Source organism: Pantoea sp. S18, from assembly GCF_045689705.1.
Classification (GTDB): Bacteria; Pseudomonadota; Gammaproteobacteria; order Enterobacterales; family Enterobacteriaceae; genus Pantoea; species Pantoea symbiotica.
This window is the reverse complement of the sequence record NZ_CP142688.1, coordinates 230,687-288,357: the sequence shown is the minus strand read 5'-3', so window position 1 is coordinate 288,357 and position 57,671 is coordinate 230,687. Positions and strand designations below refer to the sequence as shown.

Sequence of the window (57,671 nt, the reverse complement as noted above, 5' to 3'; positions counted from 1 at the left end):
GGTGCCCGCGCTGTCACGCGACATTATCTGCTGGCTTATCCGGGACATGAAGGAGTGCGTCATTGCCGTGGACTGGAGCGCCTGGCCGACTCAGTCCTTCAGCCTTTTGCGTGCCAGCCTGCTGGCGGATGGACGCGCCATCCCGCTGCTGAGCCTCATCGCAGAAGGCGATAAGCTGGGAAATCCCGACCTTCAGAACCGTTTTCTGGACGACCTGGCCGGGTGCCTGGGAGACAGGAAAGTGACCATCGTCACCGATGCCGGGTTCCGCCGCGAGTGGTTTAACCGCGTTCAGTCGCACGGATGGCACTTCATCGGCCGGCTCAGGGGCAACGGCGTTCTGAAGCTGGCCGGAACGGAAGAGTGGGTAACGCCGGGTCAGCTAAAAGCCGGCACAACGCCGCGCTGTGCTGGTGCGGCCCGGCTGACGCGATATAAAAAATCACCGGCTTACGGCTTCGTGCACGTTCATAAGAGAGCACCCAAAAATCGTCACGGAAAGAAAAGCCGGGATCGTTTTTTTTACACGCGCGAAGAGGCAAACCAGAGTCGCCTGGCCCGTGAGCCGTGGGTGCTGTTTACCAGCGATGCGGAGCTGAAGTCACGGACGATAATGAAGCTTTACAGCCGGAGAATGCAGATAGAGCAGAACTTCCGGGATGAAAAGAGTGAACGTTACGGTATGGGGCTGAGAAGCAGCTTCAGCCGGAGTGTGGAAAGGATGTCAGTGCTGAACCTGCTGTCGACGCTGTGCAGCATCGTACTGTGGCTGATGGGCTACGCGCTTGAAAGAAAAGGCGAGCACCGGTTTTATCAGGCGAACACGGTGCAACACCGGCGAGTACTGTCATACCTTACGCTGGCAAGAAATGCGATAAGGCACAACCCGGCAGGGATCAGTCAGCTGGATATAGAAACGGCGCGAGCCGAACTATCAGCGAGTTACAGGGATATCGTATATGTGTATTAACGATATTCCTGGGGATCCCTCAGCCCTACGTGATGCGTTAATCCGCGTCGTAACCCAGGTTCGGCGCCAACCAGCGTTCGACTTCGGTGACGCTCATGCCTTTACGCGCCGCGTAATCTTCTACCTGATCACGCTGAATCTGCGCCACGGCGAAGTATTTGCTGTCGGGATGGCTGAAGTACCAGCCGGAAACCGCTGCACCTGGCCACATGGCGAAAGATTCGGTGAGCTTCATGCCGGTGTGCTTTTCCACATCCAGCAATTGCCAGATCGGCGCTTTCTCAGTGTGTTCCGGACAAGCCGGATAACCCGGCGCAGGACGAATGCCCTGATAATTCTCGCGAATCAACTCTTCGTTGCTGAGATTTTCATGGGCGGCAAAGCCCCAAATCACCTTACGCACACGCTCGTGCAGATACTCGGCAAAGGCTTCGGCCAGACGATCCGACACCGCTTTCACCATGATTTTGTTGTAATCATCGTGCTGCTTGTCGTACGCCTCGGCCAGCGCATCTTCCTCGATCCCGGCGGTAACCGCAAACGCGCCGAGATAATCGGCTTTACCGCTGGATTTTGGTGCTACGAAGTCGGCTAAACAGTAGTTGGCGAAGTCGGTTTTTTCGGTCTGCTGACGCAAGTGATGACTGACGCACAGCACCTGATTGCGGTTCTCATTGCTGTAGATTTCAATGTCATCGCCGACACGGTTAGCCGGGAAAATCCCCACCACGCCGCGTGGATTAAGCGTGCCAGTCTCACTCAGCATATCGAGCATGGCGTTGGCATCGGCAAACAGGCGCTTAGCCTCTTCGCCCACCACTTCATCTTCCAGAATGCGCGGATATTTGCCGGCCAATGACCAGGTCATAAAGAACGGCGTCCAGTCGATGTAATTGCGCAGCGTTTCAATGCTGGCTTCGACCGGGCTCACGCCGAGACGATGCGCCACCGGCGGCGTGTAACTTTCCCAGTCGATGGCGTAATCATTATCGCGCGCGGTTTGCAGGCTCACCGGCGGGGTGCGCGGTTTTTTACGCCCGTGCTGAATACGCACCGTGTCGTACTCTTTGCGCGTGCGCGCCACGAAATCCTCTTTCAGCGTCTCGGAGAGCAGCGATGACACCACGCCCACAGTGCGCGAGGCATTCTGTACGTAGACAGTTGGGCCGCTGTAGTTCTGTTCGATCTTCACGGCGGTATGTGCTTTCGAGGTGGTCGCGCCGCCAATCAGCAGCGGGATGGTGAATCCCTGACGCTCCATCTCTTTCGCCACGTTGACCATTTCATCCAGCGACGGCGTGATCAGGCCGGAAAGCCCAATTATATCGGCGTTCTCGGCAATCGCGGTTTTAAGGATTTTGTCGCTCGGCACCATGACGCCAAGGTCGATAATTTCGTAGTTGTTACACTGCAGCACCACGCCGACGATGTTTTTGCCGATGTCATGCACGTCGCCTTTTACCGTCGCCAGCACGATTTTGCCGTTGCTGCGTCCGGCTTCTTTACTCGCCTCGATATAGGGTTCGAGATACGCCACCGCTTGCTTCATCACGCGCGCCGATTTCACTACCTGCGGCAGGAACATTTTGCCCTCGCCGAACAGATCGCCGACCACGTTCATGCCGGACATCAGCGGCCCTTCGATTACCTGAATCGGACGTTCATAGCCCTGACGCGCCTCTTCGGTATCCAGCTCGATGAATTCGGTGATGCCTTTGACCAGCGAATATTCCAGACGCTTTACCACGTCCCAGCTGCGCCATTCGGCTTGCTGCTTCTCCTGCTCGCCATCGCTTTTGCTGCCGCGATACTTCTCCGCCAGCTCCAGCAAGCGCTCGGTGCCATCGTCACGGCGGTTCAGCACCACGTCTTCCACCGCATCGCGCAGCTCGGCAGGCAGATCGTCGTAAATTGCCAGTTGACCGGCATTCACGATGCCCATGTCCATGCCGTTGCGAATGGCGTAATAGAGGAACACCGCGTGAATCGCTTCGCGCACCGGTTCGTTACCACGGAACGAGAACGACACGTTGGAGACGCCGCCGGAGATCATCGCGTGCGGCAGTTCGCGCTTGATATCTTCACAGGCGCCGATGAAATCCATTGCGTAGTTATTGTGTTCTTCGATGCCGGTCGCCACGGCAAAAATATTCGGATCGAAGATGATGTCCTCTGGTGGGAAACCAACCTCTTCGGTCAGGATCTTGTAGGCGCGACGACAAATCTCGATTTTGCGTGCGCGCGTATCCGCCTGGCCCACTTCATCAAACGCCATCACCACCATCGCTGCGCCATAACGACGCACTTTACGCGCGTGCTCGATGAACGGTTCAACGCCCTCTTTCATCGAGATGGAGTTGACGATGCCTTTGCCCTGAATACACTGCAGGCCTTTCTCAATCACTTCCCATTTCGAGGAGTCGATCATGATCGGCACGCGTGCGATATCGGGTTCACCCGCGATCAGATTGAGGAAGCGCACCATCGCTGCTTCCGCATCCAGCATCCCTTCATCCATGTTGATATCGATGATTTGCGCACCGCTCTCAACCTGTTGACGCGCCACATCCAGCGCTTCGTTGTATTTCTCTTCTTTAATCAGGCGCTTGAACTTGGCCGAGCCAGTAACGTTGGTACGTTCGCCGACGTTGACGAATAGCGAATCGGCCTGAATATTCAGCGGTTCAAGACCGGCTAAGCGACAGGCAACCGGAATCTCAGGCAGCTGGCGCGGCGCAACGCCGTCTACTGCGGCCGCCATCGCCGCGATGTGTTCCGGCGTGGTGCCGCAGCAGCCGCCGATTATGTTCAGAAAACCGGCGCGCGCCCATTCGCCAATTTGCTCGGCCATAATCGCCGCATCGAGATCGTATTCACCAAAGGCGTTGGGCAAGCCGGCGTTCGGGTGCGCGGTGACGTAGCCTTCAGCAATACGCGACAGCTCCGCCACATACTGGCGCAGTTCATCCGGGCCCAGCGCACAGTTGAGGCCGAACGACAGCGGTTCGGCGTGACGCAGCGAGTTATAGAAGCCTTCAGTGGTTTGGCCTGAGAGCGTACGACCAGAAGCATCGGTGATGGTACCGGAGATCATCAGCGGCAGCTTGACGCCCATCGCTTCCATCTCGGCCTGCACCGCGTAGATCGCCGCTTTGGCGTTCAGAGTATCGAACACCGTTTCGATCATGATCAGGTCGGAACCACCGGCAATCAGCGCATGTGTGGATTCACGGTAAGCTTCCACCAGCTGATTGAAGGTTACGTTTCGATAAGCGGGATCGTTAACGTCCGGCGAGATCGAACAGGTGCGGTTGGTGGGGCCCAATACGCCCGCCACGTAGCGCGGACGGTGCGGCGTTTTCGCCGTCCACTCATCGGCACTGGCGCGCGCCAGTTTAGCGGCTTCGAAGTTGATCTCCGCCGACAGCGCTTCCATCGCGTAATCGGCCATCGCAATGGTGGTGGAGTTGAAGGTGTTGGTTTCCAGAATATCCGCGCCGGCGGCGAGATAGGCATCGTGGATTTCGCGGATGACGTCCGGTTTGGTCAGCACCAACAGATCGTTGTTGCCCTTCAAATCAGATGACCAGTCGGCAAAGCGGCTGCCACGGAAATCCTGCTCACTCAGTTTATAACTCTGGATCATGGTGCCCATGCCACCGTCCAGAATCATAATGCGTTGTGCCAGCTGCTGCTGCAGCATTTCTGTTTTGTTGCTCACTCTCGCCCCGTCCACGTCATTGCGTTGGCTAATATGCCAGCCAGACATACTGGCACAACTTGCAGGTGATCAAAAGTCAGCTCAGATGAGACATTTTCAGCTATTACCCATTACAGGTCTGACCAGAAAGTCAGCGTTTGCATTAATGCAGTTAAAAACGAAAATGGTTTCCAGCATTGATGCGAATTGGAGACGTTATGGCAACCCCTGCGCCCGTTAAACGCGGCAAGAAACCTCGTGCTACAACGACACCCACCAGCGCGCCTGTCGGCGGGCAAGTACAATCTCTGACGCGCGGCCTGCGCCTGCTGGAGCTGATTGCCGAATCCCACGGCAGCGTGGCGCTGACCGAACTGGCGCAACAGGCCGGTTTACCCAACTCCACCACCCATCGCCTGCTCTCCACCATGCAGCAGCAAGGTTTTGTGCATCAGGTGGGCGATTTAGGTCTATGGACCATTGGTTCGCACGCTTTTGTGGTCGGCAGCAGCTTCCTGCAGAGCCGAAATCTGCTGGCGATTGTGCATCCGCTGCTGCGCAAGCTGATGGAAGATGCCGGTGAGACGGTGAATCTGGCGGTGCTGGATCTCAGCGATTATCAGGCGGTGATCATCGATCAGGTGCAGTGTACGCAGCTGATGCGCATGTCCGCGCCGATTGGCGGCAAGCTGCCGATGCATGCATCCGGCGCCGGTAAAGCGTTTCTGGCGCATCTCAGCGATGAGCAAGTTACCGCGCTGCTGCATCAAAAAGGATTGCATCATTACACGCCGAAAACGCTGATGTCGCCACATAGCCTGAAGGAGAATCTGGCGCTGATTCGTAAGATGGGCTTTTCGCATGATGATGAAGAGCATGCGCTGGGTTTGCGTTGCGTCGCGGCACCGATTTATGACGAACATGGCGAACCCTTCGCCGCCATCTCGATTTCCGGCCCGATTGCGCGCATGACCGACGACCGCATCACCGAGCTCGGTGCGCTGGTAATCCGTGCCGCCAAACAGGTGACCCAAACCTACTCTGGCCGCTAAGCGGCCACCGAAGCATAGCGCGCGCTGAAACGCTGGCTGGCGCGCCACGCAATCACCTCTTCAATATGCCCTTCACGGATGCGCGTTTGCAGCGCGCGCCACCAGCTGGGATCAAACAGTTGCGGATGCAGCGCCTGCAGCAGTTTGCCGGTCGACGGTTCGCTGCACAGCGCATAGCGGAAGGTTTCAGGGAACACATCATCCGGCCCGACGCTGTACCACGGCTCGGCCTGCAGCTCATCTTCTTCATAGCGCGCCTGCGGTACATCGCGGAACACCAACTCGGTCATCGGGCGGATTTCGTCGTAATCGTAAAACACCACGCGGCCGTGACGCGTCATGCCAAAGTTTTTGTACAGCATGTCGCCGGGGAAAATGTTCGCCGCCGCCAGCTGACGAATCGCATCACCGTATTCGCCAATCGCGTGCTGCCGCTGTTCCGGCGAGGCCTGAGCCAGCCACAGATTGAGCGGCTCCATGCGCCGTTCCAGCCACAGATGGCGGATGATCACCACGTCGTCGCGCAGCTCGATTTTTTCCGGGATATCGCGCTCAAACTCCGCCATCAGTTCAGCCGGAATACGCGCGCGCGGTAACGCAAAGTGCTCAAACTCCTGGGTATCTGCCATGCGACCGACGCGATCATGCTCTTTAACCATGCGATAGCAGTCGCGCACCTGCGCATCGGTGACCTCTTTTTGCGGTGCGAAGCGGTCTTTGATCACCTTAAATACGCGATCAAAACCCGGCAGCGTGAACACCATCATCACCATGCCGCGAATGCCGGGCGCGACGGTAAAATCTTCCTGGCTGTGCGCCAGATAGTGCAGATATTCGCGATAGCATTCGGTTTTGCCGTGTTTCTGACAGCCAATCGCCATGTAGCGTTCAGCCACGGTTTTGCCCGGCAGTATCGGTTGCAGCCACGCCACCAGCGCGGCGGGCACCGGCGCGTAGACCATAAAATAGGCGCGGGCGAAGCCAAACACGATGCTGGCATCATCGCTATCGGTGAGACAAGTATCGATCCACAATCGTCCTGCATCATCGCGCTGAATCGGCAGCAAACAGGGCACCATGCCATTGCTTAGCTGCAGGCGCGCCACGATCCACGCGGTTTTGTTGCGGTAAAACAGTTCGCTGGCGACATCCAGCGTCGCCGTCGCCAGTTGAGCGACACCAAACTGCTCGTGCAGATGGCGCACAATCCAGCCGATATCGCGCGTTTGATCCTGCCACGTTAAGCGCAGCGGAATGTCATTCAGCACCTGACGCAATGTTTCCTGCCAATTGTGTTGCGGGCGATAAAGACGCGACAACGGGCGCTGGGCAACCGGCGCAGGCGCATAAGGTTGCGAAGGCAAGATAAACAGACGTTCGGGCGACAGATGGCTGTGGCCCTGCAAGCGGCAATAGACCGAGTTGAAGAAGCTTTCGGCGATTTCATGGCGCGGATAGCCGGGCAGCAAGGTTTCGTAATGGCTTTTCACCCGCAGCCAGAACGCGTCGTCCCAATCCGAAGTGTCATTGAGAATGCGCAGCTGGTTGGTGACGAGGCCAACGTGGTGATCGTAAAGGTGGATACGCGCTTTCATGGCCTGCTGCACCGCGTGCCAGTCAGCCTGCTCGAAGCGCTGTTGTGCGCCAGCGGTGATATCCAGAAAGCGGCCATACTGCGCGTCAAAACCTTGCAGGATGGTGTGGGCGATCAGCGATTCTCTCGGTGTCATAGGTGACGCTCCGGGGAAATGGTCGCCATGAATGGCGACCCTACGACGGCTTTAGAATTGCGCGGCTTCGGTGGAACCGGTCAACGCGGTCACTGAGGATTGTCCGCCCTGAATGACGTTGGTAACGCGATCGAAATAGCCGGTGCCGACTTCCTGTTGATGCGACGAGAAGGTGTAGCCCTTATCGCGCGCCGCAAACTCTGGCTGCTGCACTTTTTCCACGTAATGACGCATGCCTTCGCCCTGCGCATAAGCGTGCGCCAGGTCGAACATGTTGAACCACATGCTGTGAATCCCGGCCAGCGTGATGAACTGGAAGCGATAGCCCATTTCGCTCAGCGCCTGCTGGAAACGCGCGATGGTGCGATCGTCGAGGTTCTTCTTCCAGTTGAACGATGGCGAACAGTTGTAGGCCAGCAGCTTGCCGGGATACTGCGCGTGGATCGCGTCGGCAAAACGCTGCGCCATCTCCAGATCCGGCGTTGAGGTTTCGCACCACAACACGTCGGCATAAGGCGCATACGCCAGCCCGCGACTGATCGCCTGTTCAATCCCGGCATGCGTGCGGAAGAAGCCTTCCGAGGTACGCTCGCCGGTGATAAACGCCGCATCGCGCGGGTCGCAGTCTGAGGTGATCAGATCGGCGGCATCCGCATCGGTACGCGCCAGCAATACCGTCGGCACGTTCATTACGTCTGCGGCCAGACGCGCCGCCACCAGTTTCTGAATCGCTTCCTGCGTCGGGACTAACACCTTGCCGCCCATGTGGCCGCACTTCTTCACTGCCGCCAGTTGGTCTTCAAAATGCACCGCGCCCGCACCGGCCTGAATCATCGATTTCATCAGCTCGAACGCATTGAGTACGCCGCCAAAGCCCGCTTCCGCATCGGCGACTATCGGCAGGAAGTAATCAATAAAATCATTGTCTTCTGGCGATACGCCGCTGGCCCATTGAATCTGATCGGCACGCTGGAAGCTCTGGTTAATCCGCTCTACCACATTCGGCACTGAATTCACCGGATACAGCGATTGGTCGGGATACATCTGCCCGGCCAGGTTGGCATCTGCAGCCACTTGCCAGCCGGAGAGGTAAATCGCTTCTATACCGGCTTTCGCCTGCTGCACTGCTTGTCCGCCGGTCAATGCGCCAAGGCTGTTAATGTAGCCTTTGCTCGATTCGCCATTCAGCAGCGACCAGAGTTTAGTAGCACCGCGCTCCGCCAGCGTACAGGCGGGATTGACCGAACCGCGCAAGTTGACCACATCCTCCGCACTGTACGGACGAGTGATTCCCTGCCAGCGCGCATCATTCCAGCTCGATTCCAGTTGTTTGATCTGTTGCGTACGATTCATCGTCATATCTCCAGGTTCAAGGCAGCAGGCGGTAGCCCGGCAGAGTGAGGAAGGAAACCAGTTCGTCATCGGTGGTGATTTGCGCCATCAGCGCGGCGGCATCGTCGAAGCGTCCGTTCTGGAAACGCTCTGCGCCAACGGTTTGCTGCAAGGCAGCCAGCTCTTCCGCCAGTAGCCGTTCAAACAGCGCCACCGTAACCGGCTGACCATCGCTGAGAATTTGCTTGTGATGAATCCATTGCCAGATGGAGGTGCGGGCGATTTCAGCGGTGGCGGCGTCTTCCATCAATCCGTCAATCGGTACGCAGCCGTTACCGCTGATCCAGGCTTCCAGATATTGCAGCGCTACGCGGATGTTGGCGCGCATGCCGGCTTCGGTGCGCTTGCCGCGGCACGGTGCCAGCAGACGCTCGGCGGTGATTGGTGCATCCTGCTCACGCGTAATGTGCAATTGATTAGGTTGATCGCCCAGTCGACGGTCAAACTCCTCCATCGCGATGTCTGCCAAACCGGGATGCGCCACCCAGGTTCCGTCGTGACCGTTGCCCGCTTCGCGCGCTTTATCTTCTTGCACCTTTTGCGTAACCCATAAATTGCGCTCCGCGTCTTTGCTCGGAATCAGCGCCGACATACCGCCCATTGCCAGCGCGCCACGGCGATGACAGGTTCTGATCAGCAGCCGTGAATAGGCATCGAGGAACGGCTGATCCATGCTGATTTGCTGGCGATCCGGCAGGATGCGATCGGGATGCTGGCCCAGTGTTTTGATGTAGCTGAAGATGTAATCCCAACGGCCACAGTTCAGGCCCACCACGTGATCGCGCAGCTCCCACAGGATCTCATCCATCTGGAACACCGCTGGCAGCGTTTCGATCAATACCGTGGCTTTGATGGTGCCGCGCGGCAGATCGAAGCGATCTTCACTGAAGCGGAAGATCTCACGCCACCACGCCACTTCAGCGGCATGCTCGGTTTTCGGTAAGTAGAACCACGGCGCGTGGCCCTTCTCCAGCAGCGCTTCAACGTTGTGGAAAAAGTAGAGCGCAAAGTCGAACAATCCGCCGGGAATAGCCCGATCGCGCCACTCCACATGCTTTTCATTCAGATGCAGACCGCGTACCCGACACATCAGCAGCGCCGGATTGGCACGCAGCTGGTAGATCTTGCCGGTTTCACTGGTGAAGCTCAGCGTGCCATTAACCGCATCGCGCAAGGTTAATTGTCCATCGACCAGCTTCTGCCAGGTTGGTGCCAGTGAATCTTCAAAGTCGGCCATGAAGACGTTGACGTTGGCGTTGAGCGCGTTGATCACCATTTTGCGATCCGGCGGCCCGGTGATCTCCACGCGGCGATCTTGTAACAGTTGCGGAATAGGACGAACCTGCCACGCATTTTCACGAATGGAAGCGGTTTCCGAATCAAATCCCGGTAACTCACCTTGATCGTAACGCTTCTGCCGTTGCTGGCGTGCTTTCAGCAGGCGTTCGCGCTCTGGTGCGAAACGCACTACCAATGCGTGTACAAAGTCGATCGCTTCTGGGGTAAGCAGCTGCTTTTCCGCGTAGGTAAAGGGCTGGCTGAAGGTTAGCGTATTGCTGATAACCGAGTCTGTCATGCGGGCTGCCTCCTGGGTTGATCCATCGTTTAACGATCGGATCCGGATGTAGGGTGTTTTATAACCTGCAAGATCAGAGCATAATGATTTTTATTTTATTTTCAAAAACTATTTCCATTTTTATTTTTATAGTGATTTATCAGGTTGATATTTATGTAATTTAATCTCTCGAATTAAAGGCAATAACTTCCACCACTGAATTGAAGGCAAAAAAAAGCCGCGATAGCTTTCGGCTAGCGCGGCGGGATCAAACGAGATGTGGAGTTATTCGAGCGTTGGATTCATCCGACGCAGATCGAACGGCGTGATCTGATAAACGTAGTAGTTCAGCCAGTTGGAGAACAGCAGATTGCCGTGGCTGCGCCAGGTGGCGCGCGGCGGCAGTTCTGGGTTGTCCTGCGGGAAGTAGTTGAACGGCACTTCCGGCTGCAGGCCTGCATCGTAATCGCGATGATATTCACCTGAAAGCGTTAACGCGTCGTACTCAGGATGGCCGGTGACAAACGCCAGGCGCTTATCTTTGCTTGCCATCAAATACGCGCCGGTGGATTCCGATTCGGCAAACAGCTCGAGATCGGTGTAATCACGGATCAGCTGGCTGGGGAAATCGGCATAGCGTGAATGCGGTGCCAGGAAATTGTCGTCAAAGCCACGCGTCAGTAATGCGTGTGGATGCAGGATTTGGTGCTCATAAACACCGGACAATTTGTTCTGCCGCGTCTGCTTAGGAATGCCATACAGAATGTTGAGTGCCGCCTGAACCGCCCAACAGACAAACAGCGTGGAGGTGACGTGTTCATTCGCCCAGTGCAGCACGCGCTGGATCTGTGGCCAGTAAGCAACATCATTGAAATCGACCAATCCCAGCGGCGCGCCGGTCACAATCAGTCCATCGAAATTATCGTTTTGGATGTCTTCAAAGTTGCAGTAGAAGTTGTTCAGATGCTCTGTCGGCGTGTTGCGCGACTCGCGGCTATCAATGCGCAGCAGCTGCACATCAATCTGCAACGGTGAGTTTGAGAGCAGGCGCAGGAACTGGTTTTCTGTCTCAATCTTCTTTGGCATCAGGTTAAGAATCAGCACTTTTAGCGGACGGATCTCCTGAACACTGGCGCGCGACGAAGTCATGACAAAGACGTTTTCATCACGCAAAAAATTCACTGCCGGTAATTCGTCGGGAATCCTGATTGGCATAACCTGCTCACCTCTTACTAATAACCGTATAAACGTTTAGACATCCAGATGCCCGACATTAGCGTGTTATGTCGAGAATGTCGAGTCTTCATGCGGTTTATGAAAATGTTTCAGCTTTAGGTGGGATTTGGGAAAATCGTTAGGGAGATGAGTATGTCATGTGCGAATTTTAGCTTCAGGATGGTACTAAACATTAAGCAGTTTCTAAATTTCAGACGTAAAAAAGCCCCGAACTCTCGTTCGGGGCTTCTTCACTTATTTGATGCCTGGCAGTTCCCTACTCTCGCATGGGGAGACCCCACACTACCATCGGCGCTACGGCGTTTCACTTCTGAGTTCGGCATGGGGTCAGGTGGGACCACCGCGCTAAAGCCGCCAGGCAAATTCCTGCGCAAAAACGAATAACATTCGCTTCCGCTGATTCTTTAATCCGTAAAACAAGCTGAAAATCCGGTCTCTCAGACCAAAACGCCTCTGGCGTTGTAAGGTTAAGCCTCACGGGTCATTAGTACCGGTTAGCTCAACGCATCGCTGCGCTTACACATCCGGCCTATCAACGTCGTAGTCTTCAACGTCCCTTCAGGACTCTCAAGGAGTCAGGGAGAACTCATCTCGGGGCAAGTTTCGTGCTTAGATGCTTTCAGCACTTATCTTTTCCGCACTTAGCTACCGGGCAATGCCATTGGCATGACAACCCGAACACCAGTGGTGCGTTCACTCCGGTCCTCTCGTACTAGGAGCAACCCCCCTCAATTCTCCAGCGCCCACGGCAGATAGGGACCGAACTGTCTCACGACGTTCTAAACCCAGCTCGCGTACCACTTTAAACGGCGAACAGCCGTACCCTTGGGACCTACTTCAGCCCCAGGATGTGATGAGCCGACATCGAGGTGCCAAACACCGCCGTCGATATGAACTCTTGGGCGGTATCAGCCTGTTATCCCCGGAGTACCTTTTATCCGTTGAGCGATGGCCCTTCCATTCAGAACCACCGGATCACTATGACCTGCTTTCGCACCTGCTCGAGCCGTCACTCTCGCAGTCAAGCTGGCTTATGCCATTGCACTAACCTCCTGATGTCCGACCAGGATTAGCCAACCTTCGTGCTCCTCCGTTACTCTTTGGGAGGAGACCGCCCCAGTCAAACTACCCACCAGACACTGTCCGCAGCCCGGATCACGGGCCTACGTTAGAACATCAAACATTAAAGGGTGGTATTTCAAGGTTGGCTCCACGCAGACTGGCGTCCACGCTTCAAAGCCTCCCACCTATCCTACACATCAAGGCTCAATGTTCAGTGTCAAGCTATAGTAAAGGTTCACGGGGTCTTTCCGTCTTGCCGCGGGTACACTGCATCTTCACAGCGATTTCAATTTCACTGAGTCTCGGGTGGAGACAGCCTGGCCATCATTACGCCATTCGTGCAGGTCGGAACTTACCCGACAAGGAATTTCGCTACCTTAGGACCGTTATAGTTACGGCCGCCGTTTACCGGGGCTTCGATCAAGAGCTTCTCCTTGCGGATAACCCCATCAATTAACCTTCCGGCACCGGGCAGGCGTCACACCGTATACGTCCACTTTCGTGTTTGCACAGTGCTGTGTTTTTAATAAACAGTTGCAGCCAGCTGGTATCTTCGACTGGCTTCGGCTCGGGGAGCAAGTCCCTCTACCTACGCGCCAGCGTGCCTTCTCCCGAAGTTACGGCACCATTTTGCCTAGTTCCTTCACCCGAGTTCTCTCAAGCGCCTTGGTATTCTCTACCTGACCACCTGTGTCGGTTTGGGGTACGATTTCGTGTTACCTGGAGCTTAGAGGCTTTTCCTGGAAGCAGGGCATCAGTTACTTCACCACCGTGGTGGCTCGTCGTCACGCCTCAGCCTTAAGATATCCCGGATTTACCAAAGATATCAGCCTACACGCTTAAACCGGGACAACCGTCGCCCGGATAACCTAGCCTTCTCCGTCCCCCCTTCGCAGTAACACCAAGTGCAGGAATATTAACCTGCTTCCCATCGACTACGCTTTTCAGCCTCGCCTTAGGGGTCGACTCACCCTGCTCCGATTAACGTTGAACAGGAACCCTTGGTCTTCCGGCGAGCGGGCTTTTCACCCGCTTTATCGTTACTTATGTCAGCATTCGCACTTCTGATACCTCCAGCACCCCTCACAGGACACCTTCAACGGCTTACAGAACGCTCCCCTACCCAACAACACATAGTGTCGCTGCCGCAGCTTCGGTGCATGGTTTAGCCCCGTTACATCTTCCGCGCAGGCCGACTCGACCAGTGAGCTATTACGCTTTCTTTAAATGATGGCTGCTTCTAAGCCAACATCCTGGCTGTCTGTGCCTTCCCACATCGTTTCCCACTTAACCATGACTTTGGGACCTTAGCTGGCGGTCTGGGTTGTTTCCCTCTTCACGACGGACGTTAGCACCCGCCGTGTGTCTCCCGTGATAACATTCTTCGGTATTCGCAGTTTGCATCGGGTTGGTAAGCCGGGATGGCCCCCTAGCCGAAACAGTGCTCTACCCCCGAAGATGAGTTCACGAGGCGCTACCTAAATAGCTTTCGGGGAGAACCAGCTATCTCCCGGTTTGATTGGCCTTTCACCCCCAGCCACAAGTCATCCGCTAATTTTTCAACATTAGTCGGTTCGGTCCTCCAGTTAGTGTTACCCAACCTTCAACCTGCCCATGGCTAGATCACCGGGTTTCGGGTCTATACCCTGCAACTTAACGCCCAGTTAAGACTCGGTTTCCCTGCGGCTCCCCTATACGGTTAACCTTGCTACAGAATATAAGTCGCTGACCCATTATACAAAAGGTACGCAGTCACCCCATAAATGAGGCTCCCACTGCTTGTACGTACACGGTTTCAGGTTCTGTTTCACTCCCCTCGCCGGGGTTCTTTTCGCCTTTCCCTCACGGTACTGGTTCACTATCGGTCAGTCAGGAGTATTTAGCCTTGGAGGATGGTCCCCCCATATTCAGACAGGATACCACGTGTCCCGCCCTACTCTTCGAACTCACAGTATGTGCACTTTCGTGTACGGGGCTATCACCCGGTATCGCGCGACTTTCCAGACGCTTCCACTAACGCACAAACTGATTCAGGTTCTGGGCTGTTCCCCGTTCGCTCGCCGCTACTGGGGGAATCTCGGTTGATTTCTTTTCCTCTGGGTACTTAGATGTTTCAGTTCCCCAGGTTCGCCTCGCAACACTATGTATTCATGTTGCGATGATGCACTGAGTGCACCGGGTTTCCCCATTCGGACATCGTCGGCTGTAGCGGTTCATATCACCTTACCGACGCTTTACGCAGATTAGCACGTCCTTCATCGCCTCTGACTGCCAGGGCATCCACCGTGTACGCTTAGTCGCTTAACCTCACAACCCACAGGCGTTTTGCAACGCGTGCAGACTGCAAGCATTTGAGAGACTCGAACATGTTGTTATTCATTTCCTATTACGGAGAAATGAACCAACACGTCGTTTCAATTTTCAGCTTGTTCCGGATTGTTAAAGAGCAATATCTCAAACATGACGGTTAAGTCAGTTTTGAGATACTTCGTGGAGACACCTTTCACCTGTCACCAAGCAAGTGGCGTCCCCTAGGGGATTCGAACCCCTGTTGCCGCCGTGAAAGGGCGGAGTCCTAACCGCTAGACGAAGGGGACACGAGTAGTGTCACGACTTCGCAGCCGTCTTGCTCATTACTTTTTATCAGACAATCTGTGTGAGCACTGCGCGGGAAGGTATCTTCAGGTAAGGAGGTGATCCAACCGCAGGTTCCCCTACGGTTACCTTGTTACGACTTCACCCCAGTCATGAATCACAAAGTGGTAAGCGCCCTCCCGAAGGTTAAGCTACCTACTTCTTTTGCAACCCACTCCCATGGTGTGACGGGCGGTGTGTACAAGGCCCGGGAACGTATTCACCGTAGCATTCTGATCTACGATTACTAGCGATTCCGACTTCACGGAGTCGAGTTGCAGACTCCGATCCGGACTACGACGCACTTTATGAGGTCCGCTTGCTCTCGCGAGGTCGCTTCTCTTTGTATGCGCCATTGTAGCACGTGTGTAGCCCTACTCGTAAGGGCCATGATGACTTGACGTCATCCCCACCTTCCTCCAGTTTATCACTGGCAGTCTCCTTTGAGTTCCCGGCCGAACCGCTGGCAACAAAGGATAAGGGTTGCGCTCGTTGCGGGACTTAACCCAACATTTCACAACACGAGCTGACGACAGCCATGCAGCACCTGTCTCAGAGTTCCCGAAGGCACCAAAGCATCTCTGCTAAGTTCTCTGGATGTCAAGAGTAGGTAAGGTTCTTCGCGTTGCATCGAATTAAACCACATGCTCCACCGCTTGTGCGGGCCCCCGTCAATTCATTTGAGTTTTAACCTTGCGGCCGTACTCCCCAGGCGGTCGACTTAACGCGTTAGCTCCGGAAGCCACTCCTCAAGGGAACAACCTCCAAGTCGACATCGTTTACGGCGTGGACTACCAGGGTATCTAATCCTGTTTGCTCCCCACGCTTTCGCACCTGAGCGTCAGTCTTTGTCCAGGGGGCCGCCTTCGCCACCGGTATTCCTCCAGATCTCTACGCATTTCACCGCTACACCTGGAATTCTACCCCCCTCTACAAGACTCTAGCCTGCCAGTTTCGAATGCAGTTCCCAGGTTAAGCCCGGGGATTTCACATCCGACTTGACAGACCGCCTGCGTGCGCTTTACGCCCAGTAATTCCGATTAACGCTTGCACCCTCCGTATTACCGCGGCTGCTGGCACGGAGTTAGCCGGTGCTTCTTCTGCGGGTAACGTCAATCGGTGAAGTTATTAACTCCACCGCCTTCCTCCCCGCTGAAAGTACTTTACAACCCGAAGGCCTTCTTCATACACGCGGCATGGCTGCATCAGGCTTGCGCCCATTGTGCAATATTCCCCACTGCTGCCTCCCGTAGGAGTCTGGACCGTGTCTCAGTTCCAGTGTGGCTGGTCATCCTCTCAGACCAGCTAGGGATCGTCGCCTAGGTGAGCCATTACCCCACCTACTAGCTAATCCCATCTGGGCACATCCGATGGTGTGAGGCCCGAAGGTCCCCCACTTTGGTCTTGCGACGTTATGCGGTATTAGCTACCGTTTCCAGTAGTTATCCCCCTCCATCGGGCAGTTTCCCAGACATTACTCACCCGTCCGCCACTCGTCACCCGAGAGCAAGCTCTCTGTGCTACCGTTCGACTTGCATGTGTTAGGCCTGCCGCCAGCGTTCAATCTGAGCCATGATCAAACTCTTCAATTTAAGTTTGATTTGCTGAAACAAGTTCAGCGGTGCTCATCTGTAAAACGTCATAATGAATTTCATTATGTGTTCACTCGTGAGGCTTTGATATTTTTTACGTCCGGAGACGCTGATATCAATCCTGCGAGTGCCCACACAGATTGTCTGATAAATTGTTAAAGAGCGTTGCGAGCAGCGGCTGAACCGTCTGTCGCGAGGTGGCGTATACTACGCTACTCTCCTTCGGAGTCAAACACTTTTTTCAGCGCTTTCATCCGGCGGAAGTTCTTATCGAATCTTCCTCACCAACACCACATTTCGTAAACCGTTGTGCCGTGTTGATGGATGCGCATTATAGGGAGTTGTTCTCAGCGCGCAACCGCTAAATTCAATAAAAACAACCGTTCGCTGCATTCCACAGCAAAACCCTGCCTTATACGCAGTTACACACAGTGTTATCCACACTCTGCCGCACAAATGAATTTAGGCGAGCATCACGCAAACGTTTTCGCTACAATGCCCGGCGACGTCAAGGATGCCCCTTTTGGGGCGTTACATGAGGCAAGCGTTTCTCTTCTATATAGAAGAGAAACACTAAGCTTGATGTAACGCTCTTTTTTACGCGAAACAAAGCCAAGGGATAAAACCACCATGCAACAACGTCGTCCTGTACGCCGCGCTCTACTCAGTGTCTCTGACAAAGCCGGTATCCTCGAATTTGCTCAGGCACTCTCCAGTCGTGGTGTTGAGCTGCTCTCCACAGGCGGTACCGCACGTCTGCTGGCAGATGCGGGCCTGCCCGTCACCGAAGTTTCTGACTACACCGGTTTCCCGGAAATGATGGATGGACGCGTCAAAACGCTGCACCCGAAAGTGCATGGCGGCATTTTGGGTCGTCGTGGTCAGGATGATGCGATCATGGCTGAACACGCCATCAACCCAATCGACATGGTGGTCGTTAACCTGTATCCCTTCGCACAAACCGTTGCCAAACCTGATTGCTCATTAGCTGACGCGGTTGAGAACATCGATATCGGCGGCCCAACCATGGTTCGCTCAGCGGCGAAGAACCATAAAGACGTGGCGATCGTGGTGAAGAGCAGCGATTACGAGGCGATCATTGCCGAGTTGGATGCCAACGAAAACTCGCTCACGCTGGAAACGCGTTTTGATCTGGCCATCAAAGCCTTCGAACACACTGCCGCTTATGACAGTATGATCGCCAACTACTTCGGTAGCCTGGTGCCGGCTTATCACAGCGACAGCAAAGAACCGGCCGGCCGCTTCCCGCGCACGCTTAACCTCAACTTCATTAAGAAGCAGGATATGCGTTACGGCGAGAACAGCCATCAGGATGCTGCCTTCTATATAGAAGAGAATGTTGCTGAAGCTTCTGTTGCCACCGCGCAGCAAGTTCAGGGCAAAGCGCTCTCTTACAACAACATCGCCGATACCGATGCCGCACTCGAGTGCGTGAAAGAGTTCGACGAAGCCGCTTGCGTGATCGTTAAACACGCTAACCCATGCGGCGTGGCGGTTGGCGGTTCGATTCTTGACGCTTACGAGCGCGCCTACAAAACTGACCCGACTTCTGCTTTCGGCGGCATCATCGCTTTCAACCGCGAGCTGGACGAAGCCACCGCACAGGCGATCATCAGCCGTCAGTTTGTTGAAGTGATCATCGCGCCATCCGCCAGCGAAGCAGCACTAAAAGTGACCGCCGCTAAGCAGAACGTACGCGTTCTGGTGTGTGGTCAGTGGAAAGGTCGCGTTGCGGCGCTGGATTTCAAACGTGTTAACGGCGGCGTGCTGGTTCAGGATCGCGATCTGGGCATGGTCGATGCCAGCCAGCTGCGCGTTGTCAGCAAGCGCCAGCCAACTGAGCAGGAACTGCGTGATGCGCTGTTCTGCTGGAAAGTGGCGAAGTTCGTTAAATCCAACGCCATCGTCTACGCACGTGACAATATGACCATCGGCATTGGCGCTGGCCAGATGAGCCGCGTTTACTCGGCCAAAATTGCCGGCATCAAAGCGGGTGATGAAGGTCTGGAAGTGAAAGGCTCTGCGATGGCGTCTGATGCATTCTTCCCGTTCCGCGACGGTATCGACGCCGCAGCGGCTGTCGGCATCAGCTGCGTGATTCAGCCAGGCGGTTCAATCCGTGATGATGAAGTGATTGCCGCCGCTGATGAGCATGGCATCGCGATGATCTTTACTGACATGCGTCATTTCCGCCATTAATTGTTGGGAGCAGTACAGATGAAAATTTTAGTGATTGGTAATGGCGGACGTGAGCACGCGCTGGCATGGAAAGCGGCACAATCGCCACTGGCTGAAACAGTGTTTGTCGCGCCAGGCAATGCGGGCACCGCACTCGAGCCAGCTCTGCAGAACGTGGCAATCAGCGCCACTGACGTTCCCGCGCTGCTGGCTTTTGCGCAGCAGGAAAAGATCGACCTGACCATCGTTGGCCCGGAAGCGCCGCTGGTGATTGGCGTGGTTGATGCGTTCCGTACTGCAGGTCTGAAGATCTTTGGCCCAACGCAAGCCGCCGCCCAGCTGGAAGGTTCAAAGGCGTTCACCAAAGATTTCCTGGCACGTCAGCAGATCCCAACCGCCGAATACCAGAACTTCACCGAAGTGGAGCCTGCGCTGGCCTATCTGCGCGAGAAAGGCGCACCGATCGTCATTAAAGCTGACGGTCTGGCCGCCGGTAAAGGTGTGATCGTGGCGATGGAACTGGCTGAAGCAGAAGCTGCAATACAAGACATGCTGGCTGGCAATGCGTTCGGCGATGCCGGTCACCGCATCGTGATTGAAGAGTTCCTTGATGGCGAAGAAGCCAGCTTTATCGTGATGGTCGACGGCAACAATGTGCTGCCAATGGCCACCAGCCAGGATCACAAGCGCGTCGGCGATGGCGATACCGGTCCAAACACCGGCGGCATGGGCGCGTATTCTCCGGCGCCAGTGGTGACCGATGAGATCCACCAGCGCGTAATGGATCAGATCATCTGGCCAACCGTTAACGGTATGAAAGCTGAAGGCAACATCTATACCGGTTTTCTGTATGCCGGTTTGATGATCGATAAAGCCGGTCAGCCTAAAGTGATCGAATTTAACTGCCGCTTCGGCGATCCGGAAACGCAGCCGATCATGCTGCGTCTGCAATCGGATCTGGTTGAGCTATGTCTGGCGGCGACCGATGGCAAACTGGATCAGCAAACCTCGCAGTGGGATCCGCGTCCCTCTCTCGGCGTGGTGTTAGCGGCGGGTGGTTATCCGGGCGATTACAACACGGGCGATCAGATTCACGGTCTGCCACTGGAAGAAGTGCCGGACGGCAAAGTGTTCCACGCTGGTACCACCATGAAGGACGATCTGGTGGTAACCAATGGCGGTCGCGTACTGTGCGTGACCGCGCTGGGCGACGATGTTGCCGCTGCGCAGAAAAACGCTTATGCGCTGGCGCAGCATATCTCGTGGGATGGCAGCTTCTGCCGCCGCGATATCGGCTACCGCGCGATTAACCGCAAATAAGTACGCAAAGGGGCACAGCAAGTGCCCCTTCTCTTATCCGCCTGCTAGAAATCGCTCTCTTTTGGCTGCCAGCTGCATTCGTCATCCGGCGTAGCACGGAGCAGTTGCACACCTTCCGGCGCTTCCAGCCATGACACCATTAATGGCGCAGACTGGCTCTGTTGCTGGCGACTTAGCGTATACAGCGTGTCGCGATCAAAAGCCGCATTCACCAGCTTGTCATCGCACTCTCGTACCTGATTGCCGCCCAGCCAATGGCCCTGACGCAGCAATACGCGGCCTGCAAGCAACGCATTGCTTTGATCCAGCATGCGCTGCGCATCGAAGCGATACAGCTCAACGCTATCAGCGCTAACCGCTTCACGTCGTCCCGCCAGCTGGCGCTGCATGAAATTGAGATTGCCCTGATGATCGAAGCGTAAGGTGACATCGTCCGGCTGTGCACCGGCAACACGTCGTTCGACGCTAATCAGCTTCTGCTGCTGCCAGTTGTAATCAGTGGTTTCCATCGCATCGCCATTAAACGGCGTGAAGACCGTACGCAGATGAACCACTTGATGGTCGCTATTCTTGCGCCAGATGCGCACGGTGCCGCGGTCGGCCAGATAGCCGCTCGCCGTAAAGGCAGGAAGATCAGGAGTGGAGCTACAGCCCGTAAGCAGCGCACCAAATAACAGGGCGCACACGCGCTGAGGAATTGAATTCAGCATGGCAGGTCCCGGCAACAAAAAGGGGCGCTAACGCCCCCTCTTTTAAAGCTAAACCGCAATGCGGAAACTTACTTAACAGCGTCTTTCAGAGCTTTGCCTGAAACGAACGCTGGCACGTTAGCCGCTGCAATTTTGATCTCTTTGCCAGTCTGCGGATTGCGACCGGTACGCTCAGCGCGGTGGTTCACTTTAAAAGTACCAAAACCAACCAGTTGTACAGCATCACCTTCTTTCAGAGACTCAGTGATCGCAGCCAGGGTAGATTCCAGCGCAGTCTTAGCCTGGGTTTTAGACAGGTCAGCTTTCTCTGCGATCACATCAATCAGTTGAGTCTTGTTCATAAGTTATCCTTAAAGTGTATTTATCGCTTGCTAAGCAACGAGTGCGAGGGAAAAGCCCTTCTCAGGCCTTGTTCAGCCGGTACGCACCGATAGCCACAATTTTCAGCCCCCCAAATGTAGACCAGACAGGGGGCCGATGTGAAGCCTCCAGGCGCGGTAATTCGGGCCTGAAGTCACGTTTTCTTGCCTTATTGCTGAAAAAGTATACCGATGTTACTGATTCCCGCTTCGCGTAGGTCTGCACGCAGGCCTTTAATCAATTCCAGGTCGCGCTCTTCGCACTCAGACAGCAGGCGGAAAATCTCCCACTGCAGGTCCCATTCATCGATTACCGCCTGATTTTCACGCAGCTCTTCGTCGGTCATTTCGCGACCGGCCTGCGTCATTTCCAGAATCGCCACGGTGGTGATCGATGTACGGCTGACTTCAACAGCGTGCTCCAGCGTTTCACCGCTGAGCTGTGCATGCAGCAGTTCACTTAATGCCACGCAGGCATCAATCGCCGGATGTACACCGTAAACCTCGAAATCGTCACCATTAGGGATCGCCGCTTCAAATTTCTCCAGCTGACCGTCGAAATTGATTTTGGCATCTTTGACCGTCAGGCTTTCCCAGATCAGATCGAGGATGCGGCGATAGAGTTGCGGATCGGCGAATTCGGTCTGCTGACAGAAAGCCCAATAGTTGGGGAACATACGCTCGCACAGGCAGGCCATGAAAGTCATATGCTGCCAGCTTTCAAGCTTCGCCAGACGCAAATGGACGGGATTCTGTAACATCAAACTTACTCTCAATAGGTTAGCTGGCGGCAGTGTACCGCAAAAGCCGGGCACAAACAGCGTTAAGGCGTATTTTGCCAGTGCAGAAAGGCCGGGCGTCCAGAGGCGACAGCATCCGCCCAACGCGTCGGTTCCGGCAAACGATAGCCTGCAGTACAGGCTTCCACCCAATGCAAGGCGCTATCCATGCTGACGCGATGGCCGGTCGAGATAAACAGCGGATTACAGCGCGCTTTACTGCGCCATACCCAGCCAATCTGTTCACCTTTGTCGAGCAGCGGCTGACGGCTGCCTGGCTCAGCGTCCAGCTCAGCAAAACGTCCGCATAGGCGCTTCTTCGCCACGCCAATCGTAGGCACATCCACCAGCGAACCGAAGTGCGCCGCTACGCCAAGCCGACGAGGATGGGAAATACCGTGACCATCTACAAACAGCAGATCGGGCATGTGGGAGAGCTGCTGCCAGGCTTCCAGCAGTGCCGGCATTTCGCGGAAAGATAAGAAGCCCGGAATATACGGCATGGTAGTGGCCACGCGTGCAATGCGATGTTCCACCAGCGTTAAGGATGGATATTCGAGGATGACCAGAGCAGCGCGTGTAATCTCACCGCCCTGTTCAAAACCTACGTCGGCACCACCAATAAAGCGCGGCGGCAGTACGTCGAAATCATCCTGCCGCACCACATCAGCAGCGCGTTGCAACTGTTCCTGGCGTAGTGCGGCTAAATCCACCATCAGCCCTGATGATAAGGACGTGACAGACGATGCACCGCTTCAACAAACGCTCCGGCATGCTCAGGTGGCACATCTGGATGGATGCCGTGGCCCAGGTTAAACACGTGGCCTTCGCCCGCGCCAAAACCTTCGAGAATCCCGGCCACTTCCTGCTCGATGCGCGCTGGCGGCGCATACAGCATGGAAGGATCCATGTTGCCCTGCAGCGCCACTTTGTCACCCACGCGACGACGCGCATCGGCGATATCGGTGGTCCAGTCGAGTCCCAGCGCATCGCAGCCGGTCGCCGCTATCGCTTCCAGCCATTGGCCGCCACCTTTGGTGAATAGCGTAATAGGTACGCGACGACCTTCATTCTCGTGCAGCACGCTATCGACGATTTTGTGCATGTAGTAAAGCGAGAATTCGCGATAGTCGCGGCCAGTCAGCACGCCGCCCCATGTGTCGAACACCATGATCGACTGCGCGCCAGCTTTGATCTGCGCATTGAGATAAAGAATCACGCTGTCGGCCAGCTTATCCAGCAGCTTGTGCAGGGTTTGCGGCTCGGCGTACATCATCTTTTTGATTTTAGTGAAAGCTTTGCTGCTGCCGCCTTCAACCATATAGGTTGCCAGCGTCCACGGGCTACCGGAGAAACCGATCAGCGGCACTTCGCCTTTTAGGTTGTGACGAATGGTACGCACCGCGTTCATCACATAACCGAGTTCTTGCTCTGGATCCGGCACCGGCAGTTTGTCGACATCCGCACGGCAGGTGATCGGATTGGAGAAACGTGGGCCCTCGCCGGTCTCAAAGTAGAGCCCAAGTCCCATCGCATCAGGAATGGTGAGGATATCGCTGAAGAGGATTGCCGCATCCAGCGCATAGCGACGCAGCGGTTGCAGCGTGACTTCACACGCCAGCTCAGCATTCTTACACAGCGACATAAAATCACCGGCTTCAGCGCGCGTGGCTTTGTACTCCGGCAAATAGCGCCCGGCTTGTCGCATCATCCATACCGGCGTGACATCTACCGGCTGACGTAACAGGGCGCGCAGATAACGATCGTTCTTCAGTTCACTCATAATGGGCTCTCTCATGCTAAGGCCGGCAGTGTAGCATTTTCACGCCGCGCTGGCGCGACACAGGGCAACGGTATCTTCAATCAGACGACGCGCCACCGTGCCGGGCGGCGGTAACAGCGGCAGATCGTCATATCGATACCAACCGGCATCCAGCAGCTCTTTACCGTCGTGTTGCAGATCGCCGCCATCATATTCCGCCATATACGCCATCATCAGAGAGTGCGGGAACGGCCACGGCTGCGAAGTTACGTAGCGCACGTTTTTCACCCGCACGTTGCTCTCTTCCATCACTTCCCGCGCTACCGCTTGTTCTAAGGTTTCGCCCACTTCGACGAAGCCAGCCAGCACGGTATAGATGTTGTTGCGATGGCGCGCATGATTGGCAAGCAGGATCTCATCGCCACGGCGAATGGCCACGATGATGCACGGCGCAATTTGCGGGTAATAGCGCTCGCGGCAGTGATTGCACAAGCAGGCAAATTCGCGTTTGCTGATGTGCATCTCATGGCCGCAATAACCGCACCAGCGATGCGAGCGGTAAAACTCCGCCAGCTGCACGCCACGCCCGGCGATTTGGAACAGGCCGACATCTTCATCAATCAATTGGCGCACAGAGCCCATGCTGTCCGGGCGCGATTCGCGTACCAGCCAGACATTCTCGCCCTGCCACTCGCCAATCAAAATGCCGTTGCTGCCGTTCAGGCCAAAATCGGTGGCTAAGCCATGCGGCAATTCACCCTGCGGCATCCAAAGTTTTTGCTCATGGCTGACAACCCACCAACCAGCGTCTAAGCTTGAGATCTCACGTTGCATCTTAATCGTTGTCCTTAGCGTCAAATCGCACGCTGAAATCCTAATATTAAGTGTGTAATAAACAACTATAACCTACCTGGAGCCCCATATGCTTAACCAGTTAGAGAACCTGACAGAGCGTGTAGGTGGCAGAAATGAATTGGTGGATTCATGGCTGCGCGCCCGTCGACAGCTGCTCGTCACTTACTACGAGCTTATTGGCATGAAGCCACAAAAAGATGCGTTAACCGCGCTGGATGAACAGGCGCTGGATGCATTTTGTCACAACCTGGTGGATTACCTGTCTACCGGCCATTTCAGCGTGTATGAACACATCATTAGTGAGATGCAGGGTGATAGCCCATTAATCGTGGCCGCGCAGATTTATCCGGCACTCGAGGCGAATACCGATCGCATCATGCAGCTTTACGACACCCATCTGCAGCAAGCGATTAACGATGATAATTGCGTGGATTTTCAAACCGCGCTCTCCGAAGTCGGCGAGGTGCTGGAATCGCGCTTTACGCTGGAAGATAAGTTGGTGCAGCTCGCCTGGGATCACCAACTGGCGCGTCCGCCAGTTGCCAACGACAGCGTCATCGCCCGCCCGGCTTAACATCCCGAAGATGTAAAAAACTTGTTATTCAAGAAAAGCCCTCTTATGCTAAATGGGCTTTTTTTATTGCCTCTTCAAAACATGAAGAGGCAAATTTTGCGGTTTAAGCGTAGCGTGCGCAGCCAGTTTGCACTCGGACAGCGCGCAGGGACCGGAGCGTACACGTAGTACGTGACGGTCACGAGCACTGCCCAGGTGCAAAATGGCAAGCAAAGTAGCTTAAACCACAAAACACAACCTTGTCGGAGTGCCCTCTGGGGCTGAGACCGTTAATTCGGGATCCGCGGAACCTGATCAGGTTAGTACCTGCGAAGGGAACAAGAGTAGACATCATCAGCACGTTGCAAGCTGGCGCCCAGCATCGTCGCTGTTACTCCTTCCGAACTCTGGACAAGCAACTTCCAACCTTTACCGGAAACTTGCTATGTCTGCTAAAACGTCTCGTCGAGAACAACGCGCTCAGGCGCAAGAATTTATCGATTCCCTGCAGGGAACTGCTTTCCCCAACTCCAAACGTATCTGGATCACTGGCAGCCGCGAGGATATTCGCGTGCCAATGCGTGAGATACAGCTCAGCCCGACACATATCGGCGGCAGCAAAGAACATCCGCAATATGAGCCGAATGAAGCGGTGCCGGTATACGACACCGCCGGTGCTTATGGCGATCCTCAAGCCACTATTGATGTGCATCAGGGACTTGCAAGACTACGCGCCAACTGGATCGAAGAACGTGGCGACAGCGAAACTATCCACCAGCTAAGTTCCAGCTACACGCAGCAACGTCTGGCGGATGAAGGTTTGGATCACCTGCGGTTTGAGCATCTGCCACAACCGCGCCGCGCCAAAGCGGGTCGCCGGGTTACCCAGTTGCACTATGCGCGTCAGGGCATCATCACGCCCGAGATGGAGTTTATTGCGCTGCGTGAAAACATGGGCCGCGAGCGTATTCGCGGTGAAGTGCTGCTACAGCAGCATCCAGGCCACAGCTTTGGCGCTAATCTGCCGGAAAATATCACCGCTGAATTTGTCCGCAAGGAAGTCGCCAGCGGCCGCGCCATCATCCCTTCTAACATCAACCACCCCGAATCCGAACCGATGATCATTGGCCGCAACTTCCTGGTGAAGGTAAATGCCAACATTGGTAACTCGGCGGTGAGTTCATCAATTGAAGAAGAAGTGGAGAAGCTGGTATGGTCGACGCGCTGGGGCGCAGACACCGTGATGGATCTCTCAACCGGCCGCTACATTCATGAAACGCGTGAGTGGATTTTGCGCAACAGCCCGGTGCCAATTGGTACAGTGCCGATTTATCAGGCGCTGGAGAAAGTGAACGGTATTGCAGAAGATCTCAACTGGGAGATTTTCCGCGACACGCTGCTGGAGCAGGCGGAACAAGGTGTCGACTACTTCACCATTCACGCTGGCGTGCTACTGCGCTACGTGCCAATGACGGCCAAACGCCTGACCGGCATTGTGTCGCGCGGCGGCTCGATCATGGCGAAATGGTGCCTGTCACATCACACCGAAAGTTTCCTCTATCTGCACTTCCGCGAGATTTGTGAAATTTGTGCCGCCTACGATGTTGCCTTGTCGTTGGGCGATGGCTTGCGTCCCGGCTCAATTCAGGATGCCAACGATGAGGCGCAATTTGCCGAACTGCATACGCTGGGCGAACTGACCAAAATCGCCTGGGAATATGATGTGCAGGTGATGATTGAAGGTCCGGGCCATGTGCCGATGCAGATGATTCGTCGCAATATGACCGAACAGCTTGAGCATTGTCACGAAGCGCCGTTTTACACGCTTGGCCCGCTCACCACCGATATCGCGCCCGGCTACGACCATTTCACTTCCGGCATCGGTGCGGCCATGATTGGCTGGTTCGGTTGCGCCATGCTGTGCTACGTGACGCCAAAAGAGCACCTCGGTTTGCCGAATAAAGAGGATGTGAAGCAAGGGCTGATCACCTACAAGATCGCCGCGCACGCAGCGGATCTGGCGAAAGGTCATCCGGGCGCGCAGATCCGCGACAATGCGATGTCGAAAGCGCGTTTTGAATTCCGCTGGGAAGATCAGTTCAATCTGGCGCTTGATCCGCACACCGCACGCGCCTATCACGATGAAACCCTGCCGCAGGAATCAGGCAAAGTCGCGCACTTCTGTTCGATGTGCGGCCCAAAATTCTGCTCAATGAAAATTACTCAGGAAGTGCGCGAGTTTGCCGCACGCCAACAGGCTGAAGCTCAGCCGATAGAGATTGGTATGGCGCAAATGTCGGATGCCTTCCGCAATCGTGGCGGCGAGCCTTATCACGCTGCCGATACCCTTAAAGAGGAAAATGTATGACCGACGCCTTTCCTGCCACGGCCCCAAAACTGGGGCTGTATCCGGTTGTTGATAGCGTGGAATGGATCGCACGCTTGCTGGAAGCCGGCGTGCGCACCATTCAGCTGCGCATCAAAGATTGTGAAGATCATGAGGTGGAAGATGCCGTGCGCGAGGCGATTGCGCTTGGCAAACAGTATCGCGCTCGGCTGTTTATCAATGATTACTGGCGATTAGCCATTAAATATCACGCTTATGGCGTGCACCTTGGCCAGGAAGACCTCGATGTCGCCGATCTGGCGGCCATCCGTGAGGCAGGATTGCGTCTGGGTTTATCGACGCATGACGATGCCGAGCTGGATCGGGCTCTGGCGCTGCGCCCCTCTTATATTGCGCTTGGCCACATCTATCCTACGCAAACCAAAGACATGCCTTCTGCGCCGCAGGGCGTGGTGGAATTGAAACGCCATCTGACGCGTTTACAGGATATGCCAACCGTGGCGATTGGCGGTATTTCACTGGCGCGCGTGCCTGAAGTGCTGGCCACTGGCGTGGGAAGTATTGCGGTGGTGAGCGCGATTACCCATGCCGCAGACTGGCGCGCAGCAACGCAGCAGTTGCTGTCACTAGTGGAAAATGGAATCGAACCTGCAAAAGCAATGTAATGCGTGGTAAGTAAGGATGAAACGCTGGAATCTGCCGCGCAGCAGCGTGATGTGATGGCTAGCGTCCTTTCCTGATAAAGCTAAAGTATGCCTGCCCGCTGTCGCTTGCAGCGGGCCAGGGCTGGTCTTAACCTCTCCCAGCCCTGCCTTTCTTTACATGGTCAGGGAGGAGGTATGCACGGTTTCTACACTGCAAGCCAGCATGGCACGTTCTACCGCTGCACCGAGTTGGGCTATCGCCTGCTCCGTATGCTCATTCATTGGCAAACCATAATTCAGGCGCAAGCAGTTGCGATACTTGCCCGAGGCCGAAAACAGCGAGCCGACCGCAACCTGCATGTTCAGCTCCCGCAATTCGGTGTTGAGCCTGACTGCGTCAAACGCCTCTGGCAACTCAATCCACATCAGGAAGCTGCCCTGAGGACGCGACACACAAATTCCGCATGGGAAATAGTGGCGCACCCAACAGCTGAAAGTTTCGTAGTTGCGTTGATACACCTGACGCATGCGCCGCAAGTGCGGAAGATAATGACCAAGGCGAATAAACTCGGCGACCGCATGCTGCGGCTGTGTTGCCGTCGATCCGGTGCTGATGTATTTCATATGCAGCACGCGATCGCGATAGCGCCCCGGCGCCACCCAACCGACACGCAGTCCCGGCGCCAGCGTCTTGGAGAACGAACTGCACAGCAACACGCGGCCATCGTTGTCCAGCGACTTGATGGTAACTGGACGCGGATACTCCCACGCCAGCTCACCATACACATCGTCTTCAATAATCGCGGCATCGAAACGCTGCGCCAGCGTTACCAGCGCACGTTTGCGAGATTCCGGCATGATAAAGCCCAGCGGATTATTGCAGTTTGGCACTACTACCACCGCTTTGATCGGCCACTGCTCGAACGCCAGTTCCAACGCTTCCAGGCTAATGCCGGTGACCGAATCGGTAGGAATCTCGATGGCACGTATGCCGAAGCCGCGCAACGTTTGCATGGTGCCGTGGAAAGTGGGCGATTCCACCGCAATGATGTCACCAGCCTGGCATATCGCACGAATCGAAATCGACAGCGCTTCATGGCAGCCGGTAGTAATCACGATATCTTCTGCCGTGAGCTGACAACCGCTGTCGATCGTCAGGCGCGCAACCTGTTCGCGCAATGCCGCGACGCCCAGCAAACTGTCATAGTTGAGCTGGTCAGTATCCTGCCTCTGCGCCATGCGGCTCTGAATTTTCCACAGCGGTTTCAATGTGGGTTGAGTGAGATCGGGTATACCGCTGCCGAGTTGCAACACATCGCTGTTCGTTCGGCTACTGAGCAACTCAAGCACCGATTCCCATTGCGTGATTTCCACCGGGCGCTGTGCCGGTCGGGTTATGGCGGGCATCGGCGGCGTCGCTTTGCGCGTTGCAACGAAATACCCGGATCGTGGCTGCGGTACGATCAGCTGTTTCTCTTCCAGCAGATGATATGCCTGCTGAACAGTGCTGATACTCACGCCGTGTTCCAGACTCAGCGTGCGCACCGACGGCAAGCGCTCGCCGCTGCGGTAAAGCCCTTGCTCAATACGATCTGAAAGCAAACATGCCAAATGTTGGTAGCGCGTCATCGTATGCCTCACTCAGCCTTAGATCATGACAAACCAGTACAGATAGCCCTCATTATTACCATTCAGATCCATCACAGCGCAATCTGTATGTTAAAGATAAGTGATTTTTGCGTCTGTATCATAATGCGCAGGAATTGGACAATGCATCTCAGGCAACCTACTGAGGGCAAGGATTATGGAATTCGATCAAAACCGCGCGGCTAAACCTTTTGATGTCACTTTACTGGATATCTTCCGTGGCGCAGTACGTATGGTTAAACACTGGAAAGCACGGCGTGAAACTCATCGCATCCTGTCAAAACTGAGTGACAATCAGCTGCGTGATATCGGACTGACACGCGAAGATGTCTGCCGCAAGTTCTGACAAAATGAAGACGAAAAAAAACCCTGCCGAGGCAGGGTTTTTTATTGGTCAGCTTTAGCAGACGAATTACTCGTCGTCGCTTCCGCCCAGACCGGCATTCAGCAATTCAGCCAAGCTAGCAGAGGCTTCATCCGCAGTAACCTGCGGTGCAACCGGTGCTTCACCCGCAGAGCGGCGACGCATACGATCCTGGTGATAAGCATAACCGGTACCGGCTGGGATCAGACGACCCACGATTACGTTCTCTTTCAGGCCGCGCAGTTCATCGCGCTTACCTGCAACTGCTGCTTCAGTCAGGACACGCGTGGTCTCCTGGAACGATGCTGCAGAGATGAACGATTCGGTTGCCAGTGACGCTTTGGTGATACCCAGCAGATCGCGCATGAATGTCGCGCCGATTTTGCCATTCGCTTCAAGTTCACGGTTAGAGATCTTGATGCGAGAGTATTCAGCCTGCTCACCTTCCAGGAAGTCGGTGCTTCCCACGCTCGAGATGGTTGCTTTACGCAGCATCTGACGAACGATGACTTCGATGTGTTTATCGTTAATCTTAACGCCTTGCAGACGGTAAACTTCCTGCACTTCGTTAGTGATGTAACGGGTCACAGCATGGACGCCACGCAGACGCAGGATATCGTGCGGAGACTCTGGGCCGTCAGATACGACGTCACCACGTTCTACGCGCTCACCTTCGAATACGTTAAGCTGACGCCATTTTGGAATCATCTCTTCGTACGGATCGCTACCATCAACCGGCGTGATTACCAGACGACGCTTACCTTTGGTCTCTTTACCGAAGGAGATGATACCGCTGATCTCCGCCAGGATTGCTGGCTCTTTCGGACGACGCGCTTCGAACAAGTCAGCAACGCGCGGCAGACCACCGGTAATATCCTTGGTACCGCCAGATTCTTGCGGAACACGCGACAGCGTGTCACCGGCACTGATCTTAACGCCATCTTCCAGCTGAACAATCGCTTTGCCCGGCAGGAAGTACTGTGCTGGCATGTCGGTACCTGGAATCAGAACATCATTTCCGTTGGCATCAACAATTTTCAGCGCAGGACGCAGATCTTTACCGCCCGCAGTACGTTCTGCAGAATCCAGAACCACCAGCGATGACAGACCGGTTAAATCGTCAGTCTGACGCGTAATGGTCTGACCGTCGATCATGTCAGTAAAGCGAATGAAACCGCCCACTTCGGTGATTACCGGCATGGTATGCGGATCCCAGTTTGCTACGGTCTCGCCCGCTGCAACCTGCTCGCCATCACCTTTAGCCATAACCGCACCGTAAGGCACTTTATAGCTCTCTTTGGTACGACCGAACTCGTCGATCATCTTCAGCTCAACGTTACGTGAAACGATAACCAGTTTCCCTGAGGAGTTGGTTACAGATTTCGCGTTGGTCAGCTTGATAGTACCTTTGTTCTTCACCTGGATGCTGGATTCAGCAGCCGCACGAGATGCCGCACCACCGATGTGGAACGTACGCATCGTCAGCTGAGTACCCGGCTCACCGATGGACTGTGCTGCGATAACACCGATGGCCTCACCTTTGTTGATGATGTGACCACGTGCCAGATCGCGACCATAGCAGTGTGCACACACACCGAAGTCGGTTTCACAGCCAACAACCGAGCGCACTTTGATCGCATCGACTGAGTTCAGTTCGATCACATCACACCAGTGCTCATCGATCAGGGTGTTACGCGGGATCAGGATGTCCGCAGTGCCCGGCTTCAGAACGTCTTCAGCCGTTACACGACCCAGTACACGCTCACGCAGCGGCTCTTTAACGTCGCCACCTTCGATGACCGGAGTCATCATGATGCCTTCGAACGTGCCGCAGTCATCTTCGGTAACAACCAGATCCTGCGCTACGTCTACCAGACGACGCGTCAGATAACCGGAGTTAGCGGTTTTCAGTGCGGTATCCGCAAGACCTTTACGCGCACCGTGCGTGGAGATGAAGTACTGGAGTACGTTCAGACCTTCACGGAAGTTCGCGGTGATCGGCGTTTCGATGATTGAGCCATCTGGCTTAGCCATCAGACCACGCATACCGGCCAGCTGACGAATCTGTGCAGCAGAACCACGCGCACCGGAGTCGGCCATCATGTAGATGCTGTTGAACGATACCTGCTGCTCTTCTTCGCCATGACGGTTGATCACAGTTTCAGTTTGCAGGTTATCCATCATCGCTTTGGAAACGCGTTCGTTAGCGGCGGCCCAAATATCGATAACTTTGTTGTAACGTTCGCCAGCAGTTACCAGACCAGACTGGAACTGTTCCTGAATCTCAGCAACTTCCGCTTCCGCTTCCGCTACGATTTCCGCTTTCTTCGCTGGGATGACCATGTCGTCGATACCTACAGAGGCACCTGAACGGGCTGCGTAAGCAAAACCGGTGTACATGGTTTGGTCAGCAAAGATAACGGTCGGCTTCAGGCCCAGGATGCGGTAACAGGTGTTCAGCATCTTGGAAATTGCTTTCTTACCCAGCGCTTGGTTGACGATGGAGTAAGGCAGGCCCTTCGGAACGATCATCCACAGAATCGCACGACCAATGGTGGTGTCGATAATGCTGGTTTTCGCAACGAACTCTTCCTGATCGTTCTTTGTATATTCGGTGATACGCACTTTAACGCGTGCATGCAGCTCGGCCAGGCCAGCGCGGTAAACACGCTCAGCTTCTTTCGGGCCAGTCAGCACCATGCCTTCGCCTTTGGCGTTCACTTTGTCGCGGGTCATGTAGTACAGACCCAAAACAACGTCCTGTGAAGGAACGATGATTGGCTCGCCGTTCGCTGGTGACAGAATGTTGTTGGTCGACATCATCAGCGCACGCGCTTCCAGCTGGGCTTCCAGCGTCAGCGGTACGTGAACAGCCATCTGGTCACCATCGAAGTCGGCGTTATATGCCGCACAAACCAGCGGGTGCAGCTGGATCGCTTTACCTTCGATCAGAACCGGTTCAAACGCCTGGATACCCAAACGGTGCAGAGTTGGTGCACGGTTCAGCAGTACCGGGTGTTCGCGGATCACTTCGTCCAGGATATCCCAAACGACAGCTTCTTCGCGCTCAACCATTTTCTTAGCGGCTTTGATGGTGGTGGCCAGGCCACGCAATTCCAGCTTGCCGTAAATGAACGGTTTGAACAGCTCAAGAGCCATTTTCTTCGGCAGACCGCACTGATGCAGACGCAGGTATGGACCAACGGTGATAACTGAACGGCCAGAGTAGTCAACACGTTTACCCAACAGGTTCTGACGGAAACGACCCTGCTTACCTTTGATCATGTCTGCCAGAGATTTCAGCGGACGCTTGTTCGAGCCAGTGATGGCGCGACCGCGACGGCCGTTATCCAGCAGTGCATCAACCGCTTCCTGCAGCATACGTTTTTCGTTACGTACGATGATATCTGGCGCAGCCAGATCCAGCAGGCGTTTCAGACGGTTGTTACGGTTGATCACGCGACGATACAGATCGTTCAGATCCGACGTAGCGAAACGACCACCATCCAGCGGTACCAGCGGACGCAGATCTGGCGGCAGAACCGGCAGAACGGTCAGGATCATCCACTCTGGCTTGTTACCAGACTGAACGAACGCTTCCAGCAGCTTGATACGCTTGGTCAGCTTTTTACGTTTGGTCTCGGAGTTGGTTTCGTTCAGCTCTTCACGCAGCTGCTCGCACTCTTGCTCCAGATCCATATTTTTCAGCAGCGCCTGAATAGCTTCCGCACCCATCTTCGCGTCGAATTCGTCACCGAACTCTTCCAGCGCGTCAAGGTACTGCTCTTCCGTCAGAATCTGACGTTTTTCCAGGTTGGTCATGCCGCCTTCGATAACCACATAAGATTCGAAGTACAGCACGCGCTCGATATCACGCAGTGGCATATCCAGCAGCAAGCCGATACGCGAAGGCAGTGATTTCAGGAACCAAATGTGCGCAGTTGGAGAAGCCAGCTCAATGTGGCCCATGCGCTCACGACGTACTTTGGTCTGTGTAACTTCAACGCCACACTTCTCACAGATCACGCCGCGATGTTTTAAACGCTTGTACTTACCGCACAGGCATTCGTAATCTTTTACCGGTCCGAAAATACGGGCACAGAAAAGACCGTCACGCTCAGGCTTGAAGGTACGGTAGTTAATGGTTTCCGGCTTTTTAACTTCACCAAAAGACCATGAACGGATCATGTCTGGCGAGGCCAGAGCAATTTTGATCGCATCAAACTCTTCGGTCTTAGTTTGCGCTTTCAGAAACTTAAGTAAGTCTTTCACGGATTAGCTCCCGTCGGAGTGGAACTCTCAGGGACGCGCACCCGAAGTGCACGTCCCGTAACCAGTACTTGCGAGTACTTACTCGTCTTCCAGCTCGATGTTGATACCCAGCGAGCGAATCTCTTTCAACAGTACGTTGAAGGATTCCGGCATGCCCGGTTCCATCTGATGGTTACCGTCGACGATGTTTTTATACATCTTCGTACGGCCGTTAACGTCATCAGATTTAACGGTAAGCATTTCCTGCAGGGTATACGCGGCACCGTATGCTTCCAGTGCCCACACTTCCATCTCACCGAAGCGCTGTCCACCGAACTGCGCTTTACCACCCAGCGGCTGCTGAGTAACCAAGCTGTAAGAACCGGTAGAACGTGCGTGCATCTTGTCGTCGACCAGGTGGTTCAGTTTCAGCATATACATGTAACCTACGGTTACCTGACGCTCAAACTGCTCACCGGTACGGCCGTCGAACAGGGTGATCTGACCGGAAGAAGGCAAGCCGCCGAGCTGCAACAGCTCTTTGATTTCGCTCTCTTTCGCACCGTCAAACACCGGAGTTGCGATTGGCATACCCTTCTTCAGGTTTTCTGCCAGACGCAGCACTTCGTCGTCTGTAAAGGTGTTCAGATCAACTTTCTGACGCACATCAGTGCCCAGATCGTAAGCACGCTGGATGAACTCACGCAGTTTGGAGACTTCTTCCTGCTTCTTCAGCATCGCATTGATTTTTTCACCAATGCCTTTCGCCGCCATACCGAGGTGAGTTTCCAGGATCTGACCGATGTTCATACGCGATGGTACGCCCAGCGGGTTCAGTACGATGTCGACCGGCGTACCGTTCTCATCGTAAGGCATGTCTTCGATAGGGTTGATCTTAGAGATAACACCCTTGTTACCGTGACGACCTGCCATCTTGTCACCAGGCTGGATCTGACGTTTAACGGCCAGATACACCTTAACGATTTTCAGCACGCCTGGTGCCAGATCATCGCCTTGGGTGATCTTGCGACGCTTAGCTTCAAGTTTCTTCTCAAACTCGTGCTTCAGCTCGTCGTACTGCTCAGCCAGCTGCTCCAGAGAATTCTGCTTCTCTTCGTCAGTCAGGCCCAGCTCCAACCAGCGCTCACGTGGCAGTTTGTCCAGCTTCTCGGCTTCAACACCACCCGAGATCAGAACTGCCTGGATACGGCCGAACAGGCCCGCTTCAAAGATCTGCAGTTCTTCAGACAGGTCTTTCTTAACCTGCTTCAGCTGCATTTCTTCGATTTCCAGCGCGCGCTTGTCTTTTTCCACGCCATCGCGGGTGAAGACCTGCACATCGATAACCGTACCGGATACGCCGTTCGGAACGCGCAGTGACGAATCTTTCACGTCAGAGGCTTTTTCACCGAAGATCGCACGCAGCAGTTTCTCTTCTGGCGTCAGCTGGGTTTCACCTTTCGGCGTTACCTTACCAACCAAAATGTCGCCACCGGTCACTTCCGCACCGATATACACGATGCCGGATTCATCCAGTTTAGAAAGCGCAGCTTCACCCACGTTCGGGATATCAGCGGTGATCTCTTCTGGCCCCAGCTTAGTGTCGCGAGACACACATGCCAGTTCCTGGATGTGAATAGTGGTGAAACGGTCTTCCTGAACCACACGCTCGGATACGAGGATGGAGTCTTCGAAGTTGTAACCGTTCCATGGCATGAACGCCACGCGCATGTTCTGACCGAGCGCCAGTTCACCGAGATCGGTAGACGGGCCGTCAGCCAGCACGTCGCCACGCTCAATCGGTTCACCCAGGTTTACACACGGCATCTGATTGATGCAGGTGTTCTGGTTAGAACGGGTGTACTTAGTCAGGTTGTAGATGTCGATACCCGCTTCGCCCGGATACATCTCTTCTTCGTTAACTTTAATAACGATACGAGAAGCATCAACGTACTGAACGGTACCACCACGTTTCGCGACGGCAGTTACACCGGAGTCAACCGCTACTGCACGCTCCATACCGGTACCAACCAGCGGCTTATCAGCGCGCAGAGTTGGAACCGCCTGACGTTGCATGTTCGCACCCATCAAGGCGCGGTTAGCATCATCGTGCTCCAGGAACGGAATCAGTGACGCACCGACAGAAACCACCTGTTGGGTGGAAACGTCCATGTAGTCAACCTGATCGCGGCTGAACAGGCTTGACTCACCCTTGCTACGGCAGGTGACGAGATCGTCAACAAAGCTGCCATCTTCTGCGAGGTTGGTGTTCGCCTGAGCGATAACGTAGTTACCCTCTTCAATTGCAGAGAGGTAATGAATTTCATCACTCACTTTTCCGTCAACAACGCGACGATACGGGGTTTCAAGGAAACCGTATTCGTTAGTCTGCGCGTAAACAGAGAGTGAGTTGATCAGACCGATGTTCGGGCCTTCCGGGGTTTCGATAGGACATACACGACCGTAGTGGGTTGGGTGTACGTCACGTACTTCGAAGCCGGCGCGCTCACGGGTCAGACCGCCTGGGCCCAGAGCAGAGATACGACGTTTGTGCGTAATCTCAGACAACGGGTTGTTCTGATCCATAAACTGGGACAGCTGGCTTGAACCGAAGAACTCTTTCACCGCCGCCGAAATCGGCTTAGCGTTGATCATGTCCTGAGGCATCAGCGTATCGAGGTCGCCCAGAGACAGACGCTCTTTAACCGCACGCTCAACACGAACCAGACCAACACGGAACTGGTTTTCTGCCATTTCGCCAACAGAACGAATACGACGGTTGCCGAGGTGATCGATATCATCCACTTCACCGATACCGTTACGGATACCGATAAGCTTTTTCATCACTTCGATGATGTCGTCTTTGCTCAGGATACCTGAACCTTCGATCTCATCACGCAGCAGAGAACGGTTGAACTTCATGCGGCCAACCGCAGAAAGATCGTAACGATCTTCAGAGAAGAACAGGTTCTCAAACAGGTTTTCAGCGGCTTCACGCGTTGGTGGTTCGCCAGGACGCATCATGCGGTAGATCTCAACCAGCGCGCTTAAGCGATCGTTGGTTGGGTCAACACGCAGAGTCTCGGAGATATACGCACCGTGATCCAGGTCGTTGGTGAACAGCGTTTCAATGCGCTTGTGGCCTGACTGGCTCAGTTTCGCCAGCAGATCCAGTGACAATTCCATGTTCGCTGGAACGATCAGCTCGCCGGTGTTCAGATCGACGTAGTCTTTAGCGACCACTTTGCCAGCAATGTATTCAACTGGCACTTCGATGTGCTGAATGTTGTCTTTTTCCAGCTGACGGATGTGGCGCGCAGTGATGCGACGACCTTTCTCAACGTAGACCGTGCCGTTTGCTTCGATATCGAAGGAGGCGGTTTCACCACGCAGGCGCTCAGGCACCAGTTCCATCTGCAGTTTGTTATCGCGGATTTCATAAACGACTTTGTCAAAGAACAGATCGAGGATTTGTTCTGAGGTGAAGTTTAACGCGCGCAGAATGATACTGGCCGGCAGCTTACGACGACGGTCAATACGGACGAAGAGGTTGTCTTTCGGGTCAAACTCGAAGTCGAGCCATGAACCGCGGTAAGGGATGATACGTGCGTTATACAGCACTTTACCGGAAGAGTGCGTTTTACCCTTATCACTGTCGAAGAACACGCCAGGACTACGGTGCAGCTGAGAAACGATAACACGCTCAGTACCATTGATAACAAAGGTACCGTTGTCCGTCATGAGTGGAATCTCACCCATGTAGACTTCTTGTTCTTTAATGTCTTTTACGGTGCCTTCCGGCGCTTCGCGCTCGTAGATCACCAGACGCAGTTTCACGCGCAGCGGTGCCGAATAGGTCACGCCACGGATCTGACATTCAGTTACGTCAAAGACAGGCTCACCCAAACGGTAGCTAACATACTGCAACTCAGAGTTGCCGCTGTAGCTTGAGATTGGGAATACGGAGCGGAAGGCTGCTTCCAGACCGTACTGGCCTTCTGGATCTTGCTCGATAAACTTCTGGAACGAGTCAAGCTGGATAGAAAGGAGATAAGGTATGTCCAAAACTTGTGGACGTTTACCAAAATCCTTACGAATACGTTTTTTCTCGGTATAGGAGTAAACCATGGGGTTCCTCAGCTAGCTGACATGTCGAACCACGCTGTCCGTCCTGAAAAGGACAGTTCATGCAACACTATTTTTTGTTTTTCATGCGATGCGCAGCACCCCATGCAATACATCTTTCTATCACTCTTAAATCATTTCATCGCCGTTGCTCAGGCAGGGAACCTTCGCAGGAGAGCGATATATTAAGGCGTCGATAGAAAAAGATATTGAAGAGGAATGATGGACAAACAGTGCGAAACGCCATCATTCCCCTGTAGCGCAAAAAGGCTGGTGACCTAAACAGTCACCAGCCATCAGCCTAATGTTACTCAGGCTGCAACCCGAAGGCTGTCTTACTTAACTTCAACTTCAGCGCCAGCTTCTTTCAGAGCAGCTTCAAGAGCGGCTGCGTCATCTTTGCTGATGGCTTCTTTGATAGTACCAGTAGCTTCAACCAGGTCTTTAGCTTCTTTCAAGCCCAGGCCAGTTGCAGTACGTACTGCTTTGATTACTGCGACTTTGTTAGCGCCAACAGCTTTCAGAATTACGTCGAATTCAGTTTTCTCTTCAACAGCTTCAGCTGGGCCAGCAGCAACAGCTACAGCAGCAGCAGCAGAAACGCCGAATTTTTCTTCCATAGCAGAAACCAGCTCAACTACTTCCATTACGGACATAGCGGCAACAGCTTCCAGAATTTGGTCTTTAGTGATAGACATATCGATTGTTCCTAAAAATCAGAAAAAGTTTATACGTTAGCAAGCACGAAGGAAAAGAATTTGGCCTTAAGCCGCTTCTTTTGCATCGCGCACAGCAGCCAGAGTACGGACCAGTTTGCCAGCAGCGGCTTCTTTCATGGTCGACATCAGACGTGCCAGTGCTTCTTCGTAAGTCGGCAGAGTTGCCAGACGGTCAATATTGGCCGCCGTGATCAGCTCACCTTCAAAGGCTGCAGCTTTGACCTCAAATTTTGCATTCGCTTTAGCGAAATCTTTGAACAGACGAGCAGCAGCGCCCGGGTGTTCCAAAGAATATGCAATTAGGGTCGGACCAACAAACGTGTCTTTCAGGCACTCGAAAGGAGTACCTTCAACGACGCGGCGCAGCAGGGTGTTACGAACAACACGCATGTAAACGCCAGCTTCACGACCTGCTTTACGCAGTTCGGTCATTTTATCAACGGTTACGCCGCGGGAATCCGCAACAACCGCTGAAAGCGCGCCTTTGGCTACTTCGCTAACTTCAGCAACAATCGCTTGTTTGCCTTGAAGATTTAATGCCATTAGCTTTGCTCCTGGATTGGCCGGGAATAATTTCCCGGAACTCACTTCACTCATTCACCCGAAGGCGATAAGCGCTATTACACGGTGAGCAGAATCCAGCGAAGAAAAAATTCTTTTTGGTTCTGTCACCGTCTACGCAGGGTATTAAGCAAGATATCCGAAAATATTCTGCTCCTGCGGTCTCGGACGGAGGCCAGGATAAGGCCTGGCTCCAACCTAAGCGACTGAACAACTGAGCCTTTAGACTTAGTCACTCACTCGCTTTGAATCTGGGTTCTGAATTGAGTAAACAACCAGAACAACGGGCGTAATATTCTAGATGAATTTTTCGCCCGTTACAAGCAGCAATTAGTTTGCTGATGCGCTCAGACCAGCCTGGTCAACGGCAACGCCGGCGCCCATGGTGGTAGAGATGCTGACTTTCTTGATGTACACGCCTTTCGCCTGTGATGGTTTAGCTTTTTTCAGCGCAACCAGCAGAGATTCCAGGTTTTCTTTCAATTTGTCAGTGTCAAAATCCACTTTACCGATGGTGGTGTGGATAATGCCGTTTTTGTCGTTACGATAACGAACCTGACCTGCTTTAGCATTTTTAACTGCTTCAGCAACGTTAGGGGTTACAGTACCAACTTTCGGGTTTGGCATCAGACCGCGTGGGCCCAGAACCTGGCCCAGCTGGCCAACAACGCGCATCGCATCAGGAGAAGCGATAACAACGTCAAAGTTCATTTCGCCTTTTTTGATCTGCTCAGCCAGATCTTCCATACCAACCAGCTCTGCGCCAGCTGCTTTAGCAGCTTCAGCGTTTGCACCTTGGGTGAAGACGGCAACACGTACTGAACGACCAGTACCGTGTGGCAGAACGGTCGCGCCGCGCACGTTCTGATCAGATTTACGAGCATCGATGCCGAGGTTAACAGCAACGTCTACGCTTTCTACAAACTTAGCAGTAGCCAGTTCTTTCAACAGAGCAACAGCTTCGGTGATGTCGTACTGCTTGGTCGCGTCAACTTTGTCGCGAATTACGCTCATGCGCTTGGTCAGCTTAGCCATTTCTTAATCCTCTACTACCAGGCCCATGGAACGAGCAGTACCTTCGATAGAGCGAGTCATCGCTTCTACGTCAGAACCAGTCATGTCCGCAGCTTTAGTTTCTGCGATTTCACGTACCTGAGCACGAGTCACTTTACCGACTTTATCTTTGTTCGGCTTACCAGAGCCAGACTTGATGCCTGCTGCTTTTTTCAGCAGAACGGCAGCCGGAGGCGTTTTGGTAACGAAAGTGAAAGAACGGTCGCTGTATACGGTGATAACAACTGGAGTAGGCAGACCTTTCTCCAGAGATTCTGTCTTGGCGTTGAACGCTTTGCAGAATTCCATGATGTTAACACCCTGCTGACCCAGAGCTGGACCAACAGGTGGGCTTGGGTTAGCCATACCAGCTGCAACCTGCAGCTTGACGTAGGCTTGTACTTTCTTGGCCATGATATTTCCTCAATTGGGTTTTAACGCCTGAAAAACAGGCTCCCCGTGATAACGATTTACACGCTAGTAGCAGCGCATAAAAACAAAAGGCGCGAAATTATAGGTAAATTTCGCGCCTTCCGCAAGAGCTAAAAAGTGAACAAAAGGGTTAAGCTTTTTCCACCTGAGCGAAGTCGAGTTCCACTGGCGTTGCACGACCAAAGATGGAAACGGAAACTTTTAAGCGGCTCTTTTCGTAATCCACTTCTTCGACCACACCGTTGAAGTCGGCAAACGGGCCGTCGCTGACGCGTACCATCTCGCCTGGCTCGAACAGCGTTTTTGGACGCGGCTTATCACCAACCTGCTGCAGGCGGTTCATAATCGCATCAACTTCTTTATCACTGATTGGCGCAGGACGATCGGAAGTTCCGCCGATAAAGCCCATCACACGCGGTACACTGCGTACTAAGTGCCAGCTGGCGTCATTCATTACCATCTGAACCAATACGTAGCCAGGGAAGAATTTACGTTCGCTTTTGCGACGTTGGCCACCACGGATTTCGACGACTTCTTCAGTCGGCACCATGACTTCGCCAAAAAGCTCTTCCATGTTGTGCAGTTTGATATGCTCGTGCAGCGACTTAGCTACACGAGCTTCAAAACCGGAGAACGCCTGAACGACGTACCAGCGTTTTTTTGGAGCTTCAGACATCTCAGAACCTCAGGCCAGTGATAAACGATACCAGGCGGACCAGAATACCATCCAGCCCCCACAAAATCAGTGACATCACGGCAGTTACCGCGGCAACGATTAACGTGGTGTGCAATGTTTCCTGGCGAGTTGGCCAAATGACCTTGCGCATTTCGGTTCTTGCTTCACGGGCAAATGCAACAGTCGCTTTGCCTTTGATTGTCAGCAATGCGATGCCGCCTGCTGCAGCAATCAGCACTACTACAGCCAGCGCGCGCAGCGGCAGTGTTACATCGCGATAAATATAGTTGCCGACAATTGCTACCAGGAGCAATGCGATCACAACTACCCATTTCATCGCTTCAAGGCCGCGCCCGCTTCCTTGAGCTTCGGTATTCGCACTCATAAACCAACCTGCCACAATAATTCAGAAACTATTCTGCCCCGCAGAGCGAGGCATCCAAACCGAATGAGCTTTTGAGCGTAACTCGGTATCCAACGCCGTGAAACAGAGCCTGTCTCAACAATGATTATGATTGAAAATCACTGATGAGCCAGGTTCTATGTAACAGCGTGCAAAAAGGGCATCAAATGATGCCCTTTCCTTGTGCATTGCGTCAAATGTTATCGCAATTAAGCGATAATATCAGCAACAACACCCGCACCAACAGTACGGCCGCCTTCACGGATTGCGAAACGCAGACCCTGATCCATAGCGATTGGCTTGATCAAAGTTACGGTCATTTTTACGTTGTCGCCTGGCATTACCATCTCAACGCCTTCTGGCAGTTGAACGTCACCGGTCACGTCAGTAGTACGGAAGTAGAACTGAGGACGGTAGCCTTTGAAGAACGGAGTATGACGGCCGCCTTCATCTTTAGACAGAACGTAAACTTCTGAAGTGAACTGGGTATGTGGCTTGATTGAACCCGGCTTAGCCAGAACCTGACCACGCTCGATGTCTTCACGCTTGATACCACGCAGCAGAACACCACAGTTCTCGCCTGCCTGACCCTGGTCCAGCAGTTTGCGGAACATTTCAACGCCAGTACAGGTTGATTTCACAGTATCTTTCAGGCCAACAACTTCAACTTCGTCGCCCACTTTAACGATACCGCGCTCAACACGACCGGTAACAACAGTACCACGGCCAGAGATTGAGAATACGTCTTCGATTGGCAGCAGGAACGGCTTGTCGATTGCACGTACTGGCTCTGGGATATAGGTATCCAGATGACCAGCCAGTTCAATGATCTTAGCTTCCCACTCAGCGTCGCCTTCCAGCGCTTTCAGAGCAGAACCACGTACGATTGGGGTGTCGTCGCCTGGGAAGTCATATGCTGACAGCAGGTCACGTACTTCCATCTCTACCAGTTCCAGCAGCTCTTCATCATCAACCATGTCGCACTTGTTCAGGAACACGATGATGTAAGGAACGCCAACCTGACGACCCAGCAGGATGTGCTCACGGGTCTGTGGCATTGGGCCATCAGTCGCAGCAACAACCAGGATCGCGCCGTCCATCTGTGCAGCACCGGTGATCATGTTTTTCACATAATCGGCGTGGCCTGGGCAGTCAACGTGCGCATAGTGGCGATTCGGGGTTTCATACTCAACGTGAGAAGTGTTGATGGTGATACCACGTGCTTTCTCTTCTGGCGCTTTATCGATCTCGTCGAATTTGCTTGCTTTACCGCCGTAGGTTTTAGCCAGCACGGTAGTAATTGCTGCCGTCAGGGTAGTTTTACCATGGTCGACGTGACCGATGGTGCCCACGTTTACGTGCAGTTTGTTACGCTGAAATTGCTCTTTAGCCATCGCTAGTCCCTCTAAGACACGGATATATCGAAGATATCGTCATATCAACCAGGCATTGCCTGACTGTTTGGTTTACAGAGAGAGAATCAGGAGAGAGATAAAGGAAGTGGTGCTGATACCCAGAGTCGAACTGGGGACCTCACCCTTACCAAGGGTGCGCTCTACCAACTGAGCCATATCAGCACATCTGGAGCGGGCAGCGGGAATCGAACCCGCATCATCAGCTTGGAAGGCTGAGGTAATAGCCATTATACGATGCCCGCATCCTGGAACTCGGCTACCTGTTCTTTCTGTAGCTTATGAATAATAAAAGAAGACCTTCTATTATTCGAGCCGGTCAGAGTTTCTGACCAACTTTGATTGCGCTAACGCACAATCTGAAATTCGAAGGTGAGAGATGAATAACTCACCCATCAGACAAAGACTTTATCTGATGCCCAACCAGGAGGTTGAGATGGTGGTGGGAGAAGGATTCGAACCTTCGAAGTCTGTGACGGCAGATTTACAGTCTGCTCCCTTTGGCCGCTCGGGAATCCCACCTACTTGATGGTGCCGGCTACCGGAATCGAACTGGTGACCTACTGATTACAAGTCAGTTGCTCTACCAACTGAGCTAAGCCGGCATCAAGTGGAGCGCATTCTAGGAAGACCCGAAGAAGGATGCAACAAAAAAATCGCCAAAATTGTTCTATCGCTTACTATTTGTGCAAATCATCTCAAATTAGCTATCTCATGCAGTAAAATCATCCAAAACATGTCCATTTTTACACCAATTCGTCGATTGGTTTTCTCTGTATCAACATCATTTCCAATGCACATATTTGAAGCGCACTGCCTTTCTACTGTGCAAATTTAGAAATTTTTTTGTGAAAACATCCTCCATAGCCGTTTTTTCGGCTGGTCCGCATTTTGCTTATCTATTAAATCGGGTCATTAAATGGAGTGTGTCGTATGAATATTGTTCAGATTACTGCAGAAACATTACCCCGTTATCGCCAGGCTTTGGCTGCCCTGATGATAGACGCGGTAAAAAACAATATGACTTCGGCATTCCAACATTCGCAAAAGATGCAACAGTATCAGGATGCCGAGCGTTATTTTCATAGCTTGCGCAACCAAATGGCACACCATGAGCTGCTGTTATGGATCGCTATCATCGACTCGGTTGTGGTGGGAAGCATACAGCTCAACATTTGTCAGCGCCCAGATGGACAAAATCGCGCGGAGGTTTTACAGCTGCTCGTGCATTCCAGCACTCAACGAGAAGGAATCGGGCGCAGATTAATACAGACGCTTGAGCATAAGGCAGAAAGCTATCAACGTGGGCTACTTTATTTGGATGTCATTGCGGGTTCTGTGGCAGAAAATTTCTACCGGGCACATGGCTACCACTATTTAGGGGAATTGCCCGACTATGCATTATGCGCGGATGGGCATCCTCATCCCGGCGCGATTTACTATAAACGTCTACGTACCAGCCCAGCAGAAAATGTAGCGACAAGCTACTGACCGACAAGAAAAATGCGGGTACGCTTGCGAAAGCGTGCTCCTGTTTATCATTTTACTTCTTTTTAAAGTCACACTGGTGTTACCCTCCTGCCCATTGTTCTCGTTAATTACCCCTGTGACGTGCAATTGAGTTTGATACATCGTTGTATGCCTAATGCAGCAAGGTGTTGATGAATCAGAATTTGCACTCAGATGCATGCTTATGAGTAAAAAAACGACACCTCTTACTACGCCCTATTTGCAGTTTAATCGCCAGCAATGGGCAGCACTGCGCGATTCAGTACCAATGACGTTGGCTGAAGGTGAAATTGAGCGTCTGCGTGGTATCAATGAAGACCTTTCATTAGAAGAAGTGGCCGAGATTTATCTGCCGCTATCGCGTCTGCTTAATTTCTATATCAGTTCTAATCTGCGTCGTCAGGCAGTGCTTGAGCAATTCCTTGGCACTAATGGGCAAAAAATCCCTTATATCATCAGTATTGCCGGCAGCGTTGCGGTAGGAAAAAGCACAACCGCTCGTGTGCTTCAGGCGCTGCTTAGCCGCTGGCCAGAACACCGCAAAGTTGAACTGATCACTACTGATGGTTTTTTGCATCCTAATGCCGTGCTCAAAGAACGCGGTTTGATGAAGAAAAAAGGGTTCCCGCAATCTTACGATATGCATCGCTTGGTTAACTTCGTATCTGATTTAAAATCGGGTGCTAACCAGGTAACAGCGCCCGTTTATTCTCATCTGATTTACGATGTCATTCCGGATGGCGATAAGGTCGTACAACAGCCTGATATTCTTATTCTTGAAGGATTGAATGTGCTGCAAAGCGGTATGGACTATCCTCACGATCCTCATCATGTATTTGTGTCTGATTTCGTGGATTTTTCAATTTACGTCGATGCACCAGAGTCCTTACTCGAGAGCTGGTATGTAAATCGATTTTTGAAATTCCGTGAGGGCGCGTTTAGCGATCCGGACTCTTATTTCCATCACTATTCGCAATTACCAGAAGAAGATGCACTCGATATTGCGCGCGGGCTATGGCACGAGATTAACTGGCTTAATTTAAAGGAAAATATCCTGCCTACACGTGAACGGGCTAGCCTTATTATGACTAAGTCGGCTGATCATGCTGTGCAAAGTGTACGCTTGAGAAAATAGCCTTTTTAATAAAATGCCCATAAAAGATTGTGGGCATTTTAATTTGTTAGTTGGTATGCATTAATTGTCTGGACGCAGTGAAATCTCGCCCCCGACCCAGGATTTAATGACTCCATCCTGCTCCAGTAATAAACCGCCCTGCTTATCAATACCTCGCGCAATGCCATATACTTCACGATCCCCTATAAGAAGCTTTACTGGGCGATTAATGAAGTTATCAAGGACTTCCCAACGAGAGACAAAAGGCGCCAAACCATCGCGCTCAAAAATGGGTAACGCTTCACGCAGGCTATTGATCAACTTCGCAGCCAACTCGTTCCGGTCAATATCAACTCCAGCTTCCTGAAGATTAATCCAACCCTGATTAATTTCCGCCGTACCTTCTGAACGCATCAGCAAATTGACGCCAGCACCTATAACGATCTGAGCGGCATCGCCGGTTTTACCGGTTAACTCAACTAAAATACCGGCAAGTTTACGATCGTTAAGATAGAGGTCATTTGGCCATTTCACCCGTACATCCGGCGCACCCAATGACTGAATTACTTCTGCCATGATGATACCAATCACCAGACTCAGGCCCATCGCCGCGGCTGGCCCCTGCTCCAGGCGCCAATACATGGACATATACAGGTTGGAACCAAACGGAGAAAACCACTTACGTCCGCGACGTCCGCGCCCTGCTTGCTGATATTCGGCAATGCATGCGTAACCAGACGGTAATTGATCCATCCGATCCAGCAAATACTGGTTGGTAGAATCGATTACAGGAATCACCGCCAGATTAGGTTGATGCAGGTGAGATAGAATGACTTCTTCATCAAGTAACTGAATGGGTTCCGGTAAGCTATATCCTTTACCCGTTACCGTATATACATCCAGGCCCCAGCTTTTCAGCGTCTGTATATGTTTATTGATCGCTGCACGGCTCATGCCAAGTGCTTCGCCCAGTTGCTCACCAGAGTGAAATTCACCATCAGCCACCAATGCCACCAACTTTAACGGCACGCTATTATCTTTCATGAAATTACCTCAACGGCGTTACGCTCGCCTCGAGCACCGATAAAGCGTACTTCTGGCTCCAGCCAAACATCAAATTTTTGACCGACTCTATTTCTGACCTGATGCGCCAAATCGACAATATCCTGTGGAGTGGCATGATCTTCATTAATCAGTACCAAAGCCTGTTGGCGGTGAACTGCGGCACCGCCAACACGAAAGCCTTTAAGACCACATTGATCGATCAACCAGCCAGCTGCTAATTTCATTTCACCGCTGGCCTGAGGATAATGAGGAATAGATGGCCACTGCTTAATTAGTGCAGTTGCATGCTCAGCTGTGATGAGAGGATTTTTGAAGAAACTCCCCACATTGCCTGTAATTTTGGGGTCAGGCAGTTTGCTTTGACGCATATGGCAAATAGCATTGAATATATCCCACGCACAAACTGTTGCTGGGTTTAATTTAGTAAGATCGCCATAAGTTAGAACAGGTTTCCACTGTTTTGCCAGACGTAATCCCACTGCAACTATGACATAGTCATTCTTCATTGCATGCTTAAAAACGCTATCGCGGTAGCCAAACTGACACTCTTCCCGATACAAACGAATAATCTTTTGCGTTGGAAGATGTAAAGCTTCAACGTAATGACAGATATCTTTAAATTCGACACCATATGCACCGATATTTTGAATCGGTGCTGAACCTGCCATGCCGGGAATTAGCGCCAGGTTTTCCAATCCTGTAATGCCCTTCTTCAGCGTCTGTTCAACTAAAGCATGCCAATTTTCGCCAGCACCAACATGTAAATGCCATGCTTCATCATGCTCTTCGATAGTTATGCCTTTAATCGCATTAACCACCACAGAGCCGCTGAAATCTTCCAAAAAGAGTACGTTGCTCCCTTCGCCTAATACAATAAAGGGCTGATTTAATTGCTGACTTTTTTTCCAGGCAAGGGTAATAGCGTCAGGAGTTTCAGCGATGGTAAGCGTTTGGGCATTGATCGCAAGACCAAGGGTGTTGAAAGCTTCTAGGGATGTATTGGGGCTGGACATTTCACGGCCTTTACTGATTAATCTGGCCGTAGTTTACCTGATTGGCAGGTTGCTAGTTTGATGTTTTCGTATTTCTGGTGGGATATTACTAATGTACAAACGTAAAAAAGCCCCGAACTTTCGTTCGGGGCTTCTTCACTTATTTGATGCCTGGCAGTTCCCTACTCTCGCATGGGGAGACCCCACACTACCATCGGCGCTACGGCGTTTCACTTCTGAGTTCGGCATGGGGTCAGGTGGGACCACCGCGCTAAAGCCGCCAGGCAAATTCTGCTGCAAAAACGAATAACATTCGCTTCCGCTGATTCTTTAATCCGTAAAACAAGCTGAAAATATCGGTCTCTCAGACCAAAACGCCTCTGGCGTTGTAAGGTTAAGCCTCACGGGTCATTAGTACCGGTTAGCTCAACGCATCGCTGCGCTTACACATCCGGCCTATCAACGTCGTAGTCTTCAACGTCCCTTCAGGACTCTCAAGGAGTCAGGGAGAACTCATCTCGGGGCAAGTTTCGTGCTTAGATGCTTTCAGCACTTATCTTTTCCGCACTTAGCTACCGGGCAATGCCATTGGCATGACAACCCGAACACCAGTGGTGCGTTCACTCCGGTCCTCTCGTACTAGGAGCAACCCCCCTCAATTCTCCAGCGCCCACGGCAGATAGGGACCGAACTGTCTCACGACGTTCTAAACCCAGCTCGCGTACCACTTTAAACGGCGAACAGCCGTACCCTTGGGACCTACTTCAGCCCCAGGATGTGATGAGCCGACATCGAGGTGCCAAACACCGCCGTCGATATGAACTCTTGGGCGGTATCAGCCTGTTATCCCCGGAGTACCTTTTATCCGTTGAGCGATGGCCCTTCCATTCAGAACCACCGGATCACTATGACCTGCTTTCGCACCTGCTCGAGCCGTCACTCTCGCAGTCAAGCTGGCTTATGCCATTGCACTAACCTCCTGATGTCCGACCAGGATTAGCCAACCTTCGTGCTCCTCCGTTACTCTTTGGGAGGAGACCGCCCCAGTCAAACTACCCACCAGACACTGTCCGCAGCCCGGATCACGGGCCTACGTTAGAACATCAAACATTAAAGGGTGGTATTTCAAGGTTGGCTCCACGCAGACTGGCGTCCACGCTTCAAAGCCTCCCACCTATCCTACACATCAAGGCTCAATGTTCAGTGTCAAGCTATAGTAAAGGTTCACGGGGTCTTTCCGTCTTGCCGCGGGTACACTGCATCTTCACAGCGATTTCAATTTCACTGAGTCTCGGGTGGAGACAGCCTGGCCATCATTACGCCATTCGTGCAGGTCGGAACTTACCCGACAAGGAATTTCGCTACCTTAGGACCGTTATAGTTACGGCCGCCGTTTACCGGGGCTTCGATCAAGAGCTTCTCCTTGCGGATAACCCCATCAATTAACCTTCCGGCACCGGGCAGGCGTCACACCGTATACGTCCACTTTCGTGTTTGCACAGTGCTGTGTTTTTAATAAACAGTTGCAGCCAGCTGGTATCTTCGACTGGCTTCGGCTCGGGGAGCAAGTCCCTCTACCTACGCGCCAGCGTGCCTTCTCCCGAAGTTACGGCACCATTTTGCCTAGTTCCTTCACCCGAGTTCTCTCAAGCGCCTTGGTATTCTCTACCTGACCACCTGTGTCGGTTTGGGGTACGATTTCGTGTTACCTGGAGCTTAGAGGCTTTTCCTGGAAGCAGGGCATCAGTTACTTCACCACCGTGGTGGCTCGTCGTCACGCCTCAGCCTTAAGATATCCCGGATTTACCAAAGATATCAGCCTACACGCTTAAACCGGGACAACCGTCGCCCGGATAACCTAGCCTTCTCCGTCCCCCCTTCGCAGTAACACCAAGTGCAGGAATATTAACCTGCTTCCCATCGACTACGCTTTTCAGCCTCGCCTTAGGGGTCGACTCACCCTGCTCCGATTAACGTTGAACAGGAACCCTTGGTCTTCCGGCGAGCGGGCTTTTCACCCGCTTTATCGTTACTTATGTCAGCATTCGCACTTCTGATACCTCCAGCACCCCTCACAGGACACCTTCAACGGCTTACAGAACGCTCCCCTACCCAACAACACATAGTGTCGCTGCCGCAGCTTCGGTGCATGGTTTAGCCCCGTTACATCTTCCGCGCAGGCCGACTCGACCAGTGAGCTATTACGCTTTCTTTAAATGATGGCTGCTTCTAAGCCAACATCCTGGCTGTCTGTGCCTTCCCACATCGTTTCCCACTTAACCATGACTTTGGGACCTTAGCTGGCGGTCTGGGTTGTTTCCCTCTTCACGACGGACGTTAGCACCCGCCGTGTGTCTCCCGTGATAACATTCTTCGGTATTCGCAGTTTGCATCGGGTTGGTAAGCCGGGATGGCCCCCTAGCCGAAACAGTGCTCTACCCCCGAAGATGAGTTCACGAGGCGCTACCTAAATAGCTTTCGGGGAGAACCAGCTATCTCCCGGTTTGATTGGCCTTTCACCCCCAGCCACAAGTCATCCGCTAATTTTTCAACATTAGTCGGTTCGGTCCTCCAGTTAGTGTTACCCAACCTTCAACCTGCCCATGGCTAGATCACCGGGTTTCGGGTCTATACCCTGCAACTTAACGCCCAGTTAAGACTCGGTTTCCCTGCGGCTCCCCTATACGGTTAACCTTGCTACAGAATATAAGTCGCTGACCCATTATACAAAAGGTACGCAGTCACCCCATAAATGAGGCTCCCACTGCTTGTACGTACACGGTTTCAGGTTCTGTTTCACTCCCCTCGCCGGGGTTCTTTTCGCCTTTCCCTCACGGTACTGGTTCACTATCGGTCAGTCAGGAGTATTTAGCCTTGGAGGATGGTCCCCCCATATTCAGACAGGATACCACGTGTCCCGCCCTACTCTTCGAACTCACAGTATGTGCACTTTCGTGTACGGGGCTATCACCCGGTATCGCGCGACTTTCCAGACGCTTCCACTAACGCACAAACTGATTCAGGTTCTGGGCTGTTCCCCGTTCGCTCGCCGCTACTGGGGGAATCTCGGTTGATTTCTTTTCCTCTGGGTACTTAGATGTTTCAGTTCCCCAGGTTCGCCTCGCAACACTATGTATTCATGTTGCGATGATGCACTGAGTGCACCGGGTTTCCCCATTCGGACATCGTCGGCTGTAGCGGTTCATATCACCTTACCGACGCTTTACGCAGATTAGCACGTCCTTCATCGCCTCTGACTGCCAGGGCATCCACCGTGTACGCTTAGTCGCTTAACCTCACAACCCACAGGCGTTTTGCAACGCGTGCAGACTGCAAGCATTTGAGAGACTCGAACATGTTGTTATTCATTTCCTATTACGGAGAAATGAACCAACACGTCGTTTCAATTTTCAGCTTGTTCCGGATTGTTAAAGAGCAATATCTCAAACATGACGGTTAAGTCAGTTTTGAGATACTTCGTGGAGACACCTTTCACCTGTCACCAAGCAAGTGGCGTCCCCTAGGGGATTCGAACCCCTGTTGCCGCCGTGAAAGGGCGGAGTCCTAACCGCTAGACGAAGGGGACACGAGTAGTGTCACGACTTCGCAGCCGTCTTGCTCATTACTTTTTATCAGACAATCTGTGTGAGCACTGCGCGGGAAGGTATCTTCAGGTAAGGAGGTGATCCAACCGCAGGTTCCCCTACGGTTACCTTGTTACGACTTCACCCCAGTCATGAATCACAAAGTGGTAAGCGCCCTCCCGAAGGTTAAGCTACCTACTTCTTTTGCAACCCACTCCCATGGTGTGACGGGCGGTGTGTACAAGGCCCGGGAACGTATTCACCGTAGCATTCTGATCTACGATTACTAGCGATTCCGACTTCACGGAGTCGAGTTGCAGACTCCGATCCGGACTACGACGCACTTTATGAGGTCCGCTTGCTCTCGCGAGGTCGCTTCTCTTTGTATGCGCCATTGTAGCACGTGTGTAGCCCTACTCGTAAGGGCCATGATGACTTGACGTCATCCCCACCTTCCTCCAGTTTATCACTGGCAGTCTCCTTTGAGTTCCCGGCCGAACCGCTGGCAACAAAGGATAAGGGTTGCGCTCGTTGCGGGACTTAACCCAACATTTCACAACACGAGCTGACGACAGCCATGCAGCACCTGTCTCAGAGTTCCCGAAGGCACCAAAGCATCTCTGCTAAGTTCTCTGGATGTCAAGAGTAGGTAAGGTTCTTCGCGTTGCATCGAATTAAACCACATGCTCCACCGCTTGTGCGGGCCCCCGTCAATTCATTTGAGTTTTAACCTTGCGGCCGTACTCCCCAGGCGGTCGACTTAACGCGTTAGCTCCGGAAGCCACTCCTCAAGGGAACAACCTCCAAGTCGACATCGTTTACGGCGTGGACTACCAGGGTATCTAATCCTGTTTGCTCCCCACGCTTTCGCACCTGAGCGTCAGTCTTTGTCCAGGGGGCCGCCTTCGCCACCGGTATTCCTCCAGATCTCTACGCATTTCACCGCTACACCTGGAATTCTACCCCCCTCTACAAGACTCTAGCCTGCCAGTTTCGAATGCAGTTCCCAGGTTAAGCCCGGGGATTTCACATCCGACTTGACAGACCGCCTGCGTGCGCTTTACGCCCAGTAATTCCGATTAACGCTTGCACCCTCCGTATTACCGCGGCTGCTGGCACGGAGTTAGCCGGTGCTTCTTCTGCGGGTAACGTCAATCGGTGAAGTTATTAACTCCACCGCCTTCCTCCCCGCTGAAAGTACTTTACAACCCGAAGGCCTTCTTCATACACGCGGCATGGCTGCATCAGGCTTGCGCCCATTGTGCAATATTCCCCACTGCTGCCTCCCGTAGGAGTCTGGACCGTGTCTCAGTTCCAGTGTGGCTGGTCATCCTCTCAGACCAGCTAGGGATCGTCGCCTAGGTGAGCCATTACCCCACCTACTAGCTAATCCCATCTGGGCACATCCGATGGTGTGAGGCCCGAAGGTCCCCCACTTTGGTCTTGCGACGTTATGCGGTATTAGCTACCGTTTCCAGTAGTTATCCCCCTCCATCGGGCAGTTTCCCAGACATTACTCACCCGTCCGCCACTCGTCACCCGAGAGCAAGCTCTCTGTGCTACCGTTCGACTTGCATGTGTTAGGCCTGCCGCCAGCGTTCAATCTGAGCCATGATCAAACTCTTCAATTTAAGTTTGATTTGCTGAAACACGTTCAGCGGTGCTCATCTGTAAAACGTCATAATGAATTTCATTATGTGTTCACTCGTGAGGCTTTGATATTTTTTACGTCCGGAGACGCTGATATCAATCCTGCGAGTGCCCACACAGATTGTCTGATAAATTGTTAAAGAGCGTTGCGAACAGCGGCTGAACCGCCTGTCGCGAGGTGGCGTATACTACGCTACTCTCCTTCGGAGTCAAACACTTTTTTCAGCGTTTTCATCCGGCGGGATGAATTTCTTCACTCCCTGCTGAGCCGTCTGCGTTGCCGCTTTGCCGTCTCAGTGGTGGCGCATTATAGGGAGTTATTCGGAGCTGACAAGGGTTTATTGCAAATAAATTACTGTTCGTCCTAAATTTCGCCACAACGCTGTATTTCACAACGATTTGCCTGGTAACTGCGCAAAATCCTGGGCAAAAAGCGCCACTTTATTCCAATCGGTGTATTCCACTTCTTTCGATGTATCGGTTTCCCCGCCGGTCATGCGCATAATGAATTGAATCATGACGCGATCAAACCAACGATAACGCGGATAACGCAATGCCCCGGCGAAAACCGCACAGCAATCGGGTTGCCACGGTGACTGCTCCAGGAACTTGCGCGTATACGCATTGGTCTCTGGCGTGCACTTATCAACTTTACGCGCCGTGAGGTTAACACTAAAGAAACCGCTTACCCGCTGCAGCAGCTGTGCTTTGTGCTGCGTGACAAACTTGAGCAATACCGGATTGAAGTGACCGTAGCGGATCGAAGCACCAATCAGCACGCGATCGTACTGCAACCAATCAATCTGGTTTGCCTCCAGTAGATCGATCACGTCACACAGTTGATGCGGCACTAACGTCTGCGCAATGCGCGCGGCAATGTCACGGGTTTGCCCATCGCGGCTGGAATACAGAATCAACGCTTTCATTACTCAATCCTATTTTATTATTCGCGCCAGAAGGTCGGCGTGAACAGCACCAGCAGCGTGAACACTTCAAGGCGTCCAAACAGCATGGTCAAAATCAAAATCCACTTCGCGACATCATTCATTGAAGTGAAGTTGTCTGCCACGACACCCAAACCGGGCCCGAGGTTATTCAGAGTCGCGGCCACGGCAGCAAAAGCAGAGAAGTCATCCACGCCGGTGGCGATGATGGCCAGCATACTGAGCAGGAACACCAGCGCATAAGCTGAGAAGAAACCCCACACCGCTTCGAGGATACGTTCCGGCAACGCGCGGTTACCCAGTTTGATGGTGTAAACCGCATTCGGGTGTACTAAACGCTTCAGCTCACGCGAACCCTGTTTGAAAAGCAGCAGAATGCGGATCACCTTCAATCCGCCGCCCGTAGAACCGGCCATGCCGCCGATAAAGGCCGAACACAGCAGCAGCACCGGCAGGAACAGCGGCCAGCGTGCAATGCTGTCGGTGGTGAAACCGGCCGTGGTCGCCATCGAAACCACCTGGAAAAACGCTTGATTCAATGTTTGCCAGCCGCTGGCGTACACATTGTGGAACCACAGCACGATGGTACAGATCAGCACTAAGGTCAGTTGTACACCAATAAACATGCGGAATTCGGGATCGCGCCAGTACACTTTCAGGTTGCGACCACTTAATAAAGAGAAGTGCAGGCCATAGTTACAGCCCGATATCAGCAGAAATACCGCGACGATGGTATTAATGGTTGGGCTATTGAAGTAGCCGATGCTGGCATCATGGGTTGAAAACCCGCCAATCGCGATAGTCGAGAAGCTATGGCCGATAGCATCGAACATCGGCATGCCCGCCAGCCACAGCGCCAACGCGCACGCGACGGTGAGCAACACATAGATCAGCCACAGCGTTTTCGCTGTTTCCGCAATACGCGGGCGCATCTTGTTATCTTTCAGCGGACCCGGCATTTCAGCGCGATAGAGCTGCATGCCACCCACGCCCAGAATCGGCAGAATCGCCACCGCCAGCACAATGATTCCCATCCCGCCGAGCCACTGCAGCATCTGACGATAGAACAGAATCGCTTTCGGCAGCGTATCCAGTCCCACCAGCGTGGTGGCTCCGGTGGTTGTGAGGCCAGAGAAGGATTCAAAGAACGCATCAGTAACTGAAAGATGTGGCTGCTCGGCGAAGATAAACGGCATCGCACCGACGCTGCCCAGCACGGTCCAGAACAGCACCACGATGAGGAAGCCTTCGCGCGGCTTAAGTTCGCTTTTCTGCTTGCGGTTAGGCCACCACAGCAGCGAACCGATAACGATCGCCATCATAAAGGTCTGACTGAACGCGCGCCCGGCTCCATCACGGTAAATCAAGGCGACGAGGCCCGGTAAAATCATGGTCACCGAGAACAGAATCACCAGCAGGCCCACGATGCGGGTAATGGCGCGAAAATGCATTCAGCCGTTTCCTTTAAACAGAAGCTTTTAGTTTGTCAGCGGGATGAGCGTCAGCGCGCCCCGGCTGTAATCAGAGAGGTTTTGGCGAAAGCCATCAATCTGCGCATGCGGCAACGCTAAACGCAGCGCAATACGATCCTGATAATGGCTCTCTTCTATAATGCCGTCAAAACGTTGCAGCAAACGCTCGATGTCGCTGAGTTGGGCGTAATCGCATTGCAAGGTAAAAGATTCCATCGGCACTTTACGTTGACGCGCCAGTTGCTTCAGCCCTTGCTGCACGCCGCCGCCATATGCTTTTACCAGTCCGCCGGTGCCCAGCATAATGCCACCATAATAACGCACCACCACCGCAGTAATCTCACCGACACCGCTGCCCATCAGTTGGGCCAGCATCGGTTTGCCGGCGGTGCCAGAAGGTTCGCCATCATCGGAGAAACCCAACTGTTGCGAATCATCCGGCGCGCCTGCCACCCACGCCCAGCAGTGATGCCGCGCGGTGGGATGTTCCTGTTTAACCTGCTGCACAAACGCGCGCGCCGCTTCCACGCCCGCCGTGTGCGCCAGCAAGGTGATGAAGCGGCTTTTCTTGATGGTTTCCTCGCTGAGACTCACGGCCTCAGCGGGAATGTCGTAAGCATCCATCAGGCAAGGTGCAAATCGCGCGTCATGTTTTCAATGCGATTAGTGTGAATCACCACGTTATCCTCGATACGAATACCGCCGTACGGTTTCAGTGCATCGATTGCCGCCCAGTCAAAGTATTGACTGAACTTGCCGCCGCGCAGCTTCGCCAGCAGCGAATCGATAATATAGAAGCCCGGTTCGATAGTCAGCACCATGCCAGGTTCAAGCACGCGTGTACAACGCAGATACGGATACTGGGACGGTGCCGCCAGATGCGTGCCGTTATCGTCCTGCATAAAGCCAGCCACGTCGTGCACCTGCAGGCCAAGCGGATGTCCAAGGCCATGCGGCATAAACGGACCGGTTAAATCTTCCGCCACCAGCGTCTCTTCGGTCAGACCTTTCACCAGTTCGAACTTCAGCAGCAGACGCGCAATGCGTTGATGCATCTGCAGATGATAATCGGTATAGCGCACGCCAGCTTTCAAAGTAGCGATCAGCGCCAGCTCTTCCTTGTTCATCGCCGCAACCATTTCGGCATAGCGCGATTTGCTCTGCGCCGCATAGCTGCGCGTCAGGTCAGCGGCGTAACCGAGATATTCCGCACCGGCGTCAATCAGGAAGCTGTGGCGTTTGGCCGG

37 protein-coding genes, 6 tRNA genes, 6 rRNA genes and 1 riboswitch (2 of these 50 running past the window's edge) are annotated in these 57,671 nt (G+C 53.4%); of the genes, 10 read left to right on the top strand and 39 right to left on the bottom strand.

From position 1 onward, the window contains the following. Positions 1 to 970, top strand: the 3' portion of a protein-coding gene (locus tag VIJ98_RS01270) for an IS4 family transposase (RefSeq protein WP_323271900.1). Its footprint begins 218 nt before the window's first position; the window shows 970 of its 1,188 coding nt (coding positions 219–1,188); its start codon lies off the left edge, out of view; the stop codon is at positions 968 to 970. A gap of 37 nt (positions 971 to 1,007) precedes the next feature. Here VIJ98_RS01270 and metH read toward each other — a convergent pair whose 3' ends face one another. Further along, positions 1,008 to 4,691: a methionine synthase gene (gene metH / locus VIJ98_RS01265; RefSeq protein ID WP_323271899.1), complete on the bottom strand. Its 3,684-nt coding sequence runs from the start codon at positions 4,689 to 4,691 to the stop codon at positions 1,008 to 1,010. A 197-nt stretch (positions 4,692 to 4,888) separates the two neighbouring features. Between metH and iclR the strand changes: the two genes are divergently transcribed. Continuing rightward, entirely contained in the window at positions 4,889 to 5,722 is an 834-nt protein-coding gene (iclR, locus tag VIJ98_RS01260; protein ID WP_008109838.1) for a glyoxylate bypass operon transcriptional repressor IclR, read from the top strand. On the opposite strand, the gene aceK is transcribed toward iclR, so the two are convergent. The 8 genes from aceK to VIJ98_RS01220 form a co-directional block, all read right to left on the bottom strand. Then, positions 5,719 to 7,452 (bottom strand): bifunctional isocitrate dehydrogenase kinase/phosphatase, encoded by a 1,734-nt coding sequence (gene aceK / locus VIJ98_RS01255; RefSeq protein ID WP_323271898.1) that lies wholly within the window; start codon positions 7,450 to 7,452, stop codon positions 5,719 to 5,721. The two genes, iclR and aceK, sit on opposite strands and share 4 nt — an antisense overlap. Positions 7,453 to 7,503: 51 nt before the next feature. Next, positions 7,504 to 8,805: an isocitrate lyase gene (gene aceA, locus VIJ98_RS01250; protein WP_008109833.1), complete on the bottom strand. Its 1,302-nt coding sequence runs from the start codon at positions 8,803 to 8,805 to the stop codon at positions 7,504 to 7,506. A 16-nt stretch (positions 8,806 to 8,821) separates the two neighbouring features. Beyond that, positions 8,822 to 10,420: a malate synthase A gene (gene aceB, locus VIJ98_RS01245; protein ID WP_323271897.1), complete on the bottom strand. Its 1,599-nt coding sequence runs from the start codon at positions 10,418 to 10,420 to the stop codon at positions 8,822 to 8,824. A 264-nt stretch (positions 10,421 to 10,684) separates the two neighbouring features. Then, positions 10,685 to 11,614, bottom strand: a complete 930-nt coding sequence (gene metA / locus VIJ98_RS01240; protein WP_008109827.1) for a homoserine O-succinyltransferase — start codon at positions 11,612 to 11,614, stop codon at positions 10,685 to 10,687. A gap of 264 nt (positions 11,615 to 11,878) precedes the next feature. Next, positions 11,879 to 11,994 (bottom strand): 5S ribosomal RNA (gene rrf, locus VIJ98_RS01235). A gap of 104 nt (positions 11,995 to 12,098) precedes the next feature. Beyond that, positions 12,099 to 15,004 (bottom strand): 23S ribosomal RNA (locus tag VIJ98_RS01230). A 215-nt stretch (positions 15,005 to 15,219) separates the two neighbouring features. After that, positions 15,220 to 15,294: transfer RNA gene (locus tag VIJ98_RS01225), tRNA-Glu, on the bottom strand. Between the two features lie 89 nt (positions 15,295 to 15,383). Continuing rightward, positions 15,384 to 16,923 (bottom strand): 16S ribosomal RNA (locus VIJ98_RS01220). Together the 16S, 23S and 5S rRNA genes with 1 tRNA gene alongside form the textbook arrangement of a ribosomal RNA operon. Before the next feature lie 630 nt (positions 16,924 to 17,553). Here VIJ98_RS01220 and purH point away from each other — a divergent pair. Both purH and purD read left to right on the top strand, forming a co-directional pair. After that, positions 17,554 to 19,143, top strand: coding sequence for a bifunctional phosphoribosylaminoimidazolecarboxamide formyltransferase/IMP cyclohydrolase (gene purH, locus VIJ98_RS01215; RefSeq protein WP_258144339.1), 1,590 nt, complete (start codon positions 17,554 to 17,556; stop codon positions 19,141 to 19,143). 18 nt (positions 19,144 to 19,161) lie between these two features. Beyond that, positions 19,162 to 20,442 (top strand): phosphoribosylamine--glycine ligase, encoded by a 1,281-nt coding sequence (purD, locus tag VIJ98_RS01210; RefSeq protein ID WP_323271896.1) that lies wholly within the window; start codon positions 19,162 to 19,164, stop codon positions 20,440 to 20,442. Positions 20,443 to 20,486: 44 nt separating this feature from the next. Here the strand turns inward: purD and VIJ98_RS01205 are convergent, their stop codons facing one another. From VIJ98_RS01205 to nudC, 6 genes are all read right to left on the bottom strand, one after another. Then, the gene (locus VIJ98_RS01205; RefSeq protein WP_008108425.1) at positions 20,487 to 21,152 is read right to left on the bottom strand and encodes a DUF1481 domain-containing protein; all 666 of its coding nucleotides are present in this window, start codon (positions 21,150 to 21,152) and stop codon (positions 20,487 to 20,489) included. 68 nt (positions 21,153 to 21,220) lie between these two features. Then, positions 21,221 to 21,493, bottom strand: a complete 273-nt coding sequence (gene hupA, locus VIJ98_RS01200; protein WP_007886275.1) for a nucleoid-associated protein HU-alpha — start codon at positions 21,491 to 21,493, stop codon at positions 21,221 to 21,223. 188 nt (positions 21,494 to 21,681) lie between these two features. Beyond that, positions 21,682 to 22,272, bottom strand: a complete 591-nt coding sequence (locus VIJ98_RS01195; protein ID WP_258144336.1) for a YjaG family protein — start codon at positions 22,270 to 22,272, stop codon at positions 21,682 to 21,684. A 62-nt stretch (positions 22,273 to 22,334) separates the two neighbouring features. Next, complete coding sequence (nfi, locus tag VIJ98_RS01190; protein WP_323275718.1) at positions 22,335 to 23,003, bottom strand: deoxyribonuclease V; 669 nt, start codon at positions 23,001 to 23,003, stop codon at positions 22,335 to 22,337. A gap of 2 nt (positions 23,004 to 23,005) precedes the next feature. Beyond that, complete coding sequence (gene hemE / locus VIJ98_RS01185) at positions 23,006 to 24,073, bottom strand: uroporphyrinogen decarboxylase (RefSeq protein ID WP_008108418.1); 1,068 nt, start codon at positions 24,071 to 24,073, stop codon at positions 23,006 to 23,008. Positions 24,074 to 24,112: 39 nt separating this feature from the next. Continuing rightward, entirely contained in the window at positions 24,113 to 24,886 is a 774-nt protein-coding gene (nudC, locus tag VIJ98_RS01180) for an NAD(+) diphosphatase (protein ID WP_323271895.1), read from the bottom strand. 88 nt (positions 24,887 to 24,974) lie between these two features. On the opposite strand from nudC, the gene VIJ98_RS01175 reads away from it, so the two are divergent. The 3 genes from VIJ98_RS01175 to thiE all read left to right on the top strand — a co-directional run bounded on the left by VIJ98_RS01175 (position 24,975) and on the right by thiE (position 28,472). Continuing rightward, positions 24,975 to 25,481 (top strand): Rsd/AlgQ family anti-sigma factor, encoded by a 507-nt coding sequence (locus VIJ98_RS01175; RefSeq protein WP_008108413.1) that lies wholly within the window; start codon positions 24,975 to 24,977, stop codon positions 25,479 to 25,481. Between the two features lie 233 nt (positions 25,482 to 25,714). Then, positions 25,715 to 25,815, top strand: a riboswitch (TPP riboswitch). 90 nt (positions 25,816 to 25,905) lie between these two features. Then, positions 25,906 to 27,828: a phosphomethylpyrimidine synthase ThiC gene (gene thiC, locus VIJ98_RS01170; protein ID WP_323271894.1), complete on the top strand. Its 1,923-nt coding sequence runs from the start codon at positions 25,906 to 25,908 to the stop codon at positions 27,826 to 27,828. After that, positions 27,825 to 28,472, top strand: coding sequence for a thiamine phosphate synthase (thiE, locus tag VIJ98_RS01165; protein ID WP_312184621.1), 648 nt, complete (start codon positions 27,825 to 27,827; stop codon positions 28,470 to 28,472). Before thiC ends, thiE begins: the two co-directional genes overlap by 4 nt. A gap of 153 nt (positions 28,473 to 28,625) precedes the next feature. Here thiE and VIJ98_RS01160 read toward each other — a convergent pair whose 3' ends face one another. Further along, positions 28,626 to 30,080, bottom strand: coding sequence for a PLP-dependent aminotransferase family protein (locus VIJ98_RS01160; RefSeq protein WP_323271893.1), 1,455 nt, complete (start codon positions 30,078 to 30,080; stop codon positions 28,626 to 28,628). Between the two features lie 175 nt (positions 30,081 to 30,255). Between VIJ98_RS01160 and VIJ98_RS01155 the strand changes: the two genes are divergently transcribed. Then, positions 30,256 to 30,444 carry a DUF1127 domain-containing protein gene (locus VIJ98_RS01155; RefSeq protein ID WP_008108404.1) on the top strand — a complete coding sequence of 63 codons (189 nt, stop codon included), beginning with the start codon at positions 30,256 to 30,258 and terminating at the stop codon, positions 30,442 to 30,444. A gap of 66 nt (positions 30,445 to 30,510) precedes the next feature. Here the strand turns inward: VIJ98_RS01155 and rpoC are convergent, their stop codons facing one another. The 13 genes from rpoC to VIJ98_RS01090 form a co-directional block, all read right to left on the bottom strand. Further along, on the bottom strand, positions 30,511 to 34,734 hold the full coding sequence (gene rpoC / locus VIJ98_RS01150) for a DNA-directed RNA polymerase subunit beta' (RefSeq protein WP_323271892.1): 4,224 nt from the start codon (positions 34,732 to 34,734) through the stop codon (positions 30,511 to 30,513). 78 nt (positions 34,735 to 34,812) lie between these two features. Then, on the bottom strand, positions 34,813 to 38,841 hold the full coding sequence (rpoB, locus tag VIJ98_RS01145; protein WP_008108400.1) for a DNA-directed RNA polymerase subunit beta: 4,029 nt from the start codon (positions 38,839 to 38,841) through the stop codon (positions 34,813 to 34,815). A gap of 332 nt (positions 38,842 to 39,173) precedes the next feature. Then, positions 39,174 to 39,536, bottom strand: coding sequence for a 50S ribosomal protein L7/L12 (rplL, locus tag VIJ98_RS01140; RefSeq protein WP_008108398.1), 363 nt, complete (start codon positions 39,534 to 39,536; stop codon positions 39,174 to 39,176). A 66-nt stretch (positions 39,537 to 39,602) separates the two neighbouring features. Further along, positions 39,603 to 40,100, bottom strand: coding sequence for a 50S ribosomal protein L10 (gene rplJ / locus VIJ98_RS01135; RefSeq protein ID WP_007886294.1), 498 nt, complete (start codon positions 40,098 to 40,100; stop codon positions 39,603 to 39,605). Positions 40,101 to 40,448: 348 nt separating this feature from the next. Further along, a complete protein-coding gene (gene rplA / locus VIJ98_RS01130; RefSeq protein ID WP_008108395.1) occupies positions 40,449 to 41,153 on the bottom strand; it encodes a 50S ribosomal protein L1 in 705 nt (234 codons plus the stop codon). Between the two features lie 3 nt (positions 41,154 to 41,156). After that, positions 41,157 to 41,585, bottom strand: coding sequence for a 50S ribosomal protein L11 (rplK, locus tag VIJ98_RS01125; protein ID WP_008108393.1), 429 nt, complete (start codon positions 41,583 to 41,585; stop codon positions 41,157 to 41,159). A gap of 148 nt (positions 41,586 to 41,733) precedes the next feature. After that, on the bottom strand, positions 41,734 to 42,279 hold the full coding sequence (gene nusG / locus VIJ98_RS01120) for a transcription termination/antitermination protein NusG (RefSeq protein WP_008108391.1): 546 nt from the start codon (positions 42,277 to 42,279) through the stop codon (positions 41,734 to 41,736). Between the two features lies 1 nt (position 42,280). Then, a complete protein-coding gene (gene secE / locus VIJ98_RS01115) occupies positions 42,281 to 42,664 on the bottom strand; it encodes a preprotein translocase subunit SecE (RefSeq protein ID WP_008108388.1) in 384 nt (127 codons plus the stop codon). A 227-nt stretch (positions 42,665 to 42,891) separates the two neighbouring features. After that, positions 42,892 to 44,076 (bottom strand): elongation factor Tu, encoded by a 1,185-nt coding sequence (gene tuf / locus VIJ98_RS01110; protein WP_258144329.1) that lies wholly within the window; start codon positions 44,074 to 44,076, stop codon positions 42,892 to 42,894. Positions 44,077 to 44,183: 107 nt separating this feature from the next. Further along, positions 44,184 to 44,259 (bottom strand) — tRNA-Thr (locus tag VIJ98_RS01105). Between the two features lie 5 nt (positions 44,260 to 44,264). Further along, a tRNA-Gly gene (locus VIJ98_RS01100) sits at positions 44,265 to 44,339 on the bottom strand. A 192-nt stretch (positions 44,340 to 44,531) separates the two neighbouring features. Continuing rightward, positions 44,532 to 44,616, bottom strand: a tRNA-Tyr gene (locus VIJ98_RS01095). A 7-nt stretch (positions 44,617 to 44,623) separates the two neighbouring features. Next, positions 44,624 to 44,699: transfer RNA gene (locus tag VIJ98_RS01090), tRNA-Thr, on the bottom strand. 328 nt (positions 44,700 to 45,027) lie between these two features. Between VIJ98_RS01090 and VIJ98_RS01085 the strand changes: the two genes are divergently transcribed. Then, positions 45,028 to 45,585, top strand: coding sequence for a GNAT family N-acetyltransferase (locus VIJ98_RS01085; RefSeq protein ID WP_323271891.1), 558 nt, complete (start codon positions 45,028 to 45,030; stop codon positions 45,583 to 45,585). 202 nt (positions 45,586 to 45,787) lie between these two features. Continuing rightward, a complete protein-coding gene (coaA, locus tag VIJ98_RS01080; RefSeq protein WP_154157738.1) occupies positions 45,788 to 46,738 on the top strand; it encodes a type I pantothenate kinase in 951 nt (316 codons plus the stop codon). Positions 46,739 to 46,798: 60 nt separating this feature from the next. Here the strand turns inward: coaA and birA are convergent, their stop codons facing one another. From birA to pepQ, 10 genes are all read right to left on the bottom strand, one after another. Continuing rightward, entirely contained in the window at positions 46,799 to 47,761 is a 963-nt protein-coding gene (birA, locus tag VIJ98_RS01075; RefSeq protein WP_008106989.1) for a bifunctional biotin--[acetyl-CoA-carboxylase] ligase/biotin operon repressor BirA, read from the bottom strand. Further along, positions 47,758 to 48,795, bottom strand: a complete 1,038-nt coding sequence (gene murB, locus VIJ98_RS01070; RefSeq protein ID WP_154157736.1) for a UDP-N-acetylmuramate dehydrogenase — start codon at positions 48,793 to 48,795, stop codon at positions 47,758 to 47,760. Before murB ends, birA begins: the two co-directional genes overlap by 4 nt. Positions 48,796 to 48,943: 148 nt before the next feature. Next, a 5S ribosomal RNA gene (rrf, locus tag VIJ98_RS01065) occupies positions 48,944 to 49,059 on the bottom strand. A gap of 105 nt (positions 49,060 to 49,164) precedes the next feature. Further along, positions 49,165 to 52,070: ribosomal RNA gene (locus tag VIJ98_RS01060) — 23S ribosomal RNA — on the bottom strand. Between the two features lie 215 nt (positions 52,071 to 52,285). Further along, positions 52,286 to 52,360 (bottom strand) — tRNA-Glu (locus VIJ98_RS01055). An 89-nt stretch (positions 52,361 to 52,449) separates the two neighbouring features. After that, positions 52,450 to 53,989: ribosomal RNA gene (locus VIJ98_RS01050) — 16S ribosomal RNA — on the bottom strand. A gap of 408 nt (positions 53,990 to 54,397) precedes the next feature. Beyond that, positions 54,398 to 54,934, bottom strand: a complete 537-nt coding sequence (gene hemG, locus VIJ98_RS01045) for a menaquinone-dependent protoporphyrinogen IX dehydrogenase (protein ID WP_323271890.1) — start codon at positions 54,932 to 54,934, stop codon at positions 54,398 to 54,400. Between the two features lie 17 nt (positions 54,935 to 54,951). Next, positions 54,952 to 56,403: a Trk system potassium transporter TrkH gene (gene trkH, locus VIJ98_RS01040; protein WP_008105835.1), complete on the bottom strand. Its 1,452-nt coding sequence runs from the start codon at positions 56,401 to 56,403 to the stop codon at positions 54,952 to 54,954. Between the two features lie 27 nt (positions 56,404 to 56,430). Next, positions 56,431 to 57,048 (bottom strand): IMPACT family protein, encoded by a 618-nt coding sequence (locus tag VIJ98_RS01035; RefSeq protein ID WP_008105833.1) that lies wholly within the window; start codon positions 57,046 to 57,048, stop codon positions 56,431 to 56,433. Further along, positions 57,048 to 57,671, bottom strand: partial view of a Xaa-Pro dipeptidase gene (pepQ, locus tag VIJ98_RS01030; protein ID WP_036648706.1) — the 3' portion only. Its footprint extends 708 nt past the window's final position; 624 of the gene's 1,332 nt are visible here — the last part of the coding sequence; its start codon lies off the right edge, out of view; it ends in the stop codon at positions 57,048 to 57,050. Before pepQ ends, VIJ98_RS01035 begins: the two co-directional genes overlap by 1 nt.

Bases quoted from the DNA above. Each gene is read 5' to 3' on its own strand.
- hupA (WP_007886275.1), bottom strand. From the start codon at position 21,493: ATGAACAAGACTCAACTGATTGATGTGATCGCAGAGAAAGCTGACCTG.
- rplA (WP_008108395.1), bottom strand. From the start codon at position 41,153: ATGGCTAAGCTGACCAAGCGCATGAGCGTAATTCGCGACAAAGTTGAC.
- rpoB (WP_008108400.1), bottom strand. From the start codon at position 38,841: ATGGTTTACTCCTATACCGAGAAAAAACGTATTCGTAAGGATTTTGGT.
- rplL (WP_008108398.1), bottom strand. From the start codon at position 39,536: ATGTCTATCACTAAAGACCAAATTCTGGAAGCTGTTGCCGCTATGTCC.
- iclR (WP_008109838.1), top strand. From the start codon at position 4,889: ATGGCAACCCCTGCGCCCGTTAAACGCGGCAAGAAACCTCGTGCTACA.
- coaA (WP_154157738.1), top strand. From the start codon at position 45,788: ATGAGTAAAAAAACGACACCTCTTACTACGCCCTATTTGCAGTTTAAT.
- VIJ98_RS01160 (WP_323271893.1), bottom strand. From the start codon at position 30,080: ATGACGCGCTACCAACATTTGGCATGTTTGCTTTCAGATCGTATTGAG.
- VIJ98_RS01035 (WP_008105833.1), bottom strand. From the start codon at position 57,048: ATGGATGCTTACGACATTCCCGCTGAGGCCGTGAGTCTCAGCGAGGAA.
- rplK (WP_008108393.1), bottom strand. From the start codon at position 41,585: ATGGCCAAGAAAGTACAAGCCTACGTCAAGCTGCAGGTTGCAGCTGGT.
- murB (WP_154157736.1), bottom strand. From the start codon at position 48,795: ATGTCCAGCCCCAATACATCCCTAGAAGCTTTCAACACCCTTGGTCTT.
- nudC (WP_323271895.1), bottom strand. From the start codon at position 24,886: ATGCAACGTGAGATCTCAAGCTTAGACGCTGGTTGGTGGGTTGTCAGC.
- VIJ98_RS01195 (WP_258144336.1), bottom strand. From the start codon at position 22,272: ATGTTACAGAATCCCGTCCATTTGCGTCTGGCGAAGCTTGAAAGCTGG.
- hemG (WP_323271890.1), bottom strand. From the start codon at position 54,934: ATGAAAGCGTTGATTCTGTATTCCAGCCGCGATGGGCAAACCCGTGAC.
- birA (WP_008106989.1), bottom strand. From the start codon at position 47,761: ATGAAAGATAATAGCGTGCCGTTAAAGTTGGTGGCATTGGTGGCTGAT.
- purH (WP_258144339.1), top strand. From the start codon at position 17,554: ATGCAACAACGTCGTCCTGTACGCCGCGCTCTACTCAGTGTCTCTGAC.
- aceK (WP_323271898.1), bottom strand. From the start codon at position 7,452: ATGACACCGAGAGAATCGCTGATCGCCCACACCATCCTGCAAGGTTTT.
- hemE (WP_008108418.1), bottom strand. From the start codon at position 24,073: ATGAGTGAACTGAAGAACGATCGTTATCTGCGCGCCCTGTTACGTCAG.
- metA (WP_008109827.1), bottom strand. From the start codon at position 11,614: ATGCCAATCAGGATTCCCGACGAATTACCGGCAGTGAATTTTTTGCGT.
- purD (WP_323271896.1), top strand. From the start codon at position 19,162: ATGAAAATTTTAGTGATTGGTAATGGCGGACGTGAGCACGCGCTGGCA.
- VIJ98_RS01085 (WP_323271891.1), top strand. From the start codon at position 45,028: ATGAATATTGTTCAGATTACTGCAGAAACATTACCCCGTTATCGCCAG.
- tuf (WP_258144329.1), bottom strand. From the start codon at position 44,076: ATGGCTAAAGAGCAATTTCAGCGTAACAAACTGCACGTAAACGTGGGC.
- thiC (WP_323271894.1), top strand. From the start codon at position 25,906: ATGTCTGCTAAAACGTCTCGTCGAGAACAACGCGCTCAGGCGCAAGAA.
- nusG (WP_008108391.1), bottom strand. From the start codon at position 42,279: ATGTCTGAAGCTCCAAAAAAACGCTGGTACGTCGTTCAGGCGTTCTCC.
- trkH (WP_008105835.1), bottom strand. From the start codon at position 56,403: ATGCATTTTCGCGCCATTACCCGCATCGTGGGCCTGCTGGTGATTCTG.
- rplJ (WP_007886294.1), bottom strand. From the start codon at position 40,100: ATGGCATTAAATCTTCAAGGCAAACAAGCGATTGTTGCTGAAGTTAGC.
- secE (WP_008108388.1), bottom strand. From the start codon at position 42,664: ATGAGTGCGAATACCGAAGCTCAAGGAAGCGGGCGCGGCCTTGAAGCG.
- VIJ98_RS01205 (WP_008108425.1), bottom strand. From the start codon at position 21,152: ATGCTGAATTCAATTCCTCAGCGCGTGTGCGCCCTGTTATTTGGTGCG.
- aceB (WP_323271897.1), bottom strand. From the start codon at position 10,420: ATGACAGACTCGGTTATCAGCAATACGCTAACCTTCAGCCAGCCCTTT.
- VIJ98_RS01175 (WP_008108413.1), top strand. From the start codon at position 24,975: ATGCTTAACCAGTTAGAGAACCTGACAGAGCGTGTAGGTGGCAGAAAT.
- VIJ98_RS01155 (WP_008108404.1), top strand. From the start codon at position 30,256: ATGGAATTCGATCAAAACCGCGCGGCTAAACCTTTTGATGTCACTTTA.
- thiE (WP_312184621.1), top strand. From the start codon at position 27,825: ATGACCGACGCCTTTCCTGCCACGGCCCCAAAACTGGGGCTGTATCCG.
- aceA (WP_008109833.1), bottom strand. From the start codon at position 8,805: ATGAATCGTACGCAACAGATCAAACAACTGGAATCGAGCTGGAATGAT.